Below are 56,043 nucleotides of genomic sequence, written 5' to 3'. Positions count from 1 at the left end.
TAAACCAGCACCATGTGCCCCGCAACCGGAGGAAGAAACACCCAGCTCAGGGGTGGGGAGACGTCGTTAGTAGAGCGCCGGTTTAATCGCATCCCACGCCGGCTGCAATTGCTTGCCAAACATCACCCAGTCGTGCACCCCGGCGTCGAGGTAGTCGGTGGTGTGGGGGAGGGAGGCGTCGTCAAGCGCGGCGGAAAACTCCTCCGTGCAACGCTTTGAGCCGGCCTCCAACAAGGTTCCGCCAATGCGATCGTCGAGGGATTTATTGGCGTAGGCCGCCATTTCCTCATCCGACCACGCCCCCGACGCAGCGGAGAGATACAGCGTCGCCCCGCGCAGCCCCTCCGGGTTCGCCGCGACATCATTGCGCACCCAGTCCGCTGAACCGTGCGGGCCCCACATGTTCCGCGGGTTGCCACCGAGGCTGCCCACCGTTAGGTCGACCGTTCCCTGGCCCACCGTGCTCGTCGTGGAATAGCAGCCGGAAATACCCGCCACCGCATCGAAGAATCCCGGGTGGTTGTTGGCCATCATGACCGCGCCGGACGCGCCCATCGATAGTCCGATGATTCCGCGCTTGCCGTTGTGGTTCAGTTCCGCCTCAACCACCGGCGCGAGCTCCTGCGTGACGAAGGTGTTCCATTTGTGGCGGCCCAGCTTCGGGTCATCCTGATTCCAGTCCGTCCACATGGAGCCAGCGCCCTGGGAGGGGATGACGATGTTGGCGTCGGAGTCGCCAAAGACGCGCTTCAGATGCCCCTTGGTGATCCAGTTGGAGGTTTCCGGGGAGTCGACACCTTCCAAGAAATACACCACCGGTCCACCGTTGCCGAGGACGACGTCGACGGGAATCTCGCGGCCCATGGATGGCGAGGAGACCAGCCACTTCTCACGGCCGGGCTCATCAGTCGGCGTGCGGGAGACTACGGACGCTGTGCTTATCGACGCATCCACCGGGTACGGATAGCCCTCCTGTTCCGATGTGAACAGATCAGTGAGAAGGTGTGAGGAGGAACCCATGGCGTTGATGATGCTGAACGTTGCGTCCACGCCCCAGCGTGAGGATTGCTCATCGCGGCTAGATTCCTGGTAGGCAGGGGCAGAGGACATGAGAAGTGCGCTGCTCAGAAGCGCAGAGAGAAGTTTCATAGACTGCTACATTAATACAGTTTCCGGTATGCTCGGCGCACATGCTCGGAAAGGATGACACCATGAAGATGGCCCCGCGCCACCGTCAGCAATTGCCACCGCTTCCGATGGTTTCGGCCAAGCTGGGGGAGCGGTTGGCCAGCCACGTGTTCGTGGAGGAAGGCCGGGAGCTGCTTCCGGAGTTGCAGGCCTTCCGCCGCGATATGCACCAGAACCCGGAGGTGGGTTTGCACCTGCCGCGCACGCAGGAGAAGGTGCTCGAAGCTCTTAAAGGGCTACCGTTGGAGATTCATCTCGGCCGTGACCTCAGCTCGATCGTCGCGGTCCTGCGCGGCGGCAAGCGCGGTGAGCGCCCGGTGTCGGTGTTGTTGCGCGCAGACATGGACGCCCTTCCGGTGCGCGAGCAGACGGGCAGTCCCTTTGCTTCGACGAATAACAACATGCACGCCTGCGGCCACGACCTGCACACGGCCGGGCTGATCGGCGCGGTGAAGATGCTGTGCCGCCACCGCAAGGAGCTCTTGGGCGATGTCATCTTCATGTTCCAGCCGGGCGAGGAAGGCCCAGGCGGTGCGCAGCCGATGATTGATGAGGGCGTGCTCGATGCTGCTGGCCGCCGCCCCATTGCCGCCTACGGTCTGCACGTCGGACCGCAGGATCGGGGCACTTTCCACCACATCGCGGGCCCGATGATGGCTTCTTCTTCTAACTTGGGCATCACCGTCTATGGCAAGGGCGGGCATGGCTCGCGCCCGCACGATGCGATCGATCCTGTTGCGGCTTTGGCGGAGATCCAGGTGGCGCTGCAGGTGGCGCTGACCCGGCGTTTCGATGCAAACTCGCCGATTGTCATCACGGTGACCAACCTGCGCGCGGGCGATGGCGCGGTCAACGTCATCCCGGACAAGGCGGAGTTGGGTGCGACGGTACGCGTGCTTCGCGACGAACACATCGACGCCGTCCGCCAAATGATCATCGAGGTCTCGAGCTCCGTGGCGGCCTCGCACCGCTGCACCGCGAAGGTGGATTTTGAGGTCCTGTATTCGGCGACAAAGACCTCAGCGCGCGAGGACCAGTTCGCGGCGTCGTTGTGGGCGGGTATGTTCGGCGCGGAAAACGTGCTGACCATGGACACCCCGATGATGGCCTCGGAAGACTTCGGCGCGGTACTCGCCCAGGTTCCGGGCACCTTCATGTGGTTCGGTACGGGCGATCCGCACACCCCGGAGCACATGCGCGAGTGGAACCACTCGCCGCAGGTGCGCTTCGATGATTCCGTCCTGGGAGACCAAGCCGCAGCCCTGGCGGCGGTGGCCTTTGAGCGCCTCGCCGCCGAGGACGCCCACCCTTCGCCGGCCACGAAGGCTATGCGTGCGCCGGTGCAGGGGACAGGGGCGGATGCACAGCCGCCTTCTTCCGCAGCGCAATAGTGCCCCAGATGGTGGCTACCCATTCGGCGAGCACGATGACCATGCCGGCGAGGAGGGGCCAGATGGCGTCGTCGAGCGCAGTGCTTAACGACGGGAAGAGATTCTTCGTGGCGTGCACCGCGATGGCGGCAATGAGCCAGCGCAACGGCTGCTTCTGCGATAGACCGTAGGCGCCGAGCCCGGCGAACAGCGAGTGGGAGAGCGGGTTGGGCACCAGGCGGATGACGCAGGTGCAGATAAGCAGCACTCCGAGGAGCTTCAACACTTCCTCGTTGAAGGGAGCGTAACCCGCACCGTCCAGCCACTCTAGGCCCGCGCGGGCGAGAAGGTGATTCATGTTTGTATTGAGCTCCACCGCGAGCCCGGAGACGGCTAAGCCCCACACCACGCCGTGTGCAATTGCCAGCCGGCGGCGCAGGAAGAACAGCGTGGCGCAACTCGTGGCCAAGGGCCTAGACAACCAGGAGATTTCCGGACAGCTCTACGTTTACGTGACCACGGTGAAGACCCATATCAAGCACATCTTGGACAAGATCGGCAGTACCAACCGCGTGCACATTGCGATCGCGGTGTTGGAATCGCGTTAGCGTCGGCGGAGGAAGGCGGAAATGATGCCGATGATAGCGATGACGACCACGATGACGGAGGCCGCCGGCCAGTACTGGGGGTAGTACTTCACCGTGTAGCCAAAGACCTGGCTGTCGTTGAACTGTTGGGCCAGTGCGATGGGCATCCACCACAGCTTGGTCAGCGTCAGGATCGCGCCCAAGAGCCCGGCGATGATGCGGCCCGGCCTGCGCAGGAAGAAGCTGGCCGCCACGAGGAGAACACCAACAATCGTGAGCGCGAATAGCAGAGGCGTATCCACGGCGAGCGGCGAGCCATTGATGAGGAACTCGTGGTCCGCTTCGTGCTGTTCGATAAGCGTGTAGCCGTCGAGGACGACATCGTCGGGGATGCCCACTTAGGTCTCCTTCTGTTCAGAGTTCGGGTCGTAGCCATCGGCCCAGGTATCGGTGTCGAAGTCGTAGTCTACATTCTCGCCCTTTTCATCGGTGCGCTGGTACCAGTCCGTGTAGCGGTGCGCTGAGGAGTCGAAGTCGGAGCCGGCACCGCGGCCTTCGTCGGCGTGCTCGACGGTGAGCTCGAAGTCATCGCCGTGTTCCTCAATGCCGCGCACGACGGCATTTTCCACCGCAGCGCGCGCGTAGGCGCGGCGGATGAACATCGGGTCGGAGCGCAGGTCCTTGATGAAGGCCACCATCATGACGAGCAGCACGATGCAGAAAGGCAGCGCCGAGAGGATGGTGAGGTTCTGCAAGCCGGTGAGCACGTCCTCACCGCCGGTCAGCAGCATGACGACTGCAATGCCCATCATGCACAGTCCCCAGAAAATGACGATGAACTTGTTGGGGGCGGGGTCTCCCTTGGAGGACATGGTTCCCATGATGACCGACGCCGAGTCGGCCGAGGTGATGAAGAAGACCGCTAAGACCACGATCAGGATGAAGGGCGTGATGCTGCTCAGCGGCAGATTATCGAACATGGCGAAGAGCACCTGCTCGCCGGAGGCGGAGCCGTCAAAGTTGGGCAAGTTCTCGCGCTGGAAGGTGATGGCCGTGCCGCCGAAGATGGTGAAGGCCAAAATGAGGATGAGGGAGGGCGCGAAGACGGTGACGGCGGTGAATTCGCGCAGCGTGCGGCCGCGGGAGATGCGGGCCACGAACATGCCGACGAAGGGCGTCCACGCGATCCACCATGCCCAGTAGAAGGCAGTCCAGTAGGACTGGAACTCGATGGTTTCATCACCCCAGGACAGGCCCTTAGCCATCATGGGCAAAAGCTGGTCGATGTAGGTGACGATGCCGGAGGGCACGAGGTTGAGCAGGAGCAAGGTCGGGCCGGTGAAGAAGACAAAGATGACCAGGCCGAGTGTCAGCGTGATGTTGAAGTTGGAAAGGTAGCGCACGCCGCGGGAGACACCGGACACCGCCGAGATGATGAAACCACAGCCCAGGACCGCGATGATCACGATGAGCACGGAGTTCGTCAGGGGGCCAGCACCGCGGATGATGGAGACACCCTGGCCGATCTGGATGGCGGAAAGCCCCAGCGTGGCAGCAGTGCCGAAGAGCGTGGCGACGAGCGCGAGGACGTCGATAAGCTTGCCCAGCGGGCCGTCGGTATCGCGGGAGCCGAATAGCGGCTTGAAAATCGAGGACACGAGCGGAACGCGCCCGCGGCGATAGGAAGAGTAGGCGATTGCCCCGCCGACGAGCGCATAAGCCGCCCAGGGCGATAGTCCCCAGTGGTAGTGCGCCTGAGCCATGGATTGGTGGAGGGCTTCGACGCTGTTGCCGTCGACGGTGTGGGGTGGCGGGGAGATGTAGTGCGACAGCGGCTCCGACGGGCCGTAGAAGAAGATGCCGACGCCGATGCCGGCGCCGAACATCATGGCGACCCAGCTGAACCAGCCGAACTCGGGTTCCTCGTCATCTGTGCCGAGCTTGATGCGGCCCAGGCGGGAGCAGCCGATGTAGAGCATGGTGGCGACGGCCATCATCATGGTGATGTTGAGCAGCCAGCCGGCGTTGGTGATGGCCCAGGAAAAGGCGGTGGAGGAGGCGGTGGAGACGGATTCTGGTGAGCTAATGCCCCAGATGATGAACGCTACGACGAAGGTGGCCGTGCTGAAGAAGGTGATTTTGTCGAGGGTGAAAGCGTTGCGCTGATCCTCCACGCCGATGCCCGGAACCAAGCCTGGGTGCATGTCGTGAGGATAGATGCCAACGGGTGGACCTGTAGATTTTCGAGTGTTCACGCTCACCATTATCGCAGGTGCGCCAAATGACAGTGGTGTGAGCTAGGATGAAGGCACTTATTTCTGCGTCGATTGGAATGCCATGTCGCTGCCTAATTTTGATGAGAATGTCCGTGAGCTGGAGGAAGCCTTCGCGCTCTTCGAGCTCGTGGAGGAACACGTACTCGACCCGAACCTTTTGCTGTCCGTGAAATAATCCGCGAGCAGCCCGGGTTAGGAGCTCAGGACCGCATCTCCGCTGCGGTGATCTTTTCAATGAGCGTATCCAACTCCGCGCGGCTGGGCTGCGTGAGTGGGTTGACCACGCAGAAATCTAGGAGGAAGTAGCCGGCCGTTTGCAAGGCGGTGTGGCGCTCCCAGAACTCGCTGATATCGGAGTGATTGGTGGCCAGTGACTGGATGCTGCGGCGTTCCGAGAGCAGCTCGTAGTGCAGGTCGCGGCGCTGTGCCAGCGCCTCCTCCGGGGTCTTAATCAACAGCGCGCCTAGCAGGGCGGCCATTGCCTCGAAGCAGCGCGTTTGCAGGCGGTAGTGGTTGGTCAGCTGGGCGCGTGGCTTCCACAGCCACAAGAAGAGCATGGCCACGATCACGGAGAGCCCAATCTCCGCCATGCGCGAGCCGATGGTGTGGGCCATGTGCTCCGAAGAGTTGCCCATGAGCAAAGCGAGCGGCGTGGAGAAGATCACGCACAGCGCGTAGTTCTTGACCACGAGGATCTCCGCGCAGAACTGGCAGAAGGCCAGCGCGAGCACCAGCCCCCAGCCGTGCGGGCTGAAAGAAGCAATGAGCGCGAAGACGCACACGCCCAATACCGAACCCAGCATGCGCTGCACGCCGCGAATCGTGCCCGGTACTCGGTCCGGTCCCCACTGCAAGAGCAGGAGCACCGAGACCGCGCCCCAATCCGGGCGGTTGAGCCCCAGCGCCATGCCAATGAACGCGGTGGCCAGGCCGCCAAGGGCGATCTTCTCCGCCGTCACCACCGCGTGGGAATTGCCCACCGCGGCCCGGTAGAAGCGGTAGCGCATCGTTGGCTTGGTGTGCGGGATGCTGGTGCGGTCCGGGTCCACGTAGGTGGGGGAATCAGAGAGCTCATCCGAGTTGCCGCCCACCTGCTTGTGGTGCGCCACGATGCGCTGCTGCGCGGCCAGCGCGCGGTGGACCAGTTCCGCTTGGGCGGGGTGGCGGATGCGGCCGCCGCGGATGACGCCGGCGTCGGCAAGCGCTTGCCAGGCCGTGGAAATCGCGGACTGCGCCTGGTGGTGGCGAGCCAGGAAATCGCTATCGGAGTTCACGAAGGCCTCGGCGGCCTTTTCCAGCGCGGCCACCGCGCGGGTCTCCGGGCCGTGCGGATCCCTAAAGCGCGGCACCATGCCCAGCACGTAGCCGGCCGCCACGCCGGCCAGGCTCCATGCGGCCACCTCCCACGGCGAAACCCCGCGCAGCATCGTGGAACCACCGGCCACCATCACGATGAAGAAGGAACCCGGCGGCGGTAGCCGCAGCGCATTCTGCACGAACGCGCCGATGGTTGCCAACATCACCGTAAACACCGCGGACAGCGCCAGGCCATGCACGCCGACGAGGGAGCCGGCCGTGGCCGCCAGCGTGAGCAGCCCGCCAGCGGTGAGGATCACGCGGCGCCGCGTGCGGTAGGGGTGCCCCTCGCCGTAGATGACGGAAAACGCGCCCGCCGAAACGAGCAGCACCGCATCCGGGTGGCCCGTCGCTACAGCGATCCCGCCGGGGATAATGATCGCCAACGCCGCGCGCAGGGCACCGGGCCAGCGGCGCGCGGAGGTGTTGAAGGCGGTAAAGAGCTGAAGGGCGTTAGGGCGTTGCGGCAGAGGGTGTTCCATATCGGGAGAACACCTTACTCGCTTCGCCGCGTTCGACCAGCCGGCCGTCCTGCAAGACCGCCACCGTGGGGCACAAGTGACGCACGACGTCGATGTCGTGGGAGACGAAAACCAGCGTCATGTCCTTCGTCACGCGCTGCAATAGCTCGAGGACCTGGGCCCGCGAGGTGGCGTCTAGTGCCGAGACGGCCTCGTCCGCCAGTAGGATCTCCGGCTTGCCCACCACGGCGCGCGCCAGCGAAATGCGTTGGCGCTGCCCGCCGGAGAAGTCCCGTGGATAACGTTCGAAGCCATCGATGCCGACCTCCCGCAGCACGGTCTCGGCCTCCTCGCGTGTCCCGCCGCCCTCGGCCACGATCTTCCAAATGGGCATGCGCGGGTTGAGCGAGCCCTTGGGGTCTTGGAAGACCATGTGCACGCGCTTGGCGACGTCCACCGTTCCCGAGGTCGGCTCCGCCAAACCGGTGAGTAGCTTGAGCAGCGTGGATTTGCCGGAGCCGGAGCCGCCGACGATGCCGAGGCGTTCGCCCTCGCGGACGGTGAGGGAGACATCATCCAGTGCGGTTACCCCGCGGTAGGCCTTGGTCACGTTCTTGAGCGTGATGACGGGCTCGCCCAAGGTAGGTACGGGTGGTGGGGTGAGATCGGGCGTGGTGAGCTCACCGATGCGCACGACGCGGTCGCACACGCGCTTGACGACGTCCTGGTCATGGCTAATAAACAGCAGCGCTGTGTCCTCGTTATCCGCGGCATCCACGATGGTGGAGAGGATTTCCTCCTGGGTGAAGGGATCCAGGGCTGTGGTCGGCTCATCGCAGATGAGGAGCTTGGGGTGGCGGGCCATGGCCATCTCGATGAGCGCGCGCTGGCGCTGCCCGCCGGAGAGCTGGTGCGGGAAGCGGTCGAAGCCGGGCACCTTCATCAGCGGGTCGAGCGCGGTCATGGGTTCCTGGAAGACCATGGCCAGCGGCAGTTTGCGCAGGTCGCGGTCGCGCATGCCCAGCAGCTCCTGGCCGTTGAACTGGATGGAGCCGGTGGCCTGCAGGTGGTCGGGCAACAGCCCCATGATGGCCAAGGCGGTGAGGGACTTGCCGCTGCCGGAATCGCCGACGAGGCCGACGCGCTCGCCGGGAGCGATGGAGAAGGAGAGGGGGCCAACGGGGCCCACGCGCAGATCAGTGACGGTCAGCATGGCTTCCTAGCAGGTTGAATCCGAGGACGGTGCCGGCGATGGCCAGCCCGGGCCACAGCGCCTGGAGGGGGTGGGTGGCCAGGAGGGGTTGGGCGTCGTGCAGCATGCGGCCCCACGAAGCCGTCGGCGGGGCAGTACCCAGGCCGAGGTAGGACAGGCCGGCTTCGGCGAGGACGGCCAGCGCAAAGTAGACGGAGGCCTGGATGGCCACGATCCCGCCGAGGTTTGGCAGCACGTGGCGCCACGCGATGAGCGCCGGCGGCACGCGCGAGATGCGGGCGGCGGCGATATAGTCCTGCGTCATGATTTGCAGCGTGCCCGAGCGCGTGACCCGGATGAAGGAGGGGATGCCGGCAATGCCGATGGCGATGGTCGCCGTGAGCGTGGACGATCCCCACACCGCTCCAGCGACGATGGCCAGTAGGAGCGCGGGGAAGGCGAGCAGCAGGTCGGTGGCTGCCATGATGAAACCGCCTCCGCGCATCCCGGCGATAATGCCCAGCGGGACGCCGATGAGCGCGGCGATGGCCACCGCCACGACGCCCACGAGCACGGTGATCTGGGCACCGGCGAGGATGCGGGAGAAGGTATCGCGCCCGAAGCGGTCGGTGCCCATGAGGTGCTCCAGGCTGGGGCTGGCCAGGCGGTCGGGGGAGATGAGGTTGGGGTCATAGGGCGTCCACACCAGGGAGACCAGCGCAAGCAGAATGGTCAGGCCCACCAGAAAATAGCCGGGTTTCATCGCGCCTCCTTCAGCCGCGGGTCGATGACCCGGTAGGCCAGGTCCGTGAGCAGGTTGACGGTCAGCGTGAAGGTTACGAAGACCATGATGAGGGTCTGGACGGTGGTGAGGTCGCGGGTGGAGACGGCGTCGAGAAGCAGCGAGCCCAGACCTGGGATGACAAAGACATTCTCGATGACCACCGCGCCTACCACCAGGGTGCTCAGCTGCACGCCGGTGACGGTGAGCACCGGCAGGGCGGCGTTGCGCAGGCCGTGGCGGATCAGCGCCCCTGTGCGGGATTCGCCCAGGGAGCGGGCGGTGCGGATATAGTCCTTGTCCATTTCCTCGCGGAGGGTGGCGCGCACGTAGCGGGTGAGCATCGCTCCTTGCACCAGCGCCAGCGAGATGACCGGCAGGACGAGGTGGCTGAGGCCCTCGCGCGGCAACTGCCAGCCGTTGGCCGGCAGCCAGCCCAGGTGCACGGAGAAGACAGCGACGAGCAAAATACCGACCAGGAAGCTGGGCACCGCGATACCCAGCTGCGTGGCGGCATTGAGCACGGGGAGCCTAAAGCGGGCCAGCAGGATGCCCATGGGGATAGCCCCGGCCAGGGCGAGGGCGATGGCCAGCCCTATGAGCAACAGCGTGACCTGCGCGCGGTCAATCACCAGCGGGGTGATGTCCTGCTGCGAGGACAGGGAGATGCCGAAGTTGCCGGTCAACAAGCCCTTCATCCACTCCAGGTATTGGACGAGAAGCGGGCGGTCCAAGCCCATGGAGTGCGTTAGTTGCTCCACGGCCTCATCCGTGGCGTTGACGCCCAAGGCCACGCGCGCCGGGTTGCCGGGCACGGCCCGCATGAGCAGGAAGATGATGATGGAGGCGGTCCACATGGTGCCGAGGAAGCGCAGGACTCTCATCGCACCCCTCGCAATTCAATGGCATCGGTGATCTGGTTCGGCTGCAGGCCGGTCAGGCCCTCGCGGTAGAGCACGATATTGGGCATATTCATCAAGGTCAGGGCGGGCATATCTTCCATGATCTGGTCCACAGCGCCTGTCATGTCATCCTGTTCCAATAGCGTGCGGGCCTGCGGCGAATCATAGCCGAGGTAATAATCCGGGTTGCCAAAAATCGTGGGGATATCGCGCGGCTCGACGTGGGCGACGAGCGACATCTGATAGTCCTTTGCGCCCATGACTTGGCTCAGCCACACCGCGGGAAACTCCGCGGTCTCGAGCGTGACCTCAAAGCCCATCTCCGTCAGCTGCGAGTAGAGGAACTCGGAGAGTGTTTGCGCATAGGGCAGGCTTGGCACGGTGAGCGTGAGCGGCGTGCCCACCGCCCCGGCCTCTTCCATCAGCGCGCGGGCGCGCGCCGGATGATAAGGGTAGTAGTCCTTCCCACTAAACCAGGGATCGGTCGGCGGGACGGGTGCGCCGCCAGTGTCCTGCGCGCGGCCTTCCCAGAGGATCTCGTTGGCCGCGTGGCGGTCGATTCCATACGCCACGGCGCGGCGCACGCGGGGATCGTCGAAAGGCGCTGCCTGGTTATTCATGGACAGCAGGACCTCACCGTTCGTGGTACCCATGGCGGTTTCGATGGAGTCATCGAGGGTGTCGAGCAGCTCGGGGTTCTGCACGCCCCACACGGCATCGACCCCGCCGGAGCGCAGGGCGTTGACCGCGGTGAGGGAATCCGGGAAGTAGCGGATGGTGATGTCTTCTTCCGCTGGGGTGCCCCAGTAGTCCGGGCGGGCGCGCAGCGCAATGTATTCGTTGGGGGAGAAGCCCGCGACGGCGAAGGGGCCGGTGCCCACCGCTTCGGTGGGGGTGCGCATCGCGCCGATGGCGGTACCCATGGACCACAGCCACCCGGTGGAGGGTCGGCTTAGGGTGACAACGAGCGTGTGATCGTCGACAGCCGTGGCGGAGTCCACCACGTCCATCTGGGCGCTAATGCCGTTCGTCCACTCCGTCTTCACCGCGTTGATGGACCACGCGGCGGTGTGTGCGGTGAAGGCCTCGCCGTTGGAGAAGGAAGCCTCACGCAGGCGGAAGGTATAGCGCGTGGACTCGACCTCCCAGGAATCGGCGAGGCCGGGGACAATCTCTCCCTCTGGGGAGATGCGCACCAGGGTTTCGTAGACGTTGCTCATGAGCGCTGCCGGGATGGCGGCGCCGCCAACGGTGGTGAAATCCAGGGAGGTCGCCGGCGTCGTCGTGGCCAGCGTCAGCGTGGCGGAATCCGAATCCACCACCGCCGTGGAGCCGGCAGAGCACGCGCTTAGCGACGCCCCCACGATCACCCCCAGCGCACCAATCCAGGCCTTCATCATCCTTCCGACAGCTTGACCTCGAGCGGGGACGTGGTGCCGCGCACGTTCGTCATGCCCAGCGTCATGCGGTCCCCGAGGTACAGGATTTCGGTGCACTCAACGGGATGCCCGGAGTGATCCGAGATGTCCAAGTGCAGGCGCCACAGCGGGGTGCCGGGCTCGACATTGAGGGAGCGCGCATCCTCCTCGCTGGCGGAGGCGAGGGAGAGCTCGCGGTTGACGTTGTCGAAGTCCACGCCTTGGCTACGCAGGTGATCGTGGATGGACTCATTGTCGGCATCGAAGCTGAGGATCTGGCTGCCCACCTCCAGTGGGAAGAACATGCGCTCGATGGCGATGGGCAGGCCGTTGGCGCTGCGCACGCGGTGCACGAAGATTACGGGGGAGCCGGGCTCTACCCGCAGGAACTCGGCCTCCCTATCGGTAGCGGGGCAGCGGCCCAGCCACAGGGTGGAGGCGCCGGGCTCGAAGCCGCGCTCGCGCAGCCAGTGCGTTACGGAATAGATGGAGTCGAAGGACTCCGAGGTAAAACGGCCGAGGACAACGGAGCGGCGGCCGCGGCCGGAGGAGATGAGCCCTTCCGAGCGCAGCGCCGCGACGGCTTGGCGCACGGGGCCGCGAGAAGAGGAGAATTGCTCGCAGAGCTCGGCCTCGCTGGGTAGGAAATCACCAGGAGAAAGCTTCTTGCTGCGAATGAGGTTGCGCAGGTAATCAGCGATCATGCTGTGTTGCTGTGTACGGCGAAGGGCCACCGAGATTCTCCTCTATGTAGAAAAACGCTGTGACGGGCAAGGATGTGCGTACGCGCGTATGCGCCTGTTCCTACATCTGCCACGCTTGTGCCAGGTTTGCCATATTACCCAACGCTGCCTTGTGGCTTGTGGATTGCAGGGAGATCATGAGCTCGTCCGCCTGGGCCAGTTCTTGGAATTCGGTGAGGTATTCGCGGACGTGCTCGATATTGCCGACGGCGGAGTACTTCATCATGCCGATGATCTGCTGGCCTTGCGGGGAGTCGATGATGCGGGCGACGTCGGCGTCGCTGAGCTGCTTGCCGCGGCCTGCGAAGGCCTTGACGCGGCGGAAGCAGACCTTTTCGAATTCCTCCTCGGCGTTATCACCCGCTGTGACGTTGACGCCGGCGATGACATAGGGCTCGGGGTGGGCCTCGGAAGGCTGGTAATTTTCGCGGTAATAGGCCGTGGCGGCTTCCAGGTGCTGCGGGGCAAAGTGCGAGGCGAAGGCATAAGGCAGACCGAACTTCGCGGCGAGCGAGGCGCCGAAGAGCGAGGAACCCAGGATATAAATGGGCACGTTCGTGCCGTGGCCGGGGATGGCCTTCACGCCGGGGATGAGGGGCTTTCCGGAGAGGTAGCCCTGCAGCTCTTTGACGTCCTCGGGGAAGCGCTCGGCCGCGTGGCCATCGCGGCGCAGCGCGCGGCCCAAGGTTTGCATGTCGGTGCCGGGCGCGCGGCCCAGGCCTAAGTCGATGCGGCCGGGGTAGAGCTCGGCGAGGGTGCCGAATTGTTCAGCGATAACATAAGGTGCGTGGTTCGGCAGCATGATGCCACCAGAGCCGAGGCGAATGCGCTCGGTCTTCGCGCCGATGTGGGCGATGAGCACTGCCGGAGCGGAGGAGGAAATAGAGGGCATGTTGTGGTGCTCGGTGTACCACATGCGCTCAAAGCCCAAGGCCTCCGCCTGTTGCGCTAGCTCGACCGACCTAGCCATGGACTGAGAAGGGTTCTCCCCCTCATAAATGGTGCAGAAATCGAGAATGGATAGGGCGGCGCGGGGCGTCATGAACTACTCACTTTTCTTCGACGAGGATGTAGATACAACGTCGATGATAACGCCGATGGCAAATGCGAGGAACGTAGGAACCACCCAGCCCAAGTCAACGTCCTGACCAGGGGAGAAGCTGAGCGGGGCGCCGAAGGAAGTGGCGGCGGACCACAGCACGGAAACCCACAGTGCCAGGCGGAAGCCCCAGTAGAAGGTGACCCACTTCTTGACTACCGGTTGCAGAAGCGTCAGCGCGATCAGCGAGATAGCCGGCGGGTACAAGAACACGATGAAGGGAACCGCGATGGCAAGCACCGTGTCCAGGCCTTGGAAGGCGAAGGCGATGGACAGCGCGGTAAACAAGCAGGCCCAGAAGTGGTAGTTGGTCTTCGGCACGAGCAGAGCGAAGAACTCCGAGGTGGCGGAAATCAGGCCCACGGCGGTGGTCATGCACGCCAAGATGACGATGGCGGAGAAGACGGCCTGGCCGACGTTGCCCATGGTGAGGTTGGAGGCGTCGGCAAGCAAGGCGGCGCCGGAATCATAGGAGGCGCCATTCGGCATGGTTTGGCCGATCCACGCCAGGCCCAGGTAGATAGCGGCAAGCAGCGCACCGGCGATGACGGCGGACGTGATGGTTCCGCGCAGCAGCGCGCGGTTGGTGGAGAAGCCTTTGGAGCGCAGCGAGGTCACGATGACGATGGAGAAAGCCAGGCCTGCGATGGCGTCCATCGTGTTGTAGCCCTCGAAGAGGCCCGTGACGAAGGGCGCGGAGGCGTACTCCTCAGTCGGGGCGCCGGGGATGCGGGGATTCGCCACGGTGGCGAGGGTGATGAGTACCGCGAGCAGGATGACCAGCGCCGGGGTGAGGAACTTGCCCAAGGTGTCAATGATGTTGTTGGGGCGCCAAGCCAGTGCCAATGCGATGAGGAAGAAGACGACGTTGAAGGCGCCGTTGGCGAAGGTTCCTTCCCAGCCAAGCAGCGGGGTAATCGCGGTTTCCATGGACACCGCGCCGGTACGCGGCAGGGCATAGAAGGCGCCGATGGCCAGGTAGGCGATGACGGAGAAGGCCACGCCGAAAATCTTGCCGCCGTGGTTTCCGATATCGCGTACGGACTGGCCGGAAATGGCCACCGCGATCACCGCTAAAACCGGCAGAGCTACGCCAGCAGCGAGGAAGCCCAAGGTAGCAGGCCAGAAGTTGGTGCCGGAGGAGACACCGACCTCCGGCGGGAAGATGAGGTTGCCCGCTCCGAAGAACATGGAGAAGAGCATGAGGGAGGCAACGATCACGATGCCGATGGGCGAGCTCGTCTTCGAAGCGGACTGGGCGGGGGCCTGAACGTCATTAATGGACATTTTTCTAAGGATAATGCCCATGACATGAGATGTAAATTTTAGCTAAATGCTTTCTCCAGCCGGTCGAGTGCCTCTTCGAGCAGCTCACGGGAGGTTGCAAAATTAAGACGGGCATGATGCTCGCCGCCCGTACCGAAAGTCACGCCCTCGTTGAGGGCTACCTTGGCGTGCTCGCGCACCCAGGCCGCGGGCTTCGGGTTATCCCCAATGGCGGTCTCGCTAAAGTCCAACCACAGCAGGTAGGTGGCCTGCGGGTGGGAGGTTTTGAGACCCGGAACGCGCTTGGGTAACTCCTCCACCAACCAGTCGCGGGTCTTCTTCAGGTACTCAATCTCCTCGTCAAGGAACTCCCCACCGTGGCGGTAGGCGGCCTCCGCAGCCAAGACACCGAGCGTGCCGGTGCCGTCCTTAGCCACGCCGGTCAGCGAGTTCCAACGCTCGACATCCGCGGTGTTGGAGAAGATCACCTGCGCGCACTTGAGGCCCGCGGTGTTCCACGCCTTGGACGTGGCGGTGACGGTAATAACGCGATCGGACAAGGCACCGAGCGGGATGTGGCGGCCCTCGTAGACCAGCGGGGCGTGGATCTCATCGGAGAGGATGCGGGCATCATACTTATCCGCCAGCTCCACGAGGCCCCGCAGCCAGTCCTCGTCGAAGACGATGCCCAGCGGGTTATAGGGGTGGGAGAGCAGGATGGAGCCGGCGCCGGCCTTAAAGGCGCGCTCGATATCCTCTAGCTCCAGCGAGGTTTCAATCTTCTCGCGCCCGGCGGTCTCCGGCAGCTCCAGCAGCGGCGGGTAGGAGGGGACCGGCACGGCCACGGCACCCTCGGTGAAGTACTGCACCCCGAGCAGCAAGCCGCGCACGACATCCCCGATCCAGAAGACGTGTTCCGGGCGCCAGCCGTAGCGGGATTCATAGAAATCCGCCAGCGCCGCGTTGAGCTCGGAGGCCTTGGGTGCCGGCGTGTAGCCGAAGGACTCGGCGTCGACAGCCTCTTGGATGGCTTCCTTGACCGCCGGCGCGGTGAGGAAGTCTGATTCAGCGATCCACAGCGGAATGATGTCCTCATCAAAGACGGTCCACTTGCGGGTGCCGCGGGCAGAGAGTTCTTTCAGGCTAGGGAAATGCATGCGTCCCACCTTACTCGTCGGTGGCTTGGACGAATCCGTATTTTTTCAACCGTTGGCGGTCGGCGGCGGAGGCGGATTGGGTCAGCCGCAGCAGCTCGGCGTAGATGCCGCCCGATTGCGCCAGCTCGGCCGGCGAACCAATCTCGGAGATGCGGCCGCGGTCTAGGGTGATGATGGTGTCCACGTCCGCGATGGTGGACAGGCGGTGCGCGATGATGAGCGTGGTGCGGTTCTTCATGAGCTCGTCCAGACCGGCCTGCACGGCGCGCTCAGCCTTGGTGTCCAGCGCCGAGGTGGCCTCGTCGAGGACGAGGATGGGGGCGTCCTTCAGCATGGCGCGCGCCACGGCCACGCGCTGTTTCTGCCCGCCGGAGAGCTTGAGGCCGCGCTCGCCGATGACGGTGTCGTAGCCATCGGGGAATTCTTCGATGAAGCCGTGTGCATTGGCGCGCTTGGCGACGTCCACGATCTCCTCCATCGTGGCGCCCGGCTTGCCATAAGCGATGTTTTCCCGAATGGTGCCGGAGAAAAGATAGGACTCCTGGAAGACCACGCCGACTGAAGCGCGCAGGCGCTCCGCGGTGAGCTCCGCGGCGTCGTGGCCCAGTACCGTCAGCTTTCCCTCCGTGGGTTGGTAGAGGCCTAACAGTAGGTTGACCAGGGTGGACTTGCCGCCGCCGGACTCGCCGACGAGCGCGACCTTGTGGCCTTCTTGGGCGGCGAAGGTGATGTCGGCGACGACCGGCTTATCCGATTCATAGGAGAAGGACACGTCCTCGAAGGCGAAGACCGGGCCTTCTGCGGGGCGCAGCGGTTCAGCCGGGGTGAGATCGAGTTCCGGCACGTCGGAGGTTTCAGCGGCGGCGACCAGCTGCGGGTTGACGGTAGGCTCCGGGATTTCCTCCATGACCTTGAAATAATCCTTGGAGCCGGCGATGGCGCGCTGGCTGACATCCACGATCCAGCTCATCATGAACACCGGCTGCTTGGCCATATTCACCAGCTGCAGGAGCATGACCATGTCACCGATGGAGAAGTGGCCTTCCAGAGTGCGCCAGAAGATCAGGCCATAGATGCCTAAGAAGATCAGCGCCATGGCCGCGCCGCGCGCGGTGTCCATGGAATGCCACCAGCGCGACTGCGGCTTCGTGGTATCCACCACCGTGCGGTAGTGCGAACCGAAGGAGGCCAGCTCGCGGGCTTCGGCGACGAAAGACTTGGTCACCTTCACCTGTCCGATGACCTCCGCGAAGCGCCCGTTGGCCACGTCAATGTTTTCATTCTTGGTGGCCTCATACTCCTGCCAGCGCTCCGAGGTCAGCGCCGTGAGCCAAGTATAGATGGGGAAGAGTGCGGCCAGCAGGATGGCCAGCGGCCAGTAGTACACCGCGGTGATGACCAGGACTGCCGCAGCCTGGATGAGCATGACGAAGAAGTTATTGGAGAAGGACTGCAGGAACTGCGTGATATTCGCAATCGAGCGGTCCAAGCGCGCGATGATGGTGCCGGTGACCTGGTTGTCGTAATAACTCTGCGGCACAGAGAGCAGCTTGGCAAAGTAGCGCGTCGAAAGAATCTGGCGCAGGCGAGAGACCATCACATCGCCGATATAACCGCCGATATTCTTCACCACGTTGCCCAGCGCGTCCGCCACAAAGAGCGCGACGACCCACCACAGGATCGTGCGCAGCGGGCCTCCCGCGACGACGGTATCGGTGGCCTCGCGGAGGATGAAAGGTGTCAGCAGCGACAGAATCGCGGTGACTGACGCGGTGATTAGGACGCCGAGATAGAACGGCCACAGGGCCGAGGCGCTGCGGACGATACGGAGAATAGAGTTCATCGCCGGCCGATGTTACGCCCTTAATAGGAATATCCAACCCGTCGACTAAGGTAGGGGAGAAACCGAAGTCGTGATGGAAAAGGATCCGCGGTGAAGAAGTACCTCCCCCTAGCGTGTGCCCCGCTGTGCCTGGCTGCTCTCTCAGGCTGCAGCATCCTCCAGCCGCCGGACGTGGGCCCGCAGGACAACATCGTGGTCTCCAGCTCGGAGCCGCCGGCCTTTGAGGTCAAGGACGTGGATGCCCACGAGGTCACCTCCAACTTGGCAGCCCCGGTAAAGGACGAGGGCCTCAACGTGGAATTTGAGCTGCAGGGCCTGTACTCCGGCGGTGGCGGAACGGTGCTGACGGTGAAGATTCACAACCTCAACGAGGCGCCGATGCCTGTCGACGCCCTTCCGGAACCCACCCTTGAGCGTGCCGACGGCAACGGCGGCTGGGCCACCGTGGATTCGATTGATGTTGACCCCGCTGTTCACCCGGATGTGGCCGCGCCGGGCCTGGATCACCCGTTGGGCGCCGGTGCTTCCACCAACCTTCAATATGTCTATAACGTTGCCCCAGGCAACCTCTGGAATGCGCGCTTTAGCATTGGCAACGTGCGCTATGTAGGAGACCTCAATCTATGACGGAACTCGTCGTTCTAGCCTCGCCGGAGGGCAATCCCGCAGGCGTAGCCGACAAGGCCGCCGTACACACCGCGGATACACCGCTGCATTTCGCCTTCTCCGCATGGGTTGTGTGCGATGGCCAGCTGCTGCTGACCCGCCGTGCCCTGTCCAAGCTGACCTGGCCCGGCGTGTGGACCAATTCCTTCTGCGGGCACCCGGGGCCGGATGAGGAGACTGCCGACGCCGTCGTCCGTCGCGGCCGCTTCGAGCTCGGTCTGACCGGCACGCCGCGTTTGGTGTTGCCGGACTTTGCTTACCGCGCCGTGGATTCCTCCGGCGTGGTGGAGAATGAAATCTGCCCGGTCTATCTTTTCGAGACCGAAGACGATCCGGCTCCCAACCCGGAGGAGGTTGACTCCTTCGCGTGGGCCCCGGTGCGCGATGTCCTCGCTGCCGTCGATGCCACGCCTTTTGCCTTTAGCCCGTGGATGGTGGAGGAGTTGACCCACGAGCCGCTGCGCGCGGCCCTGTTGGGCTAGCCATTCTGAATGGGGCGGTGGAGCCTTGCGCCTGGATCAGAGCAGGCTGCCATCCTGGGCGAAGGCCGCCGAGATGTAATCCAAGCTGGCATAGGCCACGCGGTTTTCGCCATTGTCCAGGTTGTATTCCCAGATGGCGTGCTCAGGGCGGTAGGCCTCGAAGCCGGGCTTTCCGGTGCGCACGAATTCCCGCAACCACTCTGCCAGTGGTGATTCGCCAAAGAGCGGGCGCAGTTCCTCGCAGTGCAGGGCCGGGCCCGAGGAACGAGTGAATTCCATCATCCAGGTCTCACCCGGCGCCTTCTCCGCTACTTCTGCCGCCCAGCGACGGATGATGGAATCGCCCACCATCCGGCCCATCGGGCGCTCCTTGTCCATGTGCTGCGCTACCTGATACCAGGGTGTGAAACCGTTGCGGGGAAAGCCAAAACGCGGGGCCACATAGCGGAGGATGAGGCCGCGGAAAGGGGAGCGGTCAATCTTCTGCGTGGCCGGGATGTTGTAGAACTCGTCGCGGGTGCTGCCGAGGATGAGGGGGACGTCGGCAAGCTGCCCACACTCCAGTGGCGTGGGGCCCAGTGCCATATCGAGGCTGTACTTCTTGCGGAACTTGGCGTAGCCGGCGGCGAGCTCCTCCTGGCTCATCGACGCGAGAGAGGAGCGCGTAATGGGCTTCTTCATCGCCTGGCGCAACGTGGCTTGGCGTTCCTCGAAGGTCTCCCGGGGGAAGCCCGGGGAGAGCGCTATCGCCCGGCGAAAGGCCCCGCGGTAGTGGTCTCGTCGACACAGCCACAGCACGGCGTTGGCGCCGGCGGACTGACCCAGGACGGTGACGTTGGTGGGATCCCCGCCGAAGGATTCGATATTGCGCTGGATCCATTCCAAGCCCAGCTGCAGGTCCTCGATGGCGCGGTAGCGGTTGGGCTCATCATCGCGAAAACGTGCTAGTCCCGGCAGTCCCACGCGGTAGCCCAGCTGCACGTGGACGATGCCCGCCTGTGCGGTCGGCGTGCCCTCTGCGCGGGGATCCTCGTGGGAGCCGTGCTCGTAGCGGCCGCCGTGGATATAGACCAACGTGGGCGCCAGTGACGTGGTGCGGCTGCCGGGTGCGGGGGCGGTGATGGTGAGCGCGACCTTCTCCGGGTGCGGGGTGCGTGCATCCTGGTCACGGGGTGGGGCAGGTTCGGGGTTCTCGAAATCCCCCGGGATATGGGAGTACTCGATGGAGTGGAAATGGGCCACGTCCTCATCGAGGTAGCCGGTGATGGTGCCCGCGGGGCAGGTGACGTCGAAAGGTGCACTGCTCATGGTGAACAGGCTACCCTGAGGGCATGGAATGGCTCGTGCAGGCGCCAGTGTGGGCGCAGATGGCGGTGCTCGCCGTCACCGCAGTGCCGGCCGCGACCGTCATGGGCTGGGTGCTGATGTGGGCAATCGACCGGGTGAATGCGTGGTTAGTGCCCGCGACTAGGATGAAGAAACATGACTCCCGATGATCACCGCGAAGGCCTGTGGGACCCCGAGCGCTCACAGCCTTCCCACCGCAAGCGCGCACTACCCAAATCCCGAGTGAGCGTGACCCTCTGGTTGATGATCGCGCTCATCGTTGTGGTGGCTATCGTCGGCGTCGTCCTTTAAAGGGACGGTCTTCCTGATGGGAAGACGCCGCTAGGGGCGCCGTGCTTGCCGACGCCCCCCTGCCCTAGCGCTCGGCGCCGGGCCTCTTCGCCGCCTGTGCGAGGCGCTGGTAGAGCTCCTGCTTCGGCAGATCCTCCAAGAGCACCGGCTTGCCGGCGGTATCGCACAACGGGATGCACCAATTGGGGTACTGGTCTTTCGTCGTGCCCGGCTGGTTCTGTGCGCGCACGTCACCGACCATGTCTACGAGGTTGGTCACCGTCAGCGCCGAGGGGGTTCCCGCAACATAGCGGTGCAGGGCGACGAGCACATCCTCTTCGCTTTCGCGGTTCTCCAACATTCCATAGGCCTGCAGGTTGTCCTTGACCTTTTCCTGCCACGCGCGGTCCTCAGCCTCTTCTTCTGCCACCGGGCGGGTGAGCAGGCCCAGGCGGGCGCGCAGCGCGATGTGGTCGCCACGCAGGAAGGCGAGCGTCGGCGGCAGATCGTGCGTGCCCACCGAGGACATCGCCATGTGGCGGTATTGATCCTGCGGGCGCGGGGTGGGACCGTCTTCGGCATGCTCAAACCAGATGATCGTGGTGCCCAGCACGCCCATATCGCGCAAAGCGTTTTGGACCCACGGTTCCAGGGTGCCGAGGTCTTCGCCCACGAGGACAGCACCGGCGCGCTCAGCCTCCAGCGCGAGGATGCCGAGCATGGCCTCCCAGTCATAAGTCACGTAGGTGCCGTTGAGCGGGGTGGAGTGGCGCGGGATCCAGTACAGGCGGAACAGACCAAGGACGTGGTCGACGCGCAGACCACCAGCATTGCCCAGCATCGTGCGCAGCAAATCACGCCATGGCTCGTAGCCGGCTTCCGCCAGGCGTACCGGGTGCCACGGCGGCTGGGACCAGTCCTGGCCCTGCTGGTTATAGTCATCCGGCGGGGCCCCCACCGAGCACTGCGGGGCGAGGTATTCCGCCAGGTTCACGGCATCAGCACCAGCCGGGTGGATGCCTACGGCCATATCGGTAATGAGCCCGATGCTCATGCCGGCGTCGAGCGCGCGGCGCTGGGCGGCATCCAGCTGCTCATCGCAAAGGAATTGCAGCCAGGAATAGAACTCGGCCAAGTCCCTGACGTCGAGGCTCAGCGCGTGGCGGCGTCCACTGTGACGCGAGAGCTCAGCCTCTGCACACCACAGGGCGAAGTTGCGCAGGCCGCGGCCCTCGCGACGCTGGTACTCGCTGAAGGCGGTGCGGCGCTCTGAGGTCATCCCCTTGCTGAAGAGCTCCTGCAGGACCTGCAGCTTGGCTTCGAAGATGGAATCACGATCAATCTCTTCTGCCGACCGGTTGCGCTCGCGGAACTCGGCGGCGAGCTCGGCGACGTCTTCCTGAAGCTCCGGGCTGAGCTGTTTCAGCTCCGGAATATCCTCGATGCGGATATAGATCGGGTTGATGAAACGCCGAGTGGTGGGCAGATAGGGCGAATCCTCCACCGGTGGAATCGGCTCGCCCGCGTGCAGCGGGTTAATAAGGAGGAAGTCATAATCGGGCGCCAAGGTCTCCGCCAACTCGGCTAGGTCTCCGAAGTCACCCATGCCCCAAGACTTCTCAGAGCGCACCGAATACAGCTGCGCCATCGTGCCTGCTGCGGGGCGGTCGAGGTAGCGATCTGCCGTGCTCAGATGGTTCGGCACCACGATGAGCGGGCACTCGTGCTCGCCGATGCCGGGCGAGGATAAGTGCAGCTTGTGGAAACCTAAGGGCAGGTCCCCGGGGACGTGGAAACTGGCCTCGCCCCACATGGTTCCGGCGACGTCGGCAGCCGGGGCGTCGTTCCGGTCCTGGTAGGTCGGCCGCGTCTCGCCGTTTTCCAGCTCGATGGTAACGGTAACGGGGTCGCCGTCGTGGACGTGGACAACGAAGGATTTTTCGGCGCCTTCGCGGGCCACCACGCAGGGTGGCAGCGGGCGGGAGGCGCGTTCGAGGTAGTCCTCGAACAGGGCTTGAGTTAGCTCCTCATCGTCCGGACGTTCGGAGATAGAGACGCCAAGTGCGCGCAGCGTGTAGGTAATTGTCTCCTCGCTGACGTACACGGGCTGTCCGTTCTGGGCGGTGTACTCGCAGGCCACGCCGTGGCGTTGGGCAAGTTCTTGAAGCAGATCACGGGTAGTCACATCCCCCAATTGTGCCACGCCCTCCCTGCGCGCGGGAGAAATCTGGTTGGTAGAGTGGGCTGGAATTTAATTTTTGTGGGAAAGGACACAACTGTGACTTTGAATGAAGCGCACACCAAAGCGAAATTCGAGATCAAGGACGGCGAAACGTGCCTTACCTCCATGATGGCTACGGCGCACGCCCGCCCACATGGCGTGCTGTTTACCCGTCCGGCGAATTACGAGTGGGTCAACGTCACCGCCAAGGAATTCGTCGAGGAAGTCTACGCGGTGGCCAAGGGGCTCATCGCTTTTGGCGTGGAGCAGGGCGACCGCGTGGCTCTTATTTCTACTACCCGCTACGAGTGGTCCCTGCTGGACTATGCCATCTGGGCGGCCGGTGCGATCTCCGTTCCGGTATACCCCTCTTCGTCGATGTCCCAGGTTCAGTGGATCATTGAGGACTCTGGCGCGATCCTCGCCATCACGGAAACCCGCGAGCACTCCGAGCTGGTCAAGCACCTGAAGCTGCAGGAGGACGGCACCCCGCAGCTACACGGCTCTCCCTCCCAGCTGCGCCGCGTGCTAGAGATCAACTCTTCCGCCATCGATACGCTGAAGTTTGAGGGACGTGACATCAGCGATGACACCGTCAACCAGCGCATCGAAGCCACGCACACTGACGACGTCGCCTCCCTAGTCTACACCTCCGGCACCACCGGACGCCCCAAGGGCTGCATGCTGACCCACCGCAACTGGCTAGCAGAGGCCCGCGGGTTGCTGACCAACCCGATTGGCGCCATCGCCGTGCCGGGCGCACATGTCCTGACCTTCCTGCCGCTGGCGCACGTCTTCAGCCGCGCAGTGTCGCTGGCGGTCACCATCGGCGGTGCCTCCCAGAACCACTGGTCCGACTTCAGCACCATCACCGTTGAATTCGCTCGTTCCCGCCCGAACCTGATCCTGGGTGTGCCACGCGTGTTTGAGAAGGTGCGCAATGGTGCCTCCGCCAAGGCGCATGGTTCCTCCGCGTTTAAGGGCGCGATCTTCGACCGCGCGGAGAAGGTTGCTATCGAGTACTCCAAGGCGCTGGACACCCCGGAGGGCCCCAACCGAGTCCTCAAGGCCAAGCACAAGGCCTTTGACAAGCTGGTCTATTCCGCCATCCGCCAGGCAATGGGCGGCGAGGTCAAGTACTGCATCTCCGGTGGTTCGGCCATCTCGCAAGACTTGCTGCACTGGTACCGCGGCATCGGCGTGACCATCTACGAGGGCTATGGACTTACGGAGACCGCAGCGGCCGCCGCCGTGGACTTCGTGGATCAGTCCATCGGCACCGTCGGCCCGCCGCTGGGCGGCACGACGATGCGCATTAACGAGGACGGCGAGATCCTGATCAAGGGCGATATCGTCTTCAAGGGCTACTGGCAGAACCCGGAGGCCACCGAGAACGCCCTGCAGGACGGCTGGTACAACACCGGTGACCTAGGGGAGATCGATGAGGATGGCAAGCTCGTCATCACTGGCCGTAAGAAGGACCTCATTGTCACTGCGGGCGGCAAGAATGTCTCGCCTGGCCCGATGGAGGACATCCTGCGCTCCCACCCGTTGATTTCCCAGGCCATGGTGGTCGGTGACGGCAAGCCATTCGTCGGTGTGCTGCTCACCCTGGATGAGGACGCGCTCAAGCGCTGGAAGGCCGATCACAACATCTCCGCAGCCAAGGGTATGCGTGAGGTGGCGGCTGATCCGGCACTGCGCGCGGATATTCAGGACGCCATCAACCAGGTCAACGCCACCGTCTCCCACGCGGAGGGCATTAAGAAGTTCGTCATTCTGGACCAGGACCTCACCGAGGAAAGCAACGAGCTAACCCCCACGATGAAGGTCAAGCGCTATGTCGTGGCGCAGCGCTACGCAGCGGATATCGAGCGCCTCTACGCCGGCAAGAAATAAGGCTGGATGGAGTCTGTGAATTCCTTCGGAGTGTCGCGCAGCCGAATGCGAGGATCTCTAATAGAGTCAGCGGGGTCAGAAAAACTCTAAACCTCAACTAGAGGTTCTCGCGGAAAGGGCAGCCTATGCACAAGATCGCAGCCGAGCTGCGCCACCGTGAGCTGACCCAAGAAATCTATAACATCGGCGACGAAGTCGTTGACTACATCGAGCACCTCATCGAGGCCATCGAGGACTGGGACGATGAACTCGCCCTCGACTGCCTGGCCGAGCTGGGGGACATCGTCGAAGACGCCCGCGTGGATTCCGGGCGTTGTGTCGGCGAGCTCATCGGCCTGCGCCACGCGTTGGTCTCCGGGCTGAAGTCCGGCACCATCTCCGCTGCTTCCTCCGGTGACAATGATGTCGAGGAGCCAAAGCAGCTCACCGCCCGCGCACTTGCTGAAGGCCTGCCCATCTCCGGCCCGCCCGTCGTGGTTTCGGAGCTGGCGGAAACCCTGCGCGGGCGCACCGCCGCGGTGGCCGCTTACTTGCGCGAGTTGGTCGAGTACGTGCTGGCGCAAACCGACGCCGTGGCCCGCAACCTCGATGTGGTCTCCCTGCCGAACCTGTACAAGCGCGCGGGTGAATCTTCACTCATCGCAGTGCAGGCTTGGCGCCACACCGTCGTGGAAGCGCACCCCGCTTACGTGCGCACCATGCGCGGGCATAACCCGCCGTCCTTCTTGGAGGAGCGCGCGCGTATCGACGCCGTCGTTGCCCGTGTGCGCGCCAAGCGTCAGAAGAAGGCCGCCACGACCGCCTAGTCGCCGCATCACAGACTTCCTTGTTGCCAACACACAAGGATTACTTAAGAAGAGCGCCGCCGAGATTCCCTCTCTCGGTGGCGCTCTTCGTTGCTTTACGTGCCACGCTTAGCGCGTTCGCGCTAAGCCCCCGGGTTCTTGGTGGCCGGCACGGCCTGGTCCAGCTGCTCGGTAATCTGCGGCCACAGCTGGCCCATGATGTCATCCCAGGTGAGGATCCACACTGTCTTGTCCTTGGTGGGCTTGCCCACGACCACGAGCTGCTCATTGCGGGCGCGCATCTGGTCCAGAGTCTTCTGCACGGTGGAGGAGGAGCCCACCGCCAGCGCGGGGCGGGAGAAATCCAGCACCGGGGTATCCGGCTCCGCCAGCAAGGTATCGCGCACGTGGACGATACGCGGGATGCGTGAGGCACGAGGGTAGACCAGCACGCGCATGATGGACTTGCGCACCACGAGCTCGTGGAGCTCGGCCACGGTGGCATTGGAGGAAAGCGGCAGGATTTCCGAACCATGCTCGCGGGCCAACTGGGCCGCGGTGGAGGCTTCCAGCTCGATAACGCCGGTGATCTGGTTGGCGGAGTCGTCGTCAAGCGTGCCCGTCAGGCGCGAGTGCTCGACCAGGTGGCGCAGGGTCTCGGCGTCATAGCCGGCCGCGCCAGCGCGGTCGACGGGCTCCTCACCGGTCATGCGCACCAGCTTGTTCGCCATCTTGTTGATCCAGATCAGCAGCGGACGGAAGAGCCAGATGAAGCCGCGGGCGGGCACCGCGATGAGCTGTAGGGCCGTCTCCGGGTGGGCGATGGCCCAGGACTTAGGCGCCATCTCACCGATAACCAGGTGCAGGAAGGTCACCACGAAAAGGGCTAGCAGGAAGGAGATGATGTCAGCAACGCCCAGCGGCAGGCCGAGGGCCTCCAGCGGGCTCATCAGCAGGTGATGGACCCAAGGTTTGGTCACGGCACCCAGGACGAAGGTTGCGGCGGTAATGCCCAGCTGAGCGCCAGCCAGCATGATGGTCAGTTCATTGAGCGAGCGCAGGCCCGCGCGCGAGGCCGCCGAGGATTCCGCGGTCTCCTCCAAGCGGTTGCGGCGCGCGCCCATGAGGGAGAACTCGATGACCACGAAGAACGCGGAAGCAGCAATGATGAGAACAGTGATAAGGAGGTTGAACCACCAGGTATCAGTCATTAGTCATCCTCTCCTTCCGGAAATTCCTCCACCAGCTCGAGCGCCAGGACGGAGGGTACGTGGCGGTCGATTTCCTCGACGCGCACGTTGAGGGTGCGGATGGGGGCTTCGTCGCCGTCGACCCAATCTTCCGGTTCGGCCTCTAGCTCGATGGAGAGTTCTTCGCCCTCTTCCGGCAGCGTGCCGGAATGCGCGATGAGCAGGCCGGCGACGGTTTCGAAATCGCCCTCCGGCAGGTCGTGGCCGATGGCGCGCTCGACCTCGTCGATGGGGGTGTCGCCGTCGACGATCCAGTGGGTGTCGTCCTGCTCAGTGATTTCCTCGGTCTCTTCGAGGTCGTGCTCATCGGTGACATCGCCGAGGATTTCCTCGGCCAAATCCTCCATGGTCACGATGCCCACGAAGCCGCCGTATTCGTCGATGACACAGGCGAGTTTCTCGTCGGCGTCGCGAAGCTCTGTGACGACGTCGGGAAGCGGCATGAGCTCCGGCACCACCACGGGTTCCTTCATGATCTCGCGTGCCGGGGTGGCCAGGGGCAGTTCGCTGCCCAGCACATCGTAGAGGTGCACCACGCCGATGGGATTGTGCTCATCGTCGATGATCGGGTAGCGGGTGTGGTTCTCCGACATCATCTCGCGCACCTCGCCGATGGTGGTCTCGGGCTCGATGACATCCACGCGCGAGCGCGGAATCATGGCGTGCTCCACATCATGCTCGGGGAAGTCGAGGAGACGGTCGAGGACCAGGTAGGTGTCCTCATCCAAGTCGCCGGCCTCGTGGGAGGCATCCACGATGGATTCCAGGTCATCGGTGGTGGCAGATGAATCGACATCCTCCACCGGCTCGATTCCGAAGACCTTGAGCAGGGCATTGGAGGAGTACTCAAAGAAGTGGATGAGCCAGCCGAAGATCTTGAGGTACCACATCGTCGATGCGGATAACCACAGCGCTGACTTCATGGGTGCTGCAATGGTGTAGTTCTTGGGGAAGAGCTCGGCGAAGAGCATCGTGAGAACCGTCGACACCGCCAGCGCGGTCACCGTGCCGATGGCAACGGACACGCCCGTGGGCACGCCCACACCACCGAGCAGCTGGCCTAGGCCTTGGCCCACGAGGGGCTCGGCCACATAACCAATGAGCAGGCCCGTAATCGTGATACCCAGCTGCGCGCCGGAGAGCATGAAGGAGGTCTTTTGGGTGATCTTTAAGGCGCGCTCCGCAGGCTTATCCCCAGTCGCAGCGCGCTGGCGCAGCTGCGTGCGGTCCACCGACATGAAGGCGAATTCCTGCGCCACGAAGTAGGCGTTGGCCACGATAATGAGAGCGATGACGGCGAAACCCGCCACAATCATCAGGATGGCAGATAACACGGCTTACCCCACCGCCTTACGTCGGCGGCGGGGACATCGACTCGGAGGTTCCACTTAAAAGAGGCCTTTCTTCACTATCGGGGTTGCAAATCTGCTCTACAGACTACCGCTTCAACGGTTTTGTCGGTTACTTTGTTCCCCATGGATCCCTTTGGTCTCTACATTCACGTTCCTTTCTGCGCTTCGCGCTGCGGCTACTGCGACTTCAACACCTATACGCCGGGTGAGCTGGGAGGGGACCTGACCAACGATTATCTCTCAGCCTTGGAAAAAGAGCTGGAGATGGCGGCGGCCCAGGTGGGCCGCGAAGCCGAGACCGTTTTTATTGGTGGCGGCACGCCGAGCTTGTTGGGGGCCGAGGGCCTGGGCCGTGTCTTGTCGAAGGTTCGTGATACCTTCGGCCTCGCCCCGGGCGCGGAGGTCACCACGGAATCCAACCCGGAATCCACCTCGCCGGAGTATTTCGCCGGGCTTCTCGACGCCGGCTTCACCCGCCTCTCCCTGGGCATGCAATCCGCCTCACCGGGGGTGCTCGCAGTGCTGGAGCGAGCCCACACGCCGGGCCGCGCCTTCGATGCGGCACGCGAAGCCATCGCCGCGGGCTTTGAGCACGTCAACCTGGACATGATTTATGGCACGCCGACAGAAGAAGACGCGGACGTTGCTCTGACTCTGGAGCGCGCACTGGAGACGGGAGTGGACCACATCAGTGCCTATTCGCTCATCGTGGAAGATGGCACGCGTATGGCCCGCAAGGTGTCTAAGGGCCTGCTTCCGGCCCCGGATGAGGACGTGCTGGCCCGGCGCTATGAGATGATCTCATCCACCCTCGAAGCCGAAGGCTTTGAGTGGTACGAGGTCTCCAACTGGGCCAAGCCGGGCGGGGAGTGCCAGCACAATCGCATCTACTGGGTCGATGGCAATTGGTGGGGCGCGGGCCCGGGCGCGCATTCGCACTTGGGCAACGAGCGCTTCTTCAATGTGAAAAACCCGCGGACCTACATCAAGGCTGTGGGCGAGGGGGAGCTGCCCATCAAGGAGCGGGAGGAGCTCAGCGCCGCCGACCGCCACACCGAGCGCATCATGCTGGGCCTGCGTCTGCGCGAGGGCATCCCGGCGTCCTGGCTCGCGCCCGCTGCCGAGCCTGTGGCCGCGCGTTTCATCGAGCGCGGCTTGCTTGAGCGCGCCGGCGACCACCTCCGCGTGACCAAGGCGGGCCGCCTGCTCGCGGACGGCATCATCACCGACCTCCTCGTCGCCGAAGATACCGCCGAAGACATAGCCCGCTAGAACGGATAGCCTTAAAGACATGTCCAGCTCCACCGATGCCCGCCGCCAAGAGGTCCTGCGCGCCATCGTCGCGGACTACATCGCCTCGCAATCGCCCGTCGGCTCCAAGGCCCTGCTCGAGCGCTACCAGCTGGGCGTGTCCTCGGCGACGATCCGCAATGACATGGCCGTGCTCGAAGCCGAAGGGCTCATCGCCCAGGAACACGCCAGCTCCGGGCGCGTACCCACGCAGAAGGGCTACCGCCAGTTCGTCGATACGCTGCACGACGTCAAGCCGCTCTCCAAGGCCGAGCGCCGCGCCATGCTCACCTTCCTCGAAGGCGGCGTCGATTTGGAAGACGTGCTGCGCCGTTCGGTCCAGCTGCTGGCCCAGGCGACCAAGCAAGCGGCCGTCGTCCAGCTGCCGAACCTCAAGGTCTCCCGCGTGAAGCACTGCGAGGTCGTCGCACTCTCACCGGTGCGCCTGCTCTTGGTGCTCATTACGGATAATGGGCGCGTCGATCAGCGCAATGTGGAGCTCGATGATGTCATCGACCCCGAGCAGACCCACCGCCTGCGCGATATCCTCAACACCGCCCTGGAGGGCAAGACGCTCACCGATGCTTCGGTGGAGTTGGCCGCGCTTGTCGACGACTCCCCAGCCGACATCCGCCCCCACCTCCTCAAGGCGGCAACCACGCTGATTGAGACCCTCGTGGAGCAGCCCTCCGATCGCCTGATCATGGCGGGTACCTCCAACCTCACCCGCGTGGCTCTCACCGAGGGCCTGCCCTCCATCATCGAGGCTCTTGAAGAACAGGTCGTGGTGCTGAAATTGCTGGCCCGCGTGCCGGACCTGGGCAACGTATCGGTCTCCATCGGCGAAGAAAACGAGGCCGATGAGCTGCGCCAAACCTCCGTCGTGGCCACGCGCTATGGTTTCGGCACTGGCTCGGAGGCTGCAGCACTCGGCGGGCTCGGTGTGGTGGGGCCGACGTATATGGATTACTCGGGAACAATCTCCAAGGTCTCTGCCGTTGCACGCTATGTGAGTGAAATTCTGGCGGGCGAGTAAGCTGGCCCGTCGGAATAGATTTAGTATCAACGAGAAATAGAAGGATGACAGTACGTGGCTCGTGACTACTACGGCATTCTTGGTGTAGAAAAGTCGGCGTCCGACGCCGAGATTAAGAAGGCCTACCGCAAGCTGGCGCGCAAGTACCACCCGGACGTGAATCCGGGCGATGAGGAGGCCGCGGAGAAGTTCCGCGAGGCTTCCCTTGCACAGGAGGTTCTGCTTGATCCGCAGAAGCGCCGGGTTGTGGACATGGGTGGTGACCCCATGGAGGAGCGCGCGGCCCAGGGCGGCGGCTTTGGTGGTTTCGGTGGCGGCGGCCTCGGGGATATCTTCGCCGAGTTCTTCGGCGGGGGAGCGGCCTCCCGCGGCCCGCGTTCCCGCGTGCAGCCGGGCGATGATGCGCTCCTGCGCACCACCATTACTCTTGAGGAGGCCTATAGCGGCGTCAAGCAGCAGGTCAAGGTCGATACTGCCGTGGTCTGTGACCGCTGTGAGGGCTCCGGTTCTGAGTCCAAGGCCAAGCCGGTGACCTGTGATCACTGCGGCGGCATGGGCCAGGTTCAGGAGGTCCAGCGCAGCATGCTGGGCAACATGATGACCACCCGCGATTGCCCGAAGTGCTACGGCTTCGGTGAAGTAGTCACCGACCCTTGTGGCCACTGTGGCGGCGATGGCCGCGTGCGCAAGCGCCGCGATATTACGGTGAATATCCCCGCCGGCATTGGTGATGGCATGCGCATCCGCATGGCTTCCCAGGGCGAGGTCGGCCACGGCGGCGGTCCTGCTGGTGATCTTTATGTCGAGGTGCACACCGAGCCGCACCCCGTCTTCGAGCGCAATGCCGATGACCTGCACCTAACTGTTCGCGTGCCCATGGTGGATGCGGCTCTGGGCTCTTCCTGTACCGTCGAGCAGCTCGACGGCGAGGAGCTCACCATCGATATCGCGCCGGGCACCCAGCCGGGCGAGTCCATCACCCTCCAGGGCAAGGGCATGCCGCGCCTGCGCACTGACGGCTTTGGCAACCTGCACGCCCACGTGGACGTGGTGATCCCGACGGACCTGGATAAGAAGACCCGCGAGGCCCTTGAAAAGGTCCGCAATGCCGGCCACGGCGGCACCGAGGTGCACCGCGCCGACGACGAGCACGGCGAATCCCTCTTCAGCCGCTTCCGCGATAAGTTCCGCCGCTAATGTCTCTGCCCGTCTTCCTCCACCCGGACCTGTCCCTCGCCGAGGTCGGCCAGCCCGTGGGCCTCGATGGCGCGGAGGGCCGCCACGCGGTCACCGTCAAGCGCATGGGACCAGGGGAGCACCTGGTCCTGATTGATGGCTCCGGGCGCCGCGTCACCGCCACCATCACTGATACGCAGGGCAAGGACACGCTGGCCGCGCTTGTCGACGACCTCGTAATCCTCCCCGAACCCTCCCCACGGGTGGTCGTGGTCCAGGCCATCCCAAAGTCGGAGCGCGCCGAGTTGGCCGTCGACCTGGCCACTCAGGCCGGGGCGGATGAGATCATCGCGTGGCAGGCGGATCGCTGCGTGTCCAAGTGGGATGCCAAGAAGGCCCCGAAAGCCTTAGGCAAGTGGGAATCTGCGGCCGTGGCGGCCGCCAAGCAATCGCGCCGCGCGCGCGTACCGGCCGTGCGCGGCCCGCTGACCACCCGCCAGCTGTGCCAGGAGATTTCCGGCGCCCGCGCCTTGGTCCTCCACGAGGAAGCCGAGGTTCGGCTCAAGGACCTTGCTGACCTCGACTCGGCCGAGACCATCTACCTGCTGGTGGGCCCAGAGGGCGGCATCGGCGCGGAGGAGCTAGCCCGCTTGCAGGAGGCCGGTGCGACGGCGATCAAGTTGGGGCCGGAGGTGTTGCGGACGGCGTCGGCAAGCATGGTGGCCTTGGCCAGCATCGGCACCCTGACCGCGCGCTGGTAGCCTTTTGGGCGTGCCTATTATCACCACCAAGTTTGATCTCGATTCCGCCTACCTCGCCACGGTGCTGGGTCCGGCGGACGATAACCTGCGCGTTTTGGGCAACCTCGTGGGCGTGGACCTCTTCGCTCGCGGGACCACAGTCACGGCTGCCGGTCCCGATTATGAGGTGGCGCGTGCCCGCAAGGTCCTCGAAGAGCTCGAGGCAATTGCGCGCCGCGGACATCCGGTGAGCACCGATACCGTTAAGCACACTCTGGACCTTGTCACGGTGGATGCTCCCGCTTCCGTGTCCGAGACGCTCGCGGCGGATATCGTTTCGCGCCGCGGCAAGGCTGTGCGGCCGAAGACTCTTGGGCAATCGCGCTATGTGCAGGCTATCGATGAGAACACGATTGTCTTCGGCATTGGTCCCGCCGGTACCGGCAAGACCTACCTGGCGGTGGCCAAGGCGGTGCAGGCCCTGCGCGCCAAGCAGGTCAGCCGCATTATCTTGACCCGCCCGGCGGTTGAGGCGGGGGAGAAGCTGGGCTTTCTGCCCGGTACCCTCAACGACAAGATCGACCCTTACCTTCGCCCGCTGTACGACGCTTTGCGGGACATGATCGATCCGGAGATGATTCCGAAGCTCATGGAGGCCGGCATCATTGAGGTCGCCCCCTTGGCCTATATGCGCGGACGCACGCTCAACGATGCCTTCGTCATCCTTGACGAGGCCCAAAACACCACGCCGGCGCAGATGAAGATGTTCCTGACTCGCTTGGGCTTTGGCTCCACCATCGTGGTAACCGGCGATATTTCCCAGGTGGACTTGCCCGGCGGCCAGGTCTCCGGTCTGCGCCTGGTGCGCCGCATTTTGAAGGGCGTGCCGGATATCCACTTCGCGGAGCTGGGCGCGGCCGACGTTGTGCGCCACCAGCTGGTCGGGCGCATCGTGGAGGCTTACGATAACTTTGCTGAGCAGGAGGAGAAGAAATGAGCATCGAATTTATTAACGAGTCCGGTTATGACGGCGTCAACGAGGAGATGCTGATCGACGTCTGCTCCTACGCCCTCGGCCGCCTCGACGTTAACCCGGATGCCGAGTGCACGATTACCGCCGTGGATCTGGATACCATCGCGGAGCTGCACGTGCGCTGGATGGACTTGGAAGGTCCGACCGACGTGATGAGCTTTCCCATGGATGAGCTCACCCCGGGCGCTACCGGCGGGCGCCCTGACGCCGCCGAGGCCGGACCGGCCATGCTGGGCGATATCGTGCTCTGCCCGGAGTTCGCGCAGCGCCAAGCCACCGCCGCTGGCCACTCCTTGGGCCACGAGCTGGCCCTGCTGACCGTGCATGGATGCCTGCACCTGCTGGGCTATGACCACACCACCGCGGCGGAGGAAAAGGAAATGTTCGGCCTGCAGAATGAGCTGCTGGCGGACTGGTACGAGGACCTGGCAGCACGCGGCGTGAGCTACCAGCCCAAGCCCTCGGGCCCGAAGGCCTTCCCGGATGCCGCCGAGCGCGCGAAGCTCGATGAGGAAGTTCCCGGCGGCGGAATCTAAAGCGGCCCAATCGTTGAGGTGCTGCGTGGGGCGTAGCACAATAGGGGATTATGAACATCCTCTCCATTCAGTCCCATGTCACCTTCGGCCACGTGGGCAACTCCGCAGCAGTCTTTCCACTTCAGCGCGCCGGCCATGAGGTGTGGCCGATTCACACGGTGAACTTCTCCAACCACACCGGTTATGGCGATTGGGGCGGGCCGATGATTCCCGCGGAGGAGGTCACGGCGATTGTGGATGGCATCGAGAAGCGCGGCGCCTTCCCGCGCATCGACGCAATCTTGTCTGGCTACCAGGGCGGCCCGGACATCGCCGGTGCCATCGTGGATGCGGTGAACCGCATCAAGGCTGTGAACCCGAAGGCCCTCTACGCCTGCGACCCGGTCATGGGTAACGCCAAGTCCGGCTGCTTCGTCTCCGATGAGATTCCGCCGCTGCTGCGCGATAAGGTCGTTCCGGTCGCGGACATCATCACCCCGAATCAGTTTGAGCTGGGCTACCTGACTGATTGCGAGGTGGGCACCCTGGAGCAGACCCTCGCTGCGGTGAAGCGCGCGCAGGAGATCGGCCCGAAGACCGTGTTGGTCACCTCGGTGCAGCGCCCGGAGACCAGCGAGGACGAGATTGAGATGCTCGCCGTCGATGGCGAGCGCGCTTTCCTAGTCGCTACCCCCAAGCTGCCGTTCAAGCGCAACGGCTCGGGCGATGTCACGGCCTCGCTTTTCACTGGCCACTACGTGGAAACCCACGATGCGAAGGAAGCGCTCAAGCGCACTGCGTCTTCGGTCTACGATTTGCTGCATAACACCTATGAGGCGGATTCCCAGGAGCTGCTGCTCATCGAGTCGCAGGATGTCTTTGCTAACCCGCAGCTGCAGTTCCGGGTGGAGGAGCTCTAGCCGTCAATCCGTGACTGCCCTGCGCGCGCGTTCGCGGCCTGGCGTGGATGCCTTGACCCGGCGTCATGTCCTGGCCCCGCCAAGGTGCCCGGCAAACGGCATCTCGCAGAAGGCATCTGTCAGAAGGCGTTTTCACTCCTAAAAACGCCTTTTGCTGCGTCCAGATGGCGTTTTTGCGGTCAAAGACGCCGTTCGGAAGACACCATTTGCAAGATGCCATTTGGCGCAAGCTTTTTCGCAGTCACCATGCGGCGGATAACCTCGCGCCATCAGCTTTTACTCTCACCTCACTGCTGCTTTCCCGGCCCACCTTCAACGATGTCGTTTCCATCCACAAGGTTCTACTCAGATGGTTCGGGTCAGAAGGTTCTCTTGGGGGCAAACAAACCTTCTGGAGGTCGCTAGATGGTTCGTTTGGGGGCAAAGAAACCTTATGACCAGAACCGTCTGACTCGAACCCTATGCAGGCCAGATAAACCCCGCGCGAGCACAGAAGGTCCCTCTAGTCTGGTCCCTTCGCACACTAAAGGGACCTTTCAGTACGCGAAAACCACCACCAGATGGTCCCTTTGCACAGAGAAGGGACCAGAGTAGAAGGACCAAACTACAAGGCCCCTCGGCAGGAAGCTCTCAGGGCCGCACGTCGAGAGCCAGAGCAGAGCGATACAACAAGAACGGGACTCGGCAGCTCGTGCGTTATGATATGAGGCAATATGAGCACTGATTTCGATGCCGCCTTCGCCGACCTGCCAGCCGAGGGCGAAGCTAACGCCGCCGACTATTCGCAATACACCGACACGCCCGAGGGCTTCCGCTCCGGCTTCGTGTCCTTCGTCGGCCGCCCCAATACCGGCAAGTCCACCCTGACCAACGCGCTGGTGGGGCAGAAGATCGCCATCACCGCCGACCAGCCGGAAACCACCCGCCACCCCATCCGCGGTCTGGTCCACCGCGAGGATGCGCAAATCGTCCTCGTTGACACACCCGGCCTGCATCGCCCGCGCACCTTGCTCGGCGAGCGCCTCAACGAGGTCGTCAAGGACACCTACGCAGACGTCGACGTCATCGGCCTGACCATCCCCGCGGATGAGAAAATCGGCCCAGGCGATCGTTGGATTCTGGAGAACGTCCGCAAGGTCGCCCCGAAGACTCCCATCATCGGGATCGTCACCAAGCTGGACAAGGCCTCCAAGGACCAAGTTGGCGCCCAGCTTGTAGCCCTCCACGAGCTGCTCGCTGAAGAGAACCCCGATGCCGTGGTCATCCCAGTTTCCGCCACCGAGCGCGTGCAGCTGGATGAGCTGACCCAGGTCATCGTGGACCACCTGCCCGAAGGCCCCAAGTTCTACCCCGATGACCATGTCACCGACGAAGACCAGTCCAAGCGCATCGCCGAGCTGATCCGCGAGTCCGCGCTGTCTGGCCTGAAGTACGAGCTCCCGCACTCCGTGGCAGTCGAGGTCGACGAGATTCTGCCCAGCCAGGAGCGCCCCGACGTCCTCAACGTCCACGCCATCCTCTACCTGGAGCGCCCCGGCCAGAAGCGCATCATCGAGGGCAAGGACGGCCGTCGCTTCCGCCGCATCGTGGGCACCGCCCGCAAGGAAATCATCCAGCTGCTCGGCCAGAACGTCTACCTTGACCTGCGCATTAAGGTGCTCAAGAACTGGCAGTCGGACCCGAAGGCGCTGGGCCGCCTGGGCTTCTAGAAGCGGGGGAGCTTCTACATGCGCGAAAATTTCCGCGACCGCGCCCTCGTCATTCGCTCCTATGATTTTGGCGAGGCGGATCGCATCATCGTGCTCTTGACCCGCCACCACGGCCTCGTGCGCGGGGTGGCCAAGGGCGTTCGCCGCGCCAAATCGCGCTTCGGCTCGCGCCTGCAGCTCTTCGTCAACCTCGACGTGCAGCTCTACCCAGGCCGCAACCTCTACACCATTTCCCAGGCCGATACCGTGGATTACTTCGGCGCGCGCATCATCGAGGATTATGAGCGCTACACCGCCGCGTGTGCTGCGCTCGAATCCGCCGAGCGCCTCGCCGCTGCCGATGCCCCCGGCGATCCCTACCTTTATGAGGCCTGTGTCGATGTCCTCGACAAGCTTCAGCACGGCGATCCGCTCATGCTTCTCGACGCCTTCCTCCTCAAAGCCATGTCCCACGCCGGCTGGGCACCCAGCCTTTTCGATTGCGCCCAGTGCCAAAGGCCCGGCCCCCATCACGCCTTCCACCCGGCCGTGGGCGGAGCCGCCTGCCACCAATGCCGCCCGCCAGGGGCCGCCGAGGTAGACCCGGAAACCCTGCACCACATGTGGCTTATTGCCCACGACCACCCCAGCCAGCCGACCAATGCCCAAGCCCAAGAGGCCCACCGCCTCACCCGCGCGCACCTGCAATGGCATCTTGAGCGAAGCGTTGGCGCGCTGGGGATCATGGAACAGTAGACTGTAATCCGTGATTACGCCTGACCCGAACCGAGTTCTTCATCCGCCCGCTATCCCGCAGGAGTTCTTGCCGCGCCATATCGCGCTGGTCATGGACGGCAACGGCCGCTGGGCGGAGGAGCGTGGCATGAAGCGCACCGAAGGTCACCGTCGGGGAGAGGCAGTGCTTCTCGACGTCGTCGATGCCTGCCTTTCCCTCGGTGTTCCCTACCTTTCCGCCTATGCCTTCTCCACCGAGAATTGGCGCCGCAGCGCGGAGGAGGTCCGCTTCCTCATGGGCTTTAACCGCGACGTGCTGCGCCGCCAGCGCCACTGGCTCAATGAGAGGGGAGTGCGCGTGGTGTGGGCCGGCCGTCGCCCGCGCCTGTGGCGCTCTGTGATCAAGGAGCTTGAGGCCGCCGAGGAGCTCACCAAGGACAACACCAAGATGACCTTGGTGATGTGCGTGAATTACGGTGGGCGCGCCGAGCTTGTCGACGGCATCCGGGAACTCGCCGAGCAAGTCTCCCGTGGCGAGCTCGACCCGCGCTCCATCAACGAGAAGACGGTGAGCTCGGTGATGTATGACCCCGATATGCCGGACGTGGATTTGTTCCTGCGCCCTTCCGGCGAGAAGCGCACCTCGAATTTCCTGCTGTGGCAGTCGGCCTATGCAGAGATGATTTACCAGGACAAGCTCTTCCCGGATTTCACACCGGAAGACCTGTTCGCTGCGGTAGAAGAGTACGCGCGGCGCGACCGCCGCTTCGGCGGCGTCAAGTAGCCCGCATCCGCGTAACGCCCGAAACTAATGTTTCGGGCCTTAGTTTTGGGCGCGGCACTCGGCGCAGATGCCGAAGATTTCGGCATCGTGCCCGGTGAGCTCGAAGTCGTGCTCCTTGGCTACCGAGGAGGCCCACTCTTCAATCGGGCCGCCATCGATTTCTTCGGTGCGGCCGCATTTGGTGCACACCAAGTGGTGGTGGTGCGCATCGCTCTCGCAATGGCGGTAGAGGGTCTCGCCGGAGGGCATGTGGAGCGCGTCAACAGCTTCAATCTCCGAGAGTGATTGGAGCGTGCGATAGACGGTGGTGAGGCCGACTTTCTGGTTACCGTCGAGAAGCGCCTGGTGAATGTCCTTGGCAGAGACGAACTTGTCGAGACTGCGCAGGACCTCAACGACGGCGGTGCGCTGGCGGGTATTGCGAGCGCCGAGTTTGGGAATACTGTCGTGGATGGCCATAGGGCTTAGTTTATCAACACACTTCCATTAAGAGGTGGCCAGTGAGGCGTCGCGAAGCAAAGGCAGCACTTTAGGGGCCACCAAAGAGTAACGGACTTCGCGGCCGGTGCGCTCGCTGTCGACGATGTTCGCGCGTTTCAAAACCCGCAGGTGCTGACTAATAAGTGGCTGCGATTTGCCGGTCGCGGAGACCAGTTCGTGGACGTAGTGATCGCGCTCGGCCAGGCGCTGGATGATGTCGATGCGCAACGGTGAATCCAAAGCGCTAATGACGGAGGCAGCCGCCGCCAGATCGAGGGGAGGGGTGTCAGTCTGGGTGTTGGTCACGCCGTTCACCTTCAGTCATTTCTATCGGTGGAGAGTTAAAAAGAGAGCTATCGGCACTATAGCTGAAGAATGCGGAAATGTGTATAAAATGCACCACACTTCTGGGGTGAAGGCACGCGGTGCTAAGGGGCACGCTAGACTAGGCCGCACTGTATAAAGACTGTCCCCTACCAGAGGAGTCCCATTAGCTATGGCATCCGTCATTGATACCGTCGTCAGCCTGTGTAAGCGCCGCGGCTTGGTCTACCAGGCAGGTGAGATTTATGGCGGTTCCCGCTCTGCGTGGGACTATGGCCCGCTTGGCGTCGAGCTCAAAGAGAACATCAAGCGCCAGTGGTGGCGCCACATGGTGCAGTCCCGCGATGATGTCGTGGGTGTCGATACTTCTGTGATCCAGCCGCGCCAGGTGTGGGTCTCCTCCGGCCACGTTGAGGTCTTCACCGACCCGCTGGTGGAGTCCAAGCACACCGGTAAGCGCTACCGCGCCGACCACCTGATTGAGGCCTACGAGGAAAAGCACGGCCATGAGCCGGCCAACGGCCTTGCGGATATTAATGATCCGGAGACCGGCCAGCCGGGTGACTGGACCGAGCCGAAGGCTTTCTCCGGCCTGCTCAAGACCTTCCTGGGTCCGGTCGATGATGAGCAGGGTCTGCACTACCTGCGCCCGGAGACCGCGCAGGGCATCTTCGTGAACTTCAAGAACGTGATGACCTCGGCGCGTATGAAGCCGCCGTTCGGCATCGCCAACATTGGTAAGTCCTTCCGTAACGAGATCACCCCGGGTAACTTCATCTTCCGCACCCGCGAGTTCGAGCAGATGGAGATGGAGTTCTTCGTCAAACCGGGTGAGGACGAAGAGTGGCACCAGTACTGGATCGATGACCGCTTCAACTGGTACATCGACCTCGGTATCAAGAAGGAGAACCTGCGCCTCTACGAGCACCCGCAGGAGAAGCTTTCCCACTACTCCAAGCGCACCGTGGACGTGGAATACGCCTACAACTTCAAAGGCTCCAAGTGGGGCGAGCTGGAAGGCGTGGCCAACCGTACGGACTACGACCTTTCCGTGCATACCAAGGGCTCGGGCGAGGACCTGTCCTACTTTGACCAGGAGGCTGGCGAGCGCTGGACCCCGTACGTCATCGAGCCGGCTGCCGGCCTGGGCCGCGCCATGATGGCCTTCCTCATCGATGCTTATGACGAGGAGGAGGCCCCGAACGCCAAGGGCGGTACCGATAAGCGCGTGGTGCTGCGTCTGGACCGCCGTCTGGCTCCGGTCAAGGTGGCCGTGCTGCCGCTGTCCAAGAAGGAAGAACTGTCCACCCCGGCCCGCGAGCTGGCCAACAAGCTGCGCGCCAACTGGAACGTGGAGTTCGATGTCTCTGGTGCCATCGGCCGCCGCTACCGCCGCCAGGATGAGATCGGCACGCCTTTCTGCGTGACCTATGACTTCGACACCCTGGAAGATAACGCGGTCACCGTGCGTGAGCGTGACTCCATGGAACAGGAGCGCGTCAAGCTCGATGAGCTTGAGGCTTACCTGGCCGCCCGACTGATCGGCTGCTAATGCACTACACCAGCTGGGACCGCAGTGACCGCCAGAATCCGGTCCTCCTCGTGGGGGAGGGGCCGGCGTCGTTGGGCATGTTCCAGGAACGCTCGGCAGATGTGGAAGGCGAGCACTGGCGCTTGGGCCTCGATGATCTGGGCGCGTCGGTGACCTTGGAAGATGACCGCGTCTACCGCCTGGCGGGCAACCCCAAGCGCGATAAGCGTTTGGAGGCCTCGCTGGATGGGCGCACCTTTGCCTTCATCAACGAGGCCGGCGGGGACTGGATTGTGGAGGACCACGAGGGGCTGAAAATCGCCCAGTTCTCCTCCAAGAATTCTGGCGTGCGCAGGGCCATTCTCGAGTTTGAGGGCGAAGACAGCGATGATTCCGATGATCTCAGTCATTCGGAAATTGCTGCGCTGAGCTGGTTTACGCGCGTCATTTTGGAGGCTCGGACGCAGAAGACCGCGGTCCCGATTATCGCGACGCTGCTGCTCATGACCATCGTTGCCATCATCGCGGTGCTTCTCTGATGCAACGTTGGGTGTGGCGCGACGGGGCGTTGGCGGATGGCGCGGGCGAGGTCATCGCCCGCGTGAGCCCGACGGGCCTGCTGCTGCCCGGCACGGGCACTACCATCGCCTTCGAACACACCCCGGGCGCGCGCCGCTTCACCGTGCGCGGGGCCGACTTTTCCGCGGAGCAGGCCAGCTTTACGGTGAATAAGCTGCGCGCGCTCTGTCAGGGCCGCGAGTACTTGCTTGAGCGCACGAATCCTTTTCGCCGCGAGCGCCGCATTCTCGCTCTGTCTGGCACCACCGCCGAGGTCGCCCGCACGACCCCGCGGGGCCGCGGCCTCGAAGTCGCGGTGGGCGAGCTTCCCCTTCCGGACGCCGTCTTCACCAGCTACTGTTGCCTGCTTCTCGACGGCCCCACCCGCCCCCTTCGCACCTAACCCACCTTCCGCGCTTTTGCCCATTTGCGCGCCTGACCCAGTTTTCCGCTCACTCACAGACGGTCCTTCTAGTTTGGTCCCTTAAGAGTGCAAAGGGACCATGTGGCGAAAGTTTTCGTCTGATAGATGGTCCCTTTACTGGGCAAAGAGACCAGAATAAAGGCACCAAACTAAAGGGACCTTCCGCGATATAGCCAGAACTGGCGTGGAAACTTGGGTGATTCATTAAAAAGGGGAGCTCTTCTAGCATCCTTGCTCGGCTTGGTATGCCGGTAGAGGGTTCCAGTCAGATGGTTGCAGTCATAAGGTTTGTTTCCCCCCAAACGAACCATCTAGCTCGGTGCAGAAGGTTTACTTGCCCCCAGGTAAACCGTTTGACTGAAACCTTTTGAGAGAAGCCTTTTGCCGAGAACCATGTGCATGACTGGTTCACGCCTACCGTGTGTTTGCACCACCCCGTATCCGAGGAGCTGATTGGCCGGCTACCGAGCCGGGGTTCAGTCGCCCGATGTGTGCACAGGAAATGTGGCAGACGGTATCTCACAAATGGCATCCAGCAGAAGGCATCTGACAAATGGCGTCTGACAAAAGGCGTCTTTGAGGCTGAAAACGCCATGTAGAGGGCGCAAAAGGCGTTTTTATCTGTGAAAACGCCTTCTGGAAGATGCCTTTTGCAAGGTGCCTTTTGCGAAATGCGGCGCTTGCCTTTCGTGAGATGCCATGCGGGACCGCCCCGGTTATGAGATGCCGGGTGTGGGCCGCGGGCTTCGAGGCCTAGGTGAGGGGAAGGGGAAGAGGGGCTGGGAGGAGCTGGTGCGGGGAGAGGACGGAGAAGTGGGTGAAGCCGGCTGGGAGGGCCTAGGTGCGGGGCAGGGGGAAGGGGAGAGGGCGGCTAGAAGGAGCCGCCGCGGAAGCCACCTCCACCGCCGCCGCCCGAGAAACCGCCGCCGAAGCCGCCACCACCGGAGAAGCCTCCGCCGAAGCCGCCACCGTGGCCGCGGGAGCTGCCGCCGCCGAGAATCTGGCCGATAACCATGCCGGTCAAAATGTTGCCCGCGGCATCGGTGGCCTGGCGGCGCTGCTCTTGACGGCGGTAAGCCTCCAGGTCTTCCTTCGCGCGGTTAAGCGAAGTCTGCGCGGCAGAAGCGGCGTCGCGGGAGTAGTTCAGCGCCGCGCGTAGGTCCTTGGAAGCGGAGTTTTGGGCTTGGGCGAAGAGGCGGGTGGCATCGGCAAGCGCGACGCGCGCATCGGGGCCCACCACGCGACCACGCGAGGACAGCAAGTCCTCCGCTGCCTGAATAGCGGACTCGGCCGCAGCAATCTGCTGGCGGTAAAGCGTGATTTGGCGCTCGCGGGTGGCGTTGGTTTCGCGGACGGTATCGAGCTGCTCATCCAGCTTGCTATCCAGAGCCGTCAGTGCGGTGTACTGGCCCAGCGGGTCTGCTTTTCCGTGCTGACGAGCCGCACTGAGCGCCTCCCGCGCCTGGCCAAGCAGTGACTCCAGCGCGGACCAATCCGCCGGGGAGCCCTGGGCCTTGCCGCGCTGCTCGAGGTGCTGTGCTTCAGCAATTTCTTCCTCAACCTCATCGATGAGCGCCGGCAGGTTATCGCGAGCCGCCGTGATTGAGTTCTCCGCATTCTCCACACCGTTGAGCAGGCGGTCGGAGACCTCCAGCGCGTGCTCGGCATCGCGGATATAGCCCGCCAAAGGACCCTGCTGCCCGGCCGGCTGGGACTGCAGGTCCCTGCCGCGCGACAGCAGCTTCTCGGCCTCGGTGAGTGAGACCTCCGCCATCTCCGGGTTATCCGCAATGGAGGACAGTACCTCCTCGGAATAAGAGCCGCTGAGAGTGGACAGCGTCGTGCGCGCCTGCGGCAGGCGCCCGCGCAAGTCCACCGTGCGCTGGGTCAATTCATCGAGCTTGGAGCCGGCGTTGATGAGCAAATCGCGCATCTTGGCAAAGTCGGCAGCCTGCTCATCCAGCGCATCATCGGCCTGCCCGCAGGAGGAGATAATCTCCACCAGCATCTGGCGGCGCTCCGCTGTCGATTCCGGCAGGTTGTCCTGAAACTTCTGCTGCAACTGGAAAGCCTTCTGCAACGTCAGCGTGGAGTGGTTCATCGCGCGCGTGAACGGGCGGGTGCGCTCAGGGCCGAACTCAGCCACCGCAATATCCAGCTCCTCCTTGCCGCGGCGGATCGATTCATCCGTGGAGACCAATTCCTCTTGGGCCAGCTTCTCCAAAGTCGCCATATCCAAGCGGTCGAGCTGTGCGGTATTACCCGGCTCAATCTGGCGCGCGGATTCGAGCGTGGCCGCCGAGTCCTTCTTGGTCTTGCGCCGGCTCGCCACCACAATCCCGCCCCCCGCCAAAGCCAGCGCGCCGGCGCCGCCAGCCAGCCACAAACCACCAGAACCATCGGAATCAGAAGCAGCAGAAGCCCCAGAAGAGGAAGAAGAACCGGAAGCGGCAGCGTCGACAAGCGCGAGTGCGGAAGCGCCGAACTGGCGCCCGTCGGCAAGCTTGGCGTAAGCCGCGTCATACATCGCGTCCAGGCGCCCGCGCGGCCAGTCATTGCCCGTCTGCACGCCCACGGTGGAATCATCCACGCCCACCACATAGGCTGCAGAATTCGGGCCTTTGGCCTTCACAATCTCATCCGCATAGCTCTCCGCACCCTCCGGGAGCGTTGAGGCAAAGACCACGAAAATCACCACGTGGTTCTCCTGCTGCAGCGCGGCAATCTTGTCCTCCAACTCGGCCTTCTCCGAGTCCGAGAGCACCCCCGCCTCATCCGTCACCTTATCCGTGAGCGAGGCCGCCTCCGGCGCGGCAACAACGAAGTCCGCAGCCAGGGCGGGGCTAGCAGTGGCCAACCCCAACACAAGAGCAGCAAGGGCGGCGCGACCAAAACGAGCAGCAGTAGTCATGCGCACCACGATACCTTCCCGCACAGCGCTAAAGTGGTCAGGCAGTGAAGTACGTTATTGTCCTCGGCGCCGCACAGTACGACGGGCGCCCCTCCCGCATCCTTCGCGGCCGCGTGCGCTTCGCCGCCGAGTACGCCGCCGCGCACGACCTGCCCATCATCACCGTCGGCGGGAAGCTGCCCGGCGATAGGTTCACCGAAGCCGGGGTGGCACGGGCCTTGCTTGACGACGCACCCCTCACCGTCACCGCCCTCGAAGAAGGCCTCGACACCCGCAGCGAGCTGATTGCTGCGCGCGAGGAGCTCGGCGTGAGCGAGGCCGTCATCATCACCGACCCGCTCCACCGCCTGCGCACCTTCCTCATCGCCCGCCAAGAGGGGATTGCAGCCACGGTGCTGGGCACGCCCTATTATCCTTCCCCGCGTTTCTCCATTCCGTGGTGGCGTTACCTGGCCCACGAGACCGGCGGCCTAGCTTACCTGGGCTTGCGCACCTTGCTGGGGGAGAAGCGCACCGAAGGCGTGCGCGCGGCCTTCTACCGCATCGAGCGCATTATCCGCCCCAACCAGGCCCTGCGCCACCGCGTCATTGGCGCGAGGCAGACCCAGGAAGACCAGGACTCCGCCTAAACTTAAAACCCGTGAGCTATTCCTATCGCGCAGAAGACGTCGCCCGCCTGGCTTCCGAGTCCCCCAAAGGCTCGGCCCTGCTCAAAAGCGAGGAACACCGCGGCGCCTTCTCCCGGGACCGCGCCCGGGTCCTACACTCTGCGGCCCTGCGCCGGCTGGCGGATAAGACCCAGGTGGTGGGCCCGCGCGATGGCGATACCCCGCGCACCCGGCTTACGCACTCCCTGGAGGTCAGCCAGATCGCCCGCAGCATCGGCGCTGGCTTAGGGCTGGACCCGGACCTGTGCGACATGGCAGGTCTGACGCACGACATCGGCCACCCGCCCTACGGCCACAACGGTGAGAACGCGCTTAACGAAGTGGCCCTCGGCGGCTTCGAGGGCAACGCCCAGACCCTGCGCATCCTGGCCAAGCTGGAGCCCAAGGTGGTCCTGGATACCCCGGCGGGCCCGCGCAGCTATGGCCTCAACCTCACCCGCGCCTCACTTGATGCGGCCTGCAAATACCCCTGGACCAAGACCAACCCGGATGGCACAACCAACCGCAAGTACGGCGCCTACGACGAAGACATAGACGTCCTAGAGTGGCTGCGCCAAGGCCACGCAGATCAGCGCAAGTCCATGGAAGCCCAGGTCATGGACTGGTCGGATGACATCGCTTATTCGGTCCACGATGTCGAAGACGGCATCATCTCCCGCCGCATCTCTTTGAGCGTGCTCTGGGATCTGGTGGAGCTGGCTAACCTCGCGGACAAGGGCGCCAAGGCCTTCGGCGGTACCGCCGATGAGCTCCTCGAGGCCGCCGACCGCCTGCGCCAGCTGGATGTCATCAATGCCATCGGCAATTTTGATTACTCCTTGCGCTCTTATGCCAACTTGAAGAAGATGACCTCCGAGCTCGTCGGCCGCTATGTTGGTGCTACCGTCTCCGCCACGCTCGCGGCTAATGACGGCCCGCTTGGTCGCATGCACGGCGACCTCGCCGTCCCACCGGGTGCGGTGGCGGAGGTAACCCTGCTCAAGACCATCGCCGTGCTCTATGTCATGGATGAGCCCGCCCACCTGGCCCGCCAGGACCGGCAGCGCGAGCGCATCTACCGCGTCTACGACTACCTGGTGGCCGGCGCGCCGGGCTCGCTAGACGCCACCTTCGCCCTGTGGTGGAAGCAAGCCGACACCGACCTGGAGCGTGACCGCGCCATCATCGACCAGATCGCCTCCATGACGGAATCCCGCCTGGAGCGCCTGGCGCAGCGCAGCGCCGACCTCTTCGGCTTCCTCAGTTAGACAGCAGCTAGCCAGCACCCAGACAACACCAAGCCCAGCAGGGCAGTGCCCCATGCAACGGCGCGGCACAACACGAGATGCCTGTCACCCGATAGTTGAACACCGTTCATGTGAGCGTTACATAGCTGACAACTCTTCTTAAAACCGGCCACCTAACCCCAGGCAGGTCCGCCTGCCGCCAGGCCGCCCTTGATGCCTGCCCGCAGCGGAAGTCTCTTCATTTGCGTTAACTGTCAAGGAATTTTTGTGTCTCAAAAGAAGTCTCAGAAAAAGCTGCATAAAGCCGCGCTCATTGCCTCTATCAGCCTCGTTGGCTCCAGCCTCGTCTCTCCCGCACTCGCCTCCGCCCTGGACCTGCCTCAGGCAGACATCCTGGATCTCTCCTTTGAGAACGGGGTCATCAGCAACTCCGCCTCCGATGCCGAGCCGCTGAAGATCGGCGAGCCCACCGTGGAGCAAGACAGCGTGCTCGAGCGCCCCGTGGCCCATTTCGATGGCCGCAAGGATGCCGTCGGCTTCGATATCGGCGATAAGTTTGACCAGATCAAGGACGGCTTCACTGTCGAGTGCGTCTTCCGCTACGACGGGGAGTTCGACGGCAACGAAAAGAGCCTTTGCGCCAATAAGGAAGCTGGCGGCTGGGCCATGGTCATCTACGGCGACCAGCTGACCTTCACCGTCAACGGCAGCGATGGCTACAAGAAGGCCCAGCAGCAAGTGGAACCGGGCCAGTGGTACCACGCGGTCGGCGTCTATGACGGCACCAAGAGCGAGCTCTACGTCAACGGCGCCAAGGTAGCTGAGAACACCGAGATCAACGGTGAGGTGACCAAGCCCAAGTCCAACTCCACCGCCGTGATGATCGGCGCGGACTCCGGCCGGGATAACGCCGCCCAGTTCTACTCTGACGCCGTCGTGAGCGAGGCGCGCATCTTCTCCGATCCGCTGGGCGAAGAAGAGATTTCCGCCCTCTATGAGGACTCCAACCTGAGCACCGACAAGAAGGCGGAAATCACCGGCTCCACCCCGAGCACCGGCCAGCATCTGACGGGCCCGGTGACTTTCGACGTCCAGTTCAACGACGCCGCCCTCATCTCCCGCGAGCTCACCTATACCCTGGACGGCGAGGAAATCGAGCTCGGGCAGGAAATCGGCGCCGGCCTCAAGGAAGGAAACCACTCCATCCAGGCCGAAGGCCGCGATGTCTTTGGCAACCCCATCTCCCAGGCCATCGATTTCACCTCCGGCAACCTCCCGGGTGCTGCCGGCACCGACTCCACTCCGAGCGGTGAGGGCGTGACCATCTCTGCCCGCGCCGACAACCCGAGCGGCGGGGAAGTGGAGACCACCTTCACCGAAGCCGATGTGGTGGTAGCAGACAAGGGCTTCCAAGGCACCTTCACTGATATCCCGGAAAGCCTGGACTTTGAGTACGAGGACGGCGAGGACTTCGACAAGGCTCTCAACCCGGACAACGAGGACGCCCAGGAGACCAGCTCCACCGAGGACATGCCTTTCCAGCGCTTTGACCTCAAGGTCAAGGACTCGGAGAAGAAGGCCCACGACATCGCCTGGTTCGGCACCGTGGACCCCAAGCGCTCGGTGCGGCTTATGGTCTGGAACACCAAGAGCAATAGCTGGGAGAAGCTAGCCGAAACCCGCGGCGCAGCCGACGCTGAAGTAAGCCTCAGCGCGGAAGTCAACCAGGACTTCGTCGACGGCGGAAGCATCCACACCATGCTGGTGGGCTATGACGTCTTTGCCGATGACCTCAACGAGCCCGTCAACGAGCAGTTCGCCGACACCAGCGACTATGACTTCGCCATTGCCCACCACACCGATACCCAGTACCTCTCCGAAGGCGCGGTAGAAAAGGCCACCGCCGAGGAGCGCAAGAAGTGGGAAGAAAGCTACACCGCAGCCACCCAGTGGATTGCCGATAACGCCGACGAGCGCAAGATCGCCTACTCCGCACATACCGGCGACATCATCGAGAACTGGATTGGCAAGGACAATGACCGCCCCAATGCCAAGAAGGAATTCGAGGTAGCTTCCAATGCCCAGAAGATTCTGGAGGACGCCGGCGTGGTCAACGGCGTGCTGCCGGGCAACCACGATAACCAAAACGGCGCTGATGTCGGCGCCGGCAACCTCTACAACGAGTACTTCGGTCCGGAGCGCTACGAGGCCCAGCAGGGCAAGGGTAAGTGGGCTGAGCAGGATGCCTCTTACCACCCCTATGCTGAGGGCGATAACGACAACCACTATGACCTGTTCTCCACCAATGGCATGGATTTCATCGCCCTGCACCTGGGCTATGACGTCACTGAGGAGGAAGCAGCCTGGGCCGATAAGGTGCTCAAGCAGTACTCCGACCGCAACGCCATTCTGCTGACCCACGCCTACCTCAAGCCTTCCGCGAGCTCGGATGGCCGCGGCTCGGACTTCTCTCACGATGGCGTGATGGTCTATGAGAACGTCATCCAGAAGAACCCCAACGTGGCGCTTGTGCTGGCCGGTCACGAGCACGGCGTATCCATTGTCACGCGCAAGGACGTTGGCCACACCAACAACCACGTGGTGGAGCTTCTCGCGGACTACCAGTTCTACGAGGTCGGTTCCGATGAGCTGGGCCTGACGGAGATCGGCGACTATGACGGCGACACCGGCCTGCGCTTTGGTTCCAGCTACCTGCGCCTCCTGCAATTCGATCTGACGAATTCAGAGATGATCGTGGATACCTATTCGCCGCTTCTCGACGACCACAATGCCACCGAGTACGACGACCGCCAGCGCTACAACGGCCACGAGGACGAGTTCCGTATTCCGATCCAATTCCAGACCCGCAAGACCAGCTTTGCGACGAACTCCATGCTCGCCTTGACCGATACCGGCAAGGAAATTGGCAAAGACACCGCCAAGTCCGGTTGGCCCGCCAGCGTGACCTACAAGGACGTCAAGGCTGGCGAAGCCTATGGCTGGTACGCCACCTCCGCCGATGTCTCTTCTAAGGAAGACACCAAGCCCGGCATCGTGCGCCAGTTCGGTGTCTTCACCGCGCAGGAGCAGGAAAAGGAGAAGGATAACAAAGCACCTGAGCTCACCGTCCCCAGCGACAAGCTCACCATCACCAAGGGCGCTGAAGCCAACCTTCTCGACGGTGTCAGCGCCAAGGACGATAAGGACGGTGACCTCACCGACAAGGTGAAGGTGGTGGGCAACATCGACACCGCCAAGCCGGGCGTGTACTCCGTCACCTACACCGTCACCGACTCCGCCGGCAACCAGGCCCTGGCCTCCCGCGTCGTGGAAGTCACCGCCGGCAACCAAAGCGACAACACCGACAACGGCTCCAGCGACAGCAGCAGCGACAGCGACAACAGCTCCAGCAGCTCGAGCAATAGCGGCTCGAGCAATGGATCGAGCCGGGGTACGGGCAGTGTCCTCCCCGCCATCCTCGGCGCCCTCTTCGGTGCCGCAGGTGCCACCGCGGTCATCGCCGGCCTGCTGAACTACCTCGCCCCTGAGGTCCGCGACACCATCAAGCGCGCCCTCGGCCTCTAAGGCCTAAGGCCCCAGGCTGGGGCCAGCACCGACTGGCCATAACCACAGCCGGGCCACAACCCCCGGGCCACCACCTCACTAGCGCACCAGCGCAACACCCTGGTCCTCCAGCACCATGCTGATGGGGGCCAGGTCTTCTTCCACCATGTCGAAATCCGCAGCGATTATCGCCACGATGTGTTGCTCGCGGAGGAAGTCCGCCAAGGCATCAAGGTTGCGCGGCGCGCCGGAGGTGCAGCCGCGCAGGCGGCCGAGCGCGCCATAGAAGTCCTCGCGCGTGCGGATGGGTTCAGTGATGAGAATGCGTTGCATGCCTTAGTCCTCCGCGTCCGGGATACTGCAGAAGCTTTCGTAGTGGTCATCGGTGTAGTACCAGACATCCGGGTCGGTCTCACTGCCGCCACCGGTAACAATGCGTTTGGCCCCGCGGTGCCCAATCCCCGGCGTTTCCACGGTGTATTCGCGGTAGTAGTTCTTTGCCTGCTGCGGCAGCACGCCCTCATAGTTTCCGAAACGCACGTTGTCATTATCCGGATAGTCATAGGGCCCGCCGGCCAGGATGTCCTCGGCGGTCTCGTGGGCCTCCTCCGGCAGGGAATCCATGGCGCAGGTGGGCAGGCCTGACTCGCCCTGCTTGGCCGCATCCCCCTCATCCCCATTGCTGTCACCGGACGCACCAGATTCTGCAGACGCACCAGCAGCAGAAGACGGCGCTGCCTTCTGGTCCGCACCATCGCCGGAGCTACCAAGGTCAATACCGAAGTAGCCCGCGACGAGGACCAGAACCGCGCCACCGATGAGGGCCGGCAGCGACTTTTTGGAGGGGGAGGATTGGGACATGGCCCCATCATTGCAGCTATAAGGCCTGAAACAGAAATCCGGAGCAGGCCTTTTCCCAATCCCCACCGCAGGGTGTTTGCGGATGTGGGACTAGGTGGCCTGGCTCCACCCAGCCGTGGGTACCTGTGTGTCCTATAGGCGGGGTAGTCTGTACGCATGGCACGAGGCAGAATTCCGGATAGCGACATCCAAGCTATCCGTGAACGCGCGCCTATTGATGAAATCGTGGGCGAGTACGTTCAGCTCAAACCCGCTGGTTATGACTCTTTGAAGGGCTTGAGCCCGTTCAAGGATGAGAAGACCCCGTCTTTCCACGTGCGCCCGCAGCGCGGCTATTATCACTGCTTCTCCACCGGCAAGGGCGGAGATGTCTTCAGCTTCCTCATGGAGATGGAGCAGGTCTCCTTCCCGGAGGCCGTTGAGGCCGTAGCCCAGAAGATTGGCTACCACATTAATTACCAAGGTGGCTCCACCGGTGCGCGCGATGAAAAGCCCGGCACTCGCCGCCGCCTTATTGCCGCGAACAAGGCTGCGCACGAGTTCTACCGCCAGCAGCTAGAAACCCCGCAGGCCGCCGCCGGACGCGAGTTCCTCCTAGACCGTGGCTTTTCTAAGGAAATCATCTACGAGTTTGAATGCGGCTATGCCCCGGAGGGCTGGGATACCGCCACCAAGCATCTGCTGCGCATGGGCTTTTCTTTTGAGGAGCTGGAAGCTGCCGGTATTTCCAAGATGGGCAAGCGCGGCCCCATTGACCGCTTCCACCGGCGTCTGCTGTGGCCCATCAAGGACCTCTCCGGCAACGTCATCGGTTTTGGCGCGCGCAAGCTTTTCGACGACGACAAGCTGGGCAAGTACATGAACACGCCCGAAACTATGCTCTATCACAAGTCCAAGGTGCTCTTCGGCCTGGATTTGGCTAAGCGCAACATTGCGGAGCAACACCAAGCCGTGGTGGTGGAGGGCTATACGGATGTCATGGCCATGTACGCCGCGGGCGTAAAGACTGCCGTGGCCTCCTGTGGTACCGCCTTCGGCGCGGAACATCTACAGGTGTTGCGCCGCCTTATGCTGGATGATTCCTATTTCCACGGCGAGCTCATCTACACCTTCGACGGTGATGAGGCCGGCCAGAAGGCCGCTATGCGTGCCTTTGAGGGCGAGCAGAAGTTCACCGGCCAGTCCTTCGTGTCCGTCGCCCCGGACGGGATGGATCCCTGTGACCTGCGCCTGGAGCGCGGCGATACTGCCGTGCGCGATTTGGTGGCGGACCGCATCCCCATGTTTGAGTTCGTCATTCGCTCGGTCATCTCGGAATTTAGCATCGACTCTGCCGAAGGCCGCCTCCAAGCCCTGCGCCGTGCGGTGCCCGTAGTCGCACAAATTAGAGATCAACCTTTGCAGCGCGAGTACGCCCGCCGCCTGGCCGGCTGGGTGGGCTGGCCGGACCCGGAAGAAGTACTCCACCAAGTACGCCAAGAGGCCCGCAAGCCGAAGAAGGAACAGCGCCCGCGCTTTGCCTCCCTGGAGGAGACCTCCTCTGCGCCCGCGCAAACCAACGCCCCCGTCATGCACATCCCCGGCCCACGTGAGCCACACCTGTGGCCGCAACGTGAGGCCCTCAAGCTGGCCCTGCAGTACCCGCAGATCGCCGGCAGCTACTTCGACGGAATCACCGACGACGCCTACTCCAACGAGGCCTATCGCACCATCCGCCGCGCTATCTCCACCCTCGGTGGCGTGACCGCCGGTGCTGAGCAACCCGGCGTGGAGTGGCTGGCCGCCGTAGCTGGCGAAATGCCGGACCTCATGGCCCGCAACTTCGTCTCTGAGCTGGCCGTGGAACCCATTAAGCTAGGGGAGACCGGCAACCCCGATACCGACCTTGAGGCCTACGCCGATTCCGTGCTCTCCCGCCTCCAGGAAGCCCGCGTGGGCGACCAAGTAGCCCAACTCAAAGCCCAACTCGGCCGCATGCGCCCCTCCGACGATGAAGAGTCCTACAACTCACTCTTCGCCGACCTCGTCGCCCTCGAGCAGGCCCGCCGCGAGCTCAATGACCGCGCCTTCCGCGGCGTGCGTTAACCAGCGCTTTAATCTTCGTCCGGCTCGTAAATCCGATCCGGCTGCACTCCATCCGCGGCGCCCCGCTTGCCGCGGCGCCCCTTGTTGTAGTCCTTAAGCTCGCGCATGCGCGGCTCTGGGTCTAGGCGGTTGGCCACAGCCTTGCGCGCGGAGCGCACCGCGGCCTTTGTGGCGGGGGAGTTGACGGCCTTCTCGTAGGCGCCCTTAATTTGGTGATAGCGCTTTCGCCCAGCCTTGGTTCCAAAGACGTATCCGGCGGCAGCACCCACAACAAATTGGATCATTGGAAACTAGTCATCCCCTTACTTCAAGCCGGCACAAGAGCCAGCGTTTGCGTACAACGTACAGGAAACGTGCAATTCTCATGAACAGCCTACCTGCCTAGGCAGTCTTGGGCAGGTGGCGGTGGGGCAGTGGATACTCCAGGACGAGGGGAATAGATATGACGAGAACTCTTCCCATAATGCATTCGCTTCAGTTAACTTAATACCTGTGAAGACTTCTAAGCATACGTATGCGGCATCGGCAGCCGTAGCGATGTCAGCGCTGCTCACCGCCAGCGTGGCGGCAGCTGAGCCCCGTACCGCCGGGCTCGAAGAGCCACGAGAAGTCACCGTGAGCGAGGACTAGCGCTCACCTTCCAGAAGCTAGGCCATGTGCGCGACGTATAAGCGCTGTAGACTCTTATGGAGATTCTCTCCCGGTAAAAACGAAGGATGTCTATGTCTAAGCCAAAGATTATGACCGTGTACGGAACCCGCCCTGAGGCCATCAAGGTGGCACCGGTCATCAAGGCGCTGGAGAAGGATGAGCGTTTTGAATCCGTAGCCGTCTCCACTGGCCAGCACAAGGAAATGCTGGAGCAGGTCAACACCATGTTTGGTATTGAACCAAAGCTGGACCTTCACCTCATGAAGCCCGGTCAGGGCCTCAATGAGATTGTCTCTCGTGCGCTCATGGGGCTCGACGAAATCATTGATGCGGAGCAGCCTGATGTCATTATTTCTCAGGGCGATACCTCGACTGCAATGACTGCAGCACTTGCCGGCTTCCACCGCGGTGTAAAGATCGTCCACCTCGAAGCAGGTCTGCGCACCGGCGACATTTACTCTCCGTTCCCTGAGGAAGCTAACCGCAAGCTGATTGGTCAAGTAGCCGAGCTACACCTTGCTCCGACGGCAGGCTCGATGGAGAACCTACGCCGTGAGAACGTGCGCTCCAAGGACATTGCGGTTACAGGCAATACTGTCATTGATGCTCTCCTAGAGGCAGCCAGCTGGGATACCGCGTTTGAGGATCCTGCGCTGCAGGAAGTGGCTGAATCCGACAAGCGTCTAGTTGTGGTGACCACCCACCGCCGCGAAAACCTTGAAGCGATGAAGGAAATCGGCGGCGCGGTCAAGGACCTTGCGGAAGATTACTCGGACATCAACTTTGTCCTGCCGCTACACCTGAACCCAAAGGTTCGTGAAGCTGTGCTTCCGGAAGTCGAGTCTTTGCCCAATGTTCTCATCACGGATCCGCTTCCGTACGATCAGTTCACCAAACTGCTTGACCGTGCAACCATCATCCTCACTGATTCCGGCGGAGTCCAGGAGGAAGCACCAGCACTGGGTAAGCCAGTCCTAGTCATGCGCCAGAACACTGAGCGCCCTGAAGCTGTTGTTGCTGGCACTGTGAAGCTTGTGGGTACCAACCGTAGCCTCATCGTGGCGGAAGCCAAGCTGTTGCTTGACGATGACGCCGCGTACACCTCTATGGCCAATGCCGTAAATCCCTATGGCGATGGCAAGGCGGCTGAACGTGCCGTTGCCGCTATTGCCGAGCTCCTCGGTGTAGGGGAGCGCCTGCCGGACTTTGACCCAGGGATTGAGCTATAGCGAAATGAGATGAATGAGGCAGGCACCTATTTCCAGTTGCCCTGCCCATTCATGCGGTTCCACGTAAGGTGAAGCCATGGAACCACGCGACATAAAATGCACTAATTCTCAACGCACCACAGCTTCTCAAGTCCTAGCTGACGCGATGTCCGTCGGCCAACTCAGCGTCGCCGAATTTGAGGAACGTTCTTCTGCATGCGCCGACGCGTCGACGCGCGGCGAGTTGCTCGACCTCGTTTCAGATCTCCTTGAGGATCCAGGATCGGTACTCTTTGGTAGCCATGAGGTCGCCTTAAAGAGCTCTCACGCGATGAACACTGTGGATAGGGAGCTTGCTTCTACTGTTGACCGCGCACTAGCTCAAGTCGAACCATCCGTGAGTGGTGCTCAGAGCCTTTCCTTGGGCATTTTCGGTGGCACCACGGTTCGAAGTACTCCCATCGCCTCTCGCCACACCACAATGGGTATTTTGGGTGGGACAGACGTAGACCTGCGCGGTGCTGCACTTCGAGAACACGTAACCACCATTCAAGCGGTTGGAATCTTTGGCGGTGTCGACGTATGGATTCCCGAGGGCTTCCGCGTCCGAGTTAACGGCATCGGCCTTTTCGGCGGGCATGACATCAAGGTTGACCGTGGGGCTATTGATCCGGCCGACCTACCTGCTAGCGCTCCAGAGGTTGTCGTCAACTGTTTTAGCCTCTTCGGTGGTGTGGACGTGCACGTTGTGAAGCGATGAATTGGTCTAGTAGGCGGGATATCTAGAGGCCAAGAAGCAAGGGTAAAAACTTAAGGCTCAATTCGGTCGTGTGTGTTCGTACAAAGGAATGGCTCATCAAGTTGGGAGCAAACTAGCGGCTGAGTACCTCAACAGATTCGTCTTCAATTTCTCCGTTCTTGACTGTGATATCGCAGGAATAGAAGTGGCGTACTGGTGTGCCCCATCCGTTGGGGAAGTCGACAGTGCCAAACCCGACATACACCCGAGTGCTGTCGGTGATGGAGGCACTTGTCCCAAGCTCAATTTCTTCCGGAAAAGACACTCCGCCGGGATATTTAGCATGGAGAGTGACATATTTTTCGCAGTGCTCGATAGCGGCTTCATAGTCTTTTTTCTCATTGAACTTGAGCCAGCCGTAAAAGCTGATGCAGGCAAAGAGTACAGCGGCCGTGATAATGGCGGCCCAAAATTGCCATCGATGGAGTAGGGGCGTTTAGGCCTTTCGAATTGCTCAAAAGGCTGGGCCGGTAATTGCACGTTCAAGGGGTATTTCTTCTTCACTATTAATGGGCCTTTCACCGAGAGAACTTCAGTGGCGTAGTGGGTGGGTAAACGGGCAGTTTAGGTTAAGGACCAGTTGCTAAGTATCTAGATCCTCAATAAGAGTAGTCGACGAGTGATGAGGTCGTGGATACTTTTGGTTGTAGCTATTCCCTTGGTTGGCATGTCTGTCTCGACGAGATGGAGTAGTGGTACTCAGGGGTTTGGGCTTAAGGGACATTTCGTGTGGATAAACCGATACGGATTCTCGGGGCAGCCTGGGATAATTCCTTGATCTTGATTTTGAATCGGTTCCAACGGCCCGATCTGTGAAATCAACAACGGATAACACTAGGTCTGTGGTAGGTAAGCCGCAGCTGGTGCGGTTAGGCCAATTCCTATGGCGACGGGCCTGACCCCCGGAAAGTGGACACGTCGGGGG

Annotated in this window: 53 protein-coding genes; 29 read left to right on the top strand and 24 right to left on the bottom strand. The window is 62.9% G+C overall.

All coding sequences use genetic code 11. The features are described 5' to 3' along the window. Window positions 1–66 precede the first annotated feature (66 nt). Complete coding sequence (locus HMPREF2978_RS01660; RefSeq protein ID WP_070743785.1) at window positions 67–1,149, bottom strand: alpha/beta hydrolase; 1,083 nt, start codon at window positions 1,147–1,149, stop codon at window positions 67–69. Between the two features lie 62 nt (window positions 1,150–1,211). Here HMPREF2978_RS01660 and HMPREF2978_RS01655 point away from each other — a divergent pair, with 62 nt between their 5' ends. Beyond that, window positions 1,212–2,579 (top strand): M20 metallopeptidase family protein, encoded by a 1,368-nt coding sequence (locus HMPREF2978_RS01655; protein ID WP_070743783.1) that lies wholly within the window; start codon window positions 1,212–1,214, stop codon window positions 2,577–2,579. Here the strand turns inward: HMPREF2978_RS01655 and HMPREF2978_RS01650 are convergent. Beyond that, on the bottom strand, window positions 2,515–2,916 hold the full coding sequence (locus HMPREF2978_RS01650) for a hypothetical protein (protein ID WP_246818710.1): 402 nt from the start codon (window positions 2,914–2,916) through the stop codon (window positions 2,515–2,517). The genes HMPREF2978_RS01655 and HMPREF2978_RS01650 overlap by 65 nt on opposite strands. On the opposite strand from HMPREF2978_RS01650, the gene HMPREF2978_RS12665 reads away from it, so the two are divergent. Further along, window positions 2,915–3,166, top strand: a complete 252-nt coding sequence (locus HMPREF2978_RS12665) for a response regulator transcription factor (protein WP_246818709.1) — start codon at window positions 2,915–2,917, stop codon at window positions 3,164–3,166. The genes HMPREF2978_RS01650 and HMPREF2978_RS12665 overlap by 2 nt on opposite strands. Here the strand turns inward: HMPREF2978_RS12665 and HMPREF2978_RS01645 are convergent. From HMPREF2978_RS01645 to HMPREF2978_RS01590, 12 genes are all read right to left on the bottom strand, one after another. Then, window positions 3,163–3,543: a hypothetical protein gene (locus tag HMPREF2978_RS01645; protein WP_070743780.1), complete on the bottom strand. Its 381-nt coding sequence runs from the start codon at window positions 3,541–3,543 to the stop codon at window positions 3,163–3,165. The two genes, HMPREF2978_RS12665 and HMPREF2978_RS01645, sit on opposite strands and share 4 nt — an antisense overlap. Continuing rightward, entirely contained in the window at window positions 3,544–5,349 is a 1,806-nt protein-coding gene (locus tag HMPREF2978_RS01640) for a BCCT family transporter (RefSeq protein WP_371326350.1), read from the bottom strand. Window positions 5,350–5,621: 272 nt separating this feature from the next. Next, window positions 5,622–7,259: an FUSC family protein gene (locus tag HMPREF2978_RS01635; RefSeq protein ID WP_070743776.1), complete on the bottom strand. Its 1,638-nt coding sequence runs from the start codon at window positions 7,257–7,259 to the stop codon at window positions 5,622–5,624. Then, on the bottom strand, window positions 7,231–8,451 hold the full coding sequence (locus HMPREF2978_RS01630) for an ATP-binding cassette domain-containing protein (protein ID WP_070743774.1): 1,221 nt from the start codon (window positions 8,449–8,451) through the stop codon (window positions 7,231–7,233). The genes HMPREF2978_RS01635 and HMPREF2978_RS01630 overlap by 29 nt, the downstream gene beginning before the upstream one ends. Beyond that, complete coding sequence (locus HMPREF2978_RS01625) at window positions 8,435–9,193, bottom strand: ABC transporter permease (protein ID WP_070743787.1); 759 nt, start codon at window positions 9,191–9,193, stop codon at window positions 8,435–8,437. The genes HMPREF2978_RS01630 and HMPREF2978_RS01625 overlap by 17 nt, the downstream gene beginning before the upstream one ends. Then, complete coding sequence (locus tag HMPREF2978_RS01620) at window positions 9,190–10,095, bottom strand: ABC transporter permease (RefSeq protein ID WP_070743772.1); 906 nt, start codon at window positions 10,093–10,095, stop codon at window positions 9,190–9,192. Before HMPREF2978_RS01620 ends, HMPREF2978_RS01625 begins: the two co-directional genes overlap by 4 nt. Beyond that, a complete protein-coding gene (locus HMPREF2978_RS01615) occupies window positions 10,092–11,510 on the bottom strand; it encodes an ABC transporter substrate-binding protein (RefSeq protein ID WP_070743770.1) in 1,419 nt (472 codons plus the stop codon). Before HMPREF2978_RS01615 ends, HMPREF2978_RS01620 begins: the two co-directional genes overlap by 4 nt. Then, complete coding sequence (locus HMPREF2978_RS01610) at window positions 11,510–12,265, bottom strand: GntR family transcriptional regulator (protein ID WP_070743768.1); 756 nt, start codon at window positions 12,263–12,265, stop codon at window positions 11,510–11,512. Before HMPREF2978_RS01610 ends, HMPREF2978_RS01615 begins: the two co-directional genes overlap by 1 nt. Before the next feature lie 70 nt (window positions 12,266–12,335). After that, window positions 12,336–13,316 carry an LLM class flavin-dependent oxidoreductase gene (locus tag HMPREF2978_RS01605; protein ID WP_070743766.1) on the bottom strand — a complete coding sequence of 327 codons (981 nt, stop codon included), beginning with the start codon at window positions 13,314–13,316 and terminating at the stop codon, window positions 12,336–12,338. A 3-nt stretch (window positions 13,317–13,319) separates the two neighbouring features. Beyond that, a complete protein-coding gene (gene brnQ, locus HMPREF2978_RS01600) occupies window positions 13,320–14,660 on the bottom strand; it encodes a branched-chain amino acid transport system II carrier protein (protein ID WP_070743764.1) in 1,341 nt (446 codons plus the stop codon). 38 nt (window positions 14,661–14,698) lie between these two features. After that, window positions 14,699–15,796: a MalY/PatB family protein gene (locus HMPREF2978_RS01595; protein ID WP_070743762.1), complete on the bottom strand. Its 1,098-nt coding sequence runs from the start codon at window positions 15,794–15,796 to the stop codon at window positions 14,699–14,701. Between the two features lie 10 nt (window positions 15,797–15,806). After that, the gene (locus HMPREF2978_RS01590; RefSeq protein ID WP_070743760.1) at window positions 15,807–17,639 is read right to left on the bottom strand and encodes an ABC transporter ATP-binding protein; all 1,833 of its coding nucleotides are present in this window, start codon (window positions 17,637–17,639) and stop codon (window positions 15,807–15,809) included. A gap of 90 nt (window positions 17,640–17,729) precedes the next feature. Between HMPREF2978_RS01590 and HMPREF2978_RS01585 the strand changes: the two genes are divergently transcribed. Together HMPREF2978_RS01585 and idi are read left to right on the top strand one after the other, a co-directional pair. Further along, window positions 17,730–18,266, top strand: a complete 537-nt coding sequence (locus HMPREF2978_RS01585; protein ID WP_070525560.1) for a hypothetical protein — start codon at window positions 17,730–17,732, stop codon at window positions 18,264–18,266. After that, window positions 18,263–18,787 (top strand): isopentenyl-diphosphate Delta-isomerase, encoded by a 525-nt coding sequence (gene idi / locus HMPREF2978_RS01580; RefSeq protein ID WP_070525558.1) that lies wholly within the window; start codon window positions 18,263–18,265, stop codon window positions 18,785–18,787. Before HMPREF2978_RS01585 ends, idi begins: the two co-directional genes overlap by 4 nt. Window positions 18,788–18,823: 36 nt before the next feature. Here the strand turns inward: idi and HMPREF2978_RS01575 are convergent, their stop codons facing one another. After that, window positions 18,824–20,095, bottom strand: coding sequence for a carboxylesterase family protein (locus HMPREF2978_RS01575; protein WP_070743758.1), 1,272 nt, complete (start codon window positions 20,093–20,095; stop codon window positions 18,824–18,826). Between the two features lie 23 nt (window positions 20,096–20,118). Here HMPREF2978_RS01575 and HMPREF2978_RS13160 point away from each other — a divergent pair, with 23 nt between their 5' ends. Beyond that, window positions 20,119–20,283 (top strand): hypothetical protein, encoded by a 165-nt coding sequence (locus HMPREF2978_RS13160; protein ID WP_010190794.1) that lies wholly within the window; start codon window positions 20,119–20,121, stop codon window positions 20,281–20,283. After that, the gene (locus HMPREF2978_RS13155; RefSeq protein ID WP_168162398.1) at window positions 20,270–20,425 is read left to right on the top strand and encodes a hypothetical protein; all 156 of its coding nucleotides are present in this window, start codon (window positions 20,270–20,272) and stop codon (window positions 20,423–20,425) included. The genes HMPREF2978_RS13160 and HMPREF2978_RS13155 overlap by 14 nt, the downstream gene beginning before the upstream one ends. 64 nt (window positions 20,426–20,489) lie before the next feature. Here the strand turns inward: HMPREF2978_RS13155 and malQ are convergent, their stop codons facing one another. Beyond that, window positions 20,490–22,589 carry a 4-alpha-glucanotransferase gene (malQ, locus tag HMPREF2978_RS01570; protein ID WP_246818708.1) on the bottom strand — a complete coding sequence of 700 codons (2,100 nt, stop codon included), beginning with the start codon at window positions 22,587–22,589 and terminating at the stop codon, window positions 20,490–20,492. A gap of 93 nt (window positions 22,590–22,682) precedes the next feature. Between malQ and HMPREF2978_RS01565 the strand changes: the two genes are divergently transcribed. Both HMPREF2978_RS01565 and HMPREF2978_RS01560 read left to right on the top strand, forming a co-directional pair. After that, window positions 22,683–24,524: an AMP-dependent synthetase/ligase gene (locus tag HMPREF2978_RS01565; protein WP_070743755.1), complete on the top strand. Its 1,842-nt coding sequence runs from the start codon at window positions 22,683–22,685 to the stop codon at window positions 24,522–24,524. Between the two features lie 125 nt (window positions 24,525–24,649). Beyond that, window positions 24,650–25,330 carry a hypothetical protein gene (locus HMPREF2978_RS01560; RefSeq protein WP_070525549.1) on the top strand — a complete coding sequence of 227 codons (681 nt, stop codon included), beginning with the start codon at window positions 24,650–24,652 and terminating at the stop codon, window positions 25,328–25,330. Between the two features lie 122 nt (window positions 25,331–25,452). On the opposite strand, the gene HMPREF2978_RS01555 is transcribed toward HMPREF2978_RS01560, so the two are convergent. Then, window positions 25,453–26,520 carry a CNNM domain-containing protein gene (locus tag HMPREF2978_RS01555; RefSeq protein ID WP_070525547.1) on the bottom strand — a complete coding sequence of 356 codons (1,068 nt, stop codon included), beginning with the start codon at window positions 26,518–26,520 and terminating at the stop codon, window positions 25,453–25,455. Next, entirely contained in the window at window positions 26,520–27,893 is a 1,374-nt protein-coding gene (locus HMPREF2978_RS01550; RefSeq protein WP_070525545.1) for a hemolysin family protein, read from the bottom strand. The genes HMPREF2978_RS01555 and HMPREF2978_RS01550 overlap by 1 nt, the downstream gene beginning before the upstream one ends. A gap of 141 nt (window positions 27,894–28,034) precedes the next feature. Between HMPREF2978_RS01550 and hemW the strand changes: the two genes are divergently transcribed. From hemW to HMPREF2978_RS01500, 10 genes are all read left to right on the top strand, one after another. Further along, window positions 28,035–29,183, top strand: a complete 1,149-nt coding sequence (hemW, locus tag HMPREF2978_RS01545; protein ID WP_070525543.1) for a radical SAM family heme chaperone HemW — start codon at window positions 28,035–28,037, stop codon at window positions 29,181–29,183. A gap of 19 nt (window positions 29,184–29,202) precedes the next feature. Then, the gene (gene hrcA / locus HMPREF2978_RS01540) at window positions 29,203–30,237 is read left to right on the top strand and encodes a heat-inducible transcriptional repressor HrcA (RefSeq protein WP_070743753.1); all 1,035 of its coding nucleotides are present in this window, start codon (window positions 29,203–29,205) and stop codon (window positions 30,235–30,237) included. 54 nt (window positions 30,238–30,291) lie between these two features. Then, the gene (dnaJ, locus tag HMPREF2978_RS01535) at window positions 30,292–31,434 is read left to right on the top strand and encodes a molecular chaperone DnaJ (protein WP_070525539.1); all 1,143 of its coding nucleotides are present in this window, start codon (window positions 30,292–30,294) and stop codon (window positions 31,432–31,434) included. Further along, the gene (locus tag HMPREF2978_RS01530) at window positions 31,434–32,174 is read left to right on the top strand and encodes a 16S rRNA (uracil(1498)-N(3))-methyltransferase (RefSeq protein WP_070525537.1); all 741 of its coding nucleotides are present in this window, start codon (window positions 31,434–31,436) and stop codon (window positions 32,172–32,174) included. Before dnaJ ends, HMPREF2978_RS01530 begins: the two co-directional genes overlap by 1 nt. Window positions 32,175–32,184: 10 nt before the next feature. Then, on the top strand, window positions 32,185–33,150 hold the full coding sequence (locus HMPREF2978_RS01525; RefSeq protein WP_070525535.1) for a PhoH family protein: 966 nt from the start codon (window positions 32,185–32,187) through the stop codon (window positions 33,148–33,150). Beyond that, window positions 33,147–33,722, top strand: coding sequence for an rRNA maturation RNase YbeY (ybeY, locus tag HMPREF2978_RS01520; RefSeq protein WP_070525533.1), 576 nt, complete (start codon window positions 33,147–33,149; stop codon window positions 33,720–33,722). Before HMPREF2978_RS01525 ends, ybeY begins: the two co-directional genes overlap by 4 nt. Window positions 33,723–33,772: 50 nt before the next feature. Further along, window positions 33,773–34,621, top strand: a complete 849-nt coding sequence (pdxY, locus tag HMPREF2978_RS01515; RefSeq protein ID WP_070525531.1) for a pyridoxal kinase PdxY — start codon at window positions 33,773–33,775, stop codon at window positions 34,619–34,621. A 713-nt stretch (window positions 34,622–35,334) separates the two neighbouring features. Next, window positions 35,335–36,330: a GTPase Era gene (era, locus tag HMPREF2978_RS01510; protein WP_070743750.1), complete on the top strand. Its 996-nt coding sequence runs from the start codon at window positions 35,335–35,337 to the stop codon at window positions 36,328–36,330. A gap of 18 nt (window positions 36,331–36,348) precedes the next feature. Next, the gene (gene recO, locus HMPREF2978_RS01505; protein ID WP_070525526.1) at window positions 36,349–37,065 is read left to right on the top strand and encodes a DNA repair protein RecO; all 717 of its coding nucleotides are present in this window, start codon (window positions 36,349–36,351) and stop codon (window positions 37,063–37,065) included. Between the two features lie 10 nt (window positions 37,066–37,075). Continuing rightward, window positions 37,076–37,828, top strand: a complete 753-nt coding sequence (locus tag HMPREF2978_RS01500; RefSeq protein ID WP_070743743.1) for an isoprenyl transferase — start codon at window positions 37,076–37,078, stop codon at window positions 37,826–37,828. 39 nt (window positions 37,829–37,867) lie between these two features. Here the strand turns inward: HMPREF2978_RS01500 and HMPREF2978_RS01495 are convergent, their stop codons facing one another. Next, the gene (locus HMPREF2978_RS01495; protein WP_070743741.1) at window positions 37,868–38,287 is read right to left on the bottom strand and encodes a Fur family transcriptional regulator; all 420 of its coding nucleotides are present in this window, start codon (window positions 38,285–38,287) and stop codon (window positions 37,868–37,870) included. Between the two features lie 27 nt (window positions 38,288–38,314). Beyond that, the gene (locus tag HMPREF2978_RS01490) at window positions 38,315–38,614 is read right to left on the bottom strand and encodes an ArsR/SmtB family transcription factor (protein ID WP_070446677.1); all 300 of its coding nucleotides are present in this window, start codon (window positions 38,612–38,614) and stop codon (window positions 38,315–38,317) included. A gap of 190 nt (window positions 38,615–38,804) precedes the next feature. On the opposite strand from HMPREF2978_RS01490, the gene HMPREF2978_RS01485 reads away from it, so the two are divergent. Genes HMPREF2978_RS01485 through HMPREF2978_RS01475 form a run of 3 tightly spaced genes read left to right on the top strand, consistent with a single transcriptional unit; the run spans window position 38,805 to window position 41,124 of the window. Beyond that, window positions 38,805–40,184 carry a glycine--tRNA ligase gene (locus HMPREF2978_RS01485; RefSeq protein WP_070743739.1) on the top strand — a complete coding sequence of 460 codons (1,380 nt, stop codon included), beginning with the start codon at window positions 38,805–38,807 and terminating at the stop codon, window positions 40,182–40,184. Next, window positions 40,184–40,702: a hypothetical protein gene (locus tag HMPREF2978_RS01480; RefSeq protein ID WP_070743737.1), complete on the top strand. Its 519-nt coding sequence runs from the start codon at window positions 40,184–40,186 to the stop codon at window positions 40,700–40,702. The genes HMPREF2978_RS01485 and HMPREF2978_RS01480 overlap by 1 nt, the downstream gene beginning before the upstream one ends. Then, the gene (locus HMPREF2978_RS01475) at window positions 40,702–41,124 is read left to right on the top strand and encodes a hypothetical protein (protein WP_070743734.1); all 423 of its coding nucleotides are present in this window, start codon (window positions 40,702–40,704) and stop codon (window positions 41,122–41,124) included. Before HMPREF2978_RS01480 ends, HMPREF2978_RS01475 begins: the two co-directional genes overlap by 1 nt. A gap of 892 nt (window positions 41,125–42,016) precedes the next feature. Here the strand turns inward: HMPREF2978_RS01475 and HMPREF2978_RS01470 are convergent. Further along, the gene (locus HMPREF2978_RS01470; RefSeq protein ID WP_070743729.1) at window positions 42,017–44,056 is read right to left on the bottom strand and encodes a TPM domain-containing protein; all 2,040 of its coding nucleotides are present in this window, start codon (window positions 44,054–44,056) and stop codon (window positions 42,017–42,019) included. 44 nt (window positions 44,057–44,100) lie between these two features. Here HMPREF2978_RS01470 and HMPREF2978_RS01465 point away from each other — a divergent pair, with 44 nt between their 5' ends. The 3 genes from HMPREF2978_RS01465 to HMPREF2978_RS01455 all read left to right on the top strand — a co-directional run bounded on the left by HMPREF2978_RS01465 (window position 44,101) and on the right by HMPREF2978_RS01455 (window position 49,535). After that, entirely contained in the window at window positions 44,101–44,685 is a 585-nt protein-coding gene (locus HMPREF2978_RS01465; RefSeq protein ID WP_070743726.1) for a YdcF family protein, read from the top strand. An 11-nt stretch (window positions 44,686–44,696) separates the two neighbouring features. Then, a complete protein-coding gene (locus tag HMPREF2978_RS01460) occupies window positions 44,697–45,971 on the top strand; it encodes a deoxyguanosinetriphosphate triphosphohydrolase (RefSeq protein ID WP_070743723.1) in 1,275 nt (424 codons plus the stop codon). A 246-nt stretch (window positions 45,972–46,217) separates the two neighbouring features. After that, entirely contained in the window at window positions 46,218–49,535 is a 3,318-nt protein-coding gene (locus tag HMPREF2978_RS01455) for a LamG-like jellyroll fold domain-containing protein (protein ID WP_070743720.1), read from the top strand. Window positions 49,536–49,613: 78 nt separating this feature from the next. Here HMPREF2978_RS01455 and HMPREF2978_RS01450 read toward each other — a convergent pair whose 3' ends face one another. Then, entirely contained in the window at window positions 49,614–49,847 is a 234-nt protein-coding gene (locus tag HMPREF2978_RS01450; protein ID WP_070525502.1) for a barstar family protein, read from the bottom strand. 3 nt (window positions 49,848–49,850) lie between these two features. Then, window positions 49,851–50,375, bottom strand: a complete 525-nt coding sequence (locus HMPREF2978_RS01445) for a guanyl-specific ribonuclease (RefSeq protein ID WP_070743717.1) — start codon at window positions 50,373–50,375, stop codon at window positions 49,851–49,853. A 156-nt stretch (window positions 50,376–50,531) separates the two neighbouring features. Between HMPREF2978_RS01445 and dnaG the strand changes: the two genes are divergently transcribed. After that, window positions 50,532–52,460 (top strand): DNA primase, encoded by a 1,929-nt coding sequence (dnaG, locus tag HMPREF2978_RS01440; RefSeq protein ID WP_070743714.1) that lies wholly within the window; start codon window positions 50,532–50,534, stop codon window positions 52,458–52,460. An 8-nt stretch (window positions 52,461–52,468) separates the two neighbouring features. Here dnaG and HMPREF2978_RS01435 read toward each other — a convergent pair whose 3' ends face one another. Beyond that, window positions 52,469–52,744, bottom strand: coding sequence for a hypothetical protein (locus HMPREF2978_RS01435; protein ID WP_070446667.1), 276 nt, complete (start codon window positions 52,742–52,744; stop codon window positions 52,469–52,471). 208 nt (window positions 52,745–52,952) lie between these two features. On the opposite strand from HMPREF2978_RS01435, the gene HMPREF2978_RS13150 reads away from it, so the two are divergent. The 4 genes from HMPREF2978_RS13150 to HMPREF2978_RS01415 all read left to right on the top strand — a co-directional run bounded on the left by HMPREF2978_RS13150 (window position 52,953) and on the right by HMPREF2978_RS01415 (window position 55,548). Continuing rightward, window positions 52,953–53,090, top strand: coding sequence for a hypothetical protein (locus HMPREF2978_RS13150; protein ID WP_168160907.1), 138 nt, complete (start codon window positions 52,953–52,955; stop codon window positions 53,088–53,090). 92 nt (window positions 53,091–53,182) lie between these two features. Continuing rightward, window positions 53,183–54,340 carry a non-hydrolyzing UDP-N-acetylglucosamine 2-epimerase gene (gene wecB, locus HMPREF2978_RS01425; protein WP_070743705.1) on the top strand — a complete coding sequence of 386 codons (1,158 nt, stop codon included), beginning with the start codon at window positions 53,183–53,185 and terminating at the stop codon, window positions 54,338–54,340. A 76-nt stretch (window positions 54,341–54,416) separates the two neighbouring features. After that, complete coding sequence (locus tag HMPREF2978_RS01420; RefSeq protein ID WP_070743702.1) at window positions 54,417–55,079, top strand: DUF1707 SHOCT-like domain-containing protein; 663 nt, start codon at window positions 54,417–54,419, stop codon at window positions 55,077–55,079. A gap of 88 nt (window positions 55,080–55,167) precedes the next feature. Next, window positions 55,168–55,548 carry a hypothetical protein gene (locus HMPREF2978_RS01415; RefSeq protein WP_070743699.1) on the top strand — a complete coding sequence of 127 codons (381 nt, stop codon included), beginning with the start codon at window positions 55,168–55,170 and terminating at the stop codon, window positions 55,546–55,548. Window positions 55,549–56,043 lie beyond the last annotated feature (495 nt).

Source organism: Corynebacterium sp. HMSC074C01, assembly GCF_001814605.1.
Lineage (GTDB): Bacteria > Actinomycetota > Actinomycetes > Mycobacteriales > Mycobacteriaceae > Corynebacterium.
This window is presented reverse-complemented; position numbering and strand designations above follow the sequence as displayed.

What these genes read in the sequence shown, in the direction of transcription:
- idi (WP_070525558.1), top strand. Translation starts at nt 18,263, where the DNA reads ATGACGGAACTCGTCGTTCTAGCCTCGCCGGAGGGCAATCCCGCAGGC.
- HMPREF2978_RS13155 (WP_168162398.1), top strand. Translation starts at nt 20,270, where the DNA reads ATGACTCCCGATGATCACCGCGAAGGCCTGTGGGACCCCGAGCGCTCA.
- HMPREF2978_RS01485 (WP_070743739.1), top strand. Translation starts at nt 38,805, where the DNA reads ATGGCATCCGTCATTGATACCGTCGTCAGCCTGTGTAAGCGCCGCGGC.
- HMPREF2978_RS01655 (WP_070743783.1), top strand. Translation starts at nt 1,212, where the DNA reads ATGAAGATGGCCCCGCGCCACCGTCAGCAATTGCCACCGCTTCCGATG.
- HMPREF2978_RS01650 (WP_246818710.1), bottom strand. Translation starts at nt 2,916, where the DNA reads ATGAATCACCTTCTCGCCCGCGCGGGCCTAGAGTGGCTGGACGGTGCG.
- HMPREF2978_RS01640 (WP_371326350.1), bottom strand. Translation starts at nt 5,349, where the DNA reads ATGCACCCAGGCTTGGTTCCGGGCATCGGCGTGGAGGATCAGCGCAAC.
- HMPREF2978_RS01605 (WP_070743766.1), bottom strand. Translation starts at nt 13,316, where the DNA reads ATGACGCCCCGCGCCGCCCTATCCATTCTCGATTTCTGCACCATTTAT.
- pdxY (WP_070525531.1), top strand. Translation starts at nt 33,773, where the DNA reads ATGAACATCCTCTCCATTCAGTCCCATGTCACCTTCGGCCACGTGGGC.
- HMPREF2978_RS01480 (WP_070743737.1), top strand. Translation starts at nt 40,184, where the DNA reads ATGCACTACACCAGCTGGGACCGCAGTGACCGCCAGAATCCGGTCCTC.
- HMPREF2978_RS01615 (WP_070743770.1), bottom strand. Translation starts at nt 11,510, where the DNA reads ATGAAGGCCTGGATTGGTGCGCTGGGGGTGATCGTGGGGGCGTCGCTA.
- HMPREF2978_RS01495 (WP_070743741.1), bottom strand. Translation starts at nt 38,287, where the DNA reads ATGGCCATCCACGACAGTATTCCCAAACTCGGCGCTCGCAATACCCGC.
- HMPREF2978_RS01635 (WP_070743776.1), bottom strand. Translation starts at nt 7,259, where the DNA reads ATGGAACACCCTCTGCCGCAACGCCCTAACGCCCTTCAGCTCTTTACC.
- HMPREF2978_RS01575 (WP_070743758.1), bottom strand. Translation starts at nt 20,095, where the DNA reads ATGAGCAGTGCACCTTTCGACGTCACCTGCCCCGCGGGCACCATCACC.
- hrcA (WP_070743753.1), top strand. Translation starts at nt 29,203, where the DNA reads ATGTCCAGCTCCACCGATGCCCGCCGCCAAGAGGTCCTGCGCGCCATC.
- HMPREF2978_RS12665 (WP_246818709.1), top strand. Translation starts at nt 2,915, where the DNA reads ATGTTTGTATTGAGCTCCACCGCGAGCCCGGAGACGGCTAAGCCCCAC.
- HMPREF2978_RS13160 (WP_010190794.1), top strand. Translation starts at nt 20,119, where the DNA reads ATGGAATGGCTCGTGCAGGCGCCAGTGTGGGCGCAGATGGCGGTGCTC.
- wecB (WP_070743705.1), top strand. Translation starts at nt 53,183, where the DNA reads ATGTCTAAGCCAAAGATTATGACCGTGTACGGAACCCGCCCTGAGGCC.
- era (WP_070743750.1), top strand. Translation starts at nt 35,335, where the DNA reads ATGAGCACTGATTTCGATGCCGCCTTCGCCGACCTGCCAGCCGAGGGC.
- HMPREF2978_RS01435 (WP_070446667.1), bottom strand. Translation starts at nt 52,744, where the DNA reads ATGATCCAATTTGTTGTGGGTGCTGCCGCCGGATACGTCTTTGGAACC.
- HMPREF2978_RS01470 (WP_070743729.1), bottom strand. Translation starts at nt 44,056, where the DNA reads ATGACTACTGCTGCTCGTTTTGGTCGCGCCGCCCTTGCTGCTCTTGTG.
- HMPREF2978_RS01415 (WP_070743699.1), top strand. Translation starts at nt 55,168, where the DNA reads ATGGCTCATCAAGTTGGGAGCAAACTAGCGGCTGAGTACCTCAACAGA.
- HMPREF2978_RS01530 (WP_070525537.1), top strand. Translation starts at nt 31,434, where the DNA reads ATGTCTCTGCCCGTCTTCCTCCACCCGGACCTGTCCCTCGCCGAGGTC.
- HMPREF2978_RS01630 (WP_070743774.1), bottom strand. Translation starts at nt 8,451, where the DNA reads ATGCTGACCGTCACTGATCTGCGCGTGGGCCCCGTTGGCCCCCTCTCC.
- ybeY (WP_070525533.1), top strand. Translation starts at nt 33,147, where the DNA reads ATGAGCATCGAATTTATTAACGAGTCCGGTTATGACGGCGTCAACGAG.
- HMPREF2978_RS01595 (WP_070743762.1), bottom strand. Translation starts at nt 15,796, where the DNA reads ATGCATTTCCCTAGCCTGAAAGAACTCTCTGCCCGCGGCACCCGCAAG.
- dnaG (WP_070743714.1), top strand. Translation starts at nt 50,532, where the DNA reads ATGGCACGAGGCAGAATTCCGGATAGCGACATCCAAGCTATCCGTGAA.
- HMPREF2978_RS01625 (WP_070743787.1), bottom strand. Translation starts at nt 9,193, where the DNA reads ATGAAACCCGGCTATTTTCTGGTGGGCCTGACCATTCTGCTTGCGCTG.
- HMPREF2978_RS01620 (WP_070743772.1), bottom strand. Translation starts at nt 10,095, where the DNA reads ATGAGAGTCCTGCGCTTCCTCGGCACCATGTGGACCGCCTCCATCATC.
- HMPREF2978_RS01450 (WP_070525502.1), bottom strand. Translation starts at nt 49,847, where the DNA reads ATGCAACGCATTCTCATCACTGAACCCATCCGCACGCGCGAGGACTTC.
- HMPREF2978_RS01560 (WP_070525549.1), top strand. Translation starts at nt 24,650, where the DNA reads ATGCACAAGATCGCAGCCGAGCTGCGCCACCGTGAGCTGACCCAAGAA.
- recO (WP_070525526.1), top strand. Translation starts at nt 36,349, where the DNA reads ATGCGCGAAAATTTCCGCGACCGCGCCCTCGTCATTCGCTCCTATGAT.
- HMPREF2978_RS01590 (WP_070743760.1), bottom strand. Translation starts at nt 17,639, where the DNA reads ATGAACTCTATTCTCCGTATCGTCCGCAGCGCCTCGGCCCTGTGGCCG.
- HMPREF2978_RS01475 (WP_070743734.1), top strand. Translation starts at nt 40,702, where the DNA reads ATGCAACGTTGGGTGTGGCGCGACGGGGCGTTGGCGGATGGCGCGGGC.
- HMPREF2978_RS01445 (WP_070743717.1), bottom strand. Translation starts at nt 50,375, where the DNA reads ATGTCCCAATCCTCCCCCTCCAAAAAGTCGCTGCCGGCCCTCATCGGT.
- HMPREF2978_RS01420 (WP_070743702.1), top strand. Translation starts at nt 54,417, where the DNA reads ATGGAACCACGCGACATAAAATGCACTAATTCTCAACGCACCACAGCT.
- HMPREF2978_RS01660 (WP_070743785.1), bottom strand. Translation starts at nt 1,149, where the DNA reads ATGAAACTTCTCTCTGCGCTTCTGAGCAGCGCACTTCTCATGTCCTCT.
- brnQ (WP_070743764.1), bottom strand. Translation starts at nt 14,660, where the DNA reads ATGTCCATTAATGACGTTCAGGCCCCCGCCCAGTCCGCTTCGAAGACG.
- hemW (WP_070525543.1), top strand. Translation starts at nt 28,035, where the DNA reads ATGGATCCCTTTGGTCTCTACATTCACGTTCCTTTCTGCGCTTCGCGC.
- HMPREF2978_RS01555 (WP_070525547.1), bottom strand. Translation starts at nt 26,520, where the DNA reads ATGACTGATACCTGGTGGTTCAACCTCCTTATCACTGTTCTCATCATT.